The organism is Amycolatopsis sp. NPDC102522, from assembly GCF_055584485.1.
Genome location: NZ_JBVJLY010000005.1, coordinates 1 through 56,783, shown reverse-complemented (window position 1 = coordinate 56,783; position 56,783 = coordinate 1). Strand labels below are relative to the sequence as shown.

The window sequence follows — 56,783 nt, the reverse complement described above, 5'->3', positions numbered from 1 at the left end:
CTTCGAGCCCGGCGACCCCGGTGAGGGTGAACATCCCCAGGTGCATGCGCACGGACGGCTCGGCCGCGCACAGCGTGAAGCCGTACCAAGGCCGGCCGAGCTCCGGCCGCCGCAGGCCGAAGAGTTCGGTCGCGACGCCCATTTCGAAGGGGTTGGACCCCTCGTCGACCAGGACGGCGACCTCGTGCGAGGAATCATGCGACATATGCGATTCCTAGCACTCACCGCTCGGCCGGTCCAGTGGCCAGGATCGGCTCATGAGCAAGCAGCCGATCGATCTGAAGACCGTGTTGGCCGGATTCGACGAGATCTGGAGCCCGCGGATCGTCGCCCACGTCAACGACTACGACGTCCGGCTCGCCAAGGTCGCGGGTGAGCATGTCTGGCACGTCCACGAGAACACCGACGAGTTCTTCCTCGTCCTCGACGGCACCTTGGACATCGCGTTGCGCGAGGCGGCGGGCGAACGGGTCGTCACGCTTCCCCGCGGCTCGGTGTTCGTCGTCCCGCGCGGGACCTTTCACAAACCGTCCTCAGTGGACGGTGCGGAGCTGTTGCTGTTCGAGCCGACGGGGACGCTCTCCGTCGGCGACGAGCACGACGAGGTCCCCGATCATGTCCAGGTCACCGTCGGACAGGAGATCTCCTTCTAGCTTGCGGAAAACGTCTTGCGGTAGGCGCTCGGACTGGTTCCGCGCAGCTTGCCGAACTGATGCCGCAGCGCCGCGGCGGAAGCGTATCCGCAGGCGACCGCGATGTCCTCAATGGACAGTCGACCTTCTTCGAGCAACGACTGCGCGCGATCGAGACGGCGTTCGGTGAGCCATCGGTGCGGGGTCGTCCCGGTGGCCGCCGAGAACCGGCGCAGGAACGTGCGCTCCCCCAAACCGCTGCGACGGGCGAGCTCCGCGACCGTGAACGGCTGATCCAGCCGCCGCTCGATCCATTCGAGCGCTTCGGCGAGCACGGTGTCGTCCGGCGCGGCGGTCTCGGGCACCGGCGCCTGCACGAACTGCGCCTGCCCGCCGACCCGGTGCGGCGCCGCGACCATCCGCCTGGCCAGCGTGGTGGCCGCGGCGACCCCGCGCAGTTCGCGCACCAGATGCAGGCAGAGATCGACGGCGGCGACGGTCCCCGCGCTGGTGAGGACTCCGCCGTCGTCGACGTACAACGCCTTCGGGTCGACCTTCGCCGTCGGGAAGCGCGACCGGAACTCCTGCTCGTAGACCCAGTGCACGGTGCAGTTGCGCCCGTCGAGGAGTCCCGCGTAACCGAGCGAGAAGACACCCGCGCAGAAGCCCGCGACCCAGGCGCCCCGGCTGGCCGCGTCGCGCAGGACCTCGAGGACCGGTTCCGGCGGGCTCGCGCTGCGCGGCGCGCAGGTCGGGACGATCAGCAGATCGGCGGACGCCGCGAAGTCCAGGCTCTCCAGTCCGTCGAGCCCGAAACCGGACCAGCTCCGGACGTTGCCGCCACCGGGTGAGCAGACCGCGAAATCCCAGCCCTCTATGCCGTCTGCGCTGCGATCGGTGCCGAAGACCTCGCACGCGACGCCGAGTTCGAACGGCGAAACCTGGTCGGCGAGCACCACCGCGACCTTCTTCACGTCCATCCGGGCAGTGTGTCATAAGTTTTGCGGTCGATGTCATCTCTGACACTGGTCGAGCGCGGGCGCGAGGGCGAAAGTGGTGCCCATGAACAAGAACAACCCCCTGCTGCAGTGGACGGCCGCGATGGCGCTGTCCGGCACGATCGGCGCCGTCGTCCTGGAAAGCGGCGCCGACGCGCCCGCCGTGGCTTTCGCGAGGAGCCTCGTCGGCGGCCTGCTGCTCCTGGTGTGGATCGCCGCTCGCGGCTGGCTCCGTCCATGGACGCTCACCCGCCGCGACCTCCTGCTCGCCATCCTCGGCGGGCTGTTCCTGGTCGGGAACTGGGTGCTGCTCTTCGCTTCGTACGCGCTGTCGTCCATCTCTGTCAGCACCGTCGTCTATCACACGCAACCGTTGATGCTGGTCGGTCTCGCGGCGGCGTTCCTCGGCGAGAAGATGGCGAAGAGCCAGCTGATCCGGGCGCTGATCGCGTTCGGCGGGGTGACGCTCATCTCACTGTCCGCGCACGGCGCCGACGGCAAGCCCGTGCGGCTGGAGGGGATCGCGCTCGCCCTCGGCGCGGCCGCGCTCTACGCCGGCGCTTCGTTCGTCGCGAAGCAGCTCAAGCACCTGCGCCCGCACGTCCTGGCGGCCGTCCAGCTGGTGACCGGCACGATCGTGCTGGCACCCGCGCTGCTGGTCACGCCGCTGCCCACGGACCCCTCCGGGTTGCTGTGGCTGGTCCTGCTGGGGACGGTGCACACCGCGCTGATGTACGTCCTGATGTACGCGAGCATCGGCAAGCTGCCGACCACGACGGTGGCGCTGCTGTCCTACATCTATCCCGTGGTCGCGGTGGTGGTGGACATCCTCGCCTACGGGCACCGTCCGACCTGGCCGGAGGGCCTGGGGATGCTGGCCGTGCTGGCGGCCGCCCTGGCACCGAAACGCGCGCCCGCACCCCGCCCCGAACCCCAGTCCGCCCGCGTTTAGTCCTCTGAATGCGAAAAGCGGCGCCCCGGTCCGAAGACCGAGGCGCCGCTTCGGGCGTCAGAACGTCAGTCGTGGTTAGGACCGGTGTGGTACTCGAACACCAGCCCGCCGATGGCGACGATCACCAGGCCCAGCGCGATGATCAGCAGCCAGACGTGGAAGAACGCGAGCGCGACACCGGTCAGCGCGGCGGCCGCCGCGAGAGCGATCGGCCAGTAGCTGCCCGGGCTGAAGAAGCCCAGCTCACCGGCACCGTCGCTGATCTCGGCGTCTTCCCGGTCCTCCGGCCGCGGCTCGATGCGCCGCGCCACGAACTGCAGGTAGCTCCCGGCCAGGAAGGCCAGGCCACCGGTGAGGATCAGGGCCACCACACCGACCGGCTCGACGCCGTCGCGGGTCATCGTTCCGGTCATGTACGCGTAGATACCCGCGACGATGACGGAGAAGACCGCGACGAGGAAGAAAATCCGTCCTTCGACCTTCATGGACGTTGCCTCACTCCTGTTTCGGGCTCGAACAGCCGGGTCAGTTGGACGCGACCCGCGCGGTGCGGTCGGTGTTGAACGGGGTGGTGGTGACGGCGTAGGGCGAGCACAGGTCGCCACAGTTCATCGCCGTCAGCGCCTCGGAGGCCGTGTTCGGCTTGCCGCTCTTCGGGTTCACCGTGCCGCGAAGCTGGATGTACTGCGCGTACTTGTCCGGCGACAGGGCCCTGACCTCGAAGTTCATCCCCGAGTGGTAGGTGCCGCACAGTTCGGCGCAGCGGCCGACGAACGACCCTTCCTTGTCGATCGAGTTCTGGAAGGTGAAGTCCTGGTTGTTCTTCTCCGGGTCCGGCATGACGTCCCGCTTGAAGTGGAACTCCGGCACCCAGAAGGAGTGGATGACGTCGGCCGACCGCAGGTTGTACTGGATCGTCTTGTTCGTCGGCAGGACGAGCAGCGGGATCTCGGTCGAGCTGCCGACCGTGGTGATCTCGGGGTCGTCGTGGTTCTTGGAGTCGCTCTTGTACTTGAACTCCCAGTTCCACTGGAACGCGACGATGTCGACCGTGACGTCCGGGTTCTCCGTCTCGGCGAGCACGCGGTTCTCGGTGGTCGCGGTGAAGAAGAACAGCACGCAGACCATGATCGTCGGGACGACGACCGTGAAGATCTCCAGCGGGATGTTGTACTGGAACTGACGGGGCAGTTCCTCTTCCGCGCCGTCGGCGGTCTTCTTCTTACGGTGGAAGATCGCGGTCCAGAAGATCAGCGCCCAGACGATGACACCGACGGCCAGCGCCGCGACGACCGTCCACGTCCACAGGGTGCGCATGTCGTGCGCCTGCGGGGTCACCCCGACCGGCCAGCCGAAGCGGAGGATCTCGTCCCCGGAACAGCCCGTCGCGGTCAGCATCACCAGCGCCGCGAGCGCTGCGATGCGACCAGCCCGTTTAACGGGGGTGCGCTCTGGATTTCCCACTGCGCCTTGCCCTTTCACCCAGAGCCTCCTAGACCGATCTTTGTGACAGGGCGGAGCCTAGCCGAGTTGCGGCGCCGTGCTGACCAAGGGGTAACCCCAACACGCGTATCCCCCACCACATCCGGGTGTACATCCACCCGGGCATACTGAGCCCTTCTCCCCCGCTCGGCCAACAAGAGGTGTGTGAACTAGACGTGTGCGGCCTGCTTGGACTGATCTGTTCGACCGAAGCCGACGCTGCGAGCGCCCGTGACGCCGTCGACGCGGCCATGCGCTGCCAGCGGCACCGCGGCCCCGACGAGCACGACACCTGGGCCGACGCCGAGGTGGTCTACGGCTTCAACCGGCTGGCCTTCATCGACGTCGACCACGCCCACCAGCCGCTGATCTGGGGTCCGCCGGAAGCGCCCGAGCGCTACACGCTGAACTTCAACGGCGAGATCTACAACTACAAAGAGCTGCGCGACGAGCTGGCCGCCGAGCACGGTGCGAAGTTCGCCACAGAGGGTGACGGCGAAGCGATCGCCGCGGCGTACCACTACCTCGGCGACGACGCGGTGAAGAAGCTGCGCGGCATGTTCGCCTTCATGATCTGGGATTCCCAGGAGAAGGTCGTCTTCGGCGCGCGCGACCCGTTCGGCATCAAGCCGCTGTACTACGCCGCCGGCCCCGGCAAGGTCGCCTTCTCCAGCGAGAAGAAGAGCCTGCTGGAGCTTTCGAGCGTGCTCGGCGTCGAGGACGAGCTGGACAAGACGGCCCTGCAGCACTACCTGGTGCTGCAGTACGTGCCGGAGCCCGAGTCGATGCACACCGGGATCCGCCGCGTCGAGTCCGGGACGTCGTTCCGGGTGGTCCCCGGCGGCGAGGTCGAGTTCACCCGCTACTTCCACCCGCAGTTCAGCGCGAAGCCGGTCAACGGCCAGGCCGAGGCCGACGCGCTGTACGAGCGCATCGCCGATGTGATGCGCGACTCGGTCGGCAAGCACATGATCTCCGACCCGGACGTCACGGTCGGCGCGTTCCTCTCCGGTGGCATCGACTCCACCGCGACCGCGACGCTGGCCAAGGAGCACAACCCGAACCTGATCGCGTTCACCACGGGGTTCGAACGCGAGGGTTACTCCGAGGTCGACGTGGCCGCCGAGACGGCCGCCGCGATCGGGGTGAAGCACGTGGTCCGCACGGTGTCGCCGGACGAGATGATGGAGGCGCTGCCGCTCATCGTCTGGTACCTCGACGACCCGGTGGCCGACCCTGCGCTCGTACCGCTGTGGTTCATCGCCCGCGAAGCCCGTAAGCACGTCAAGGCCGTGCTGTCCGGCGAAGGCGCCGACGAACTCTTCGGCGGCTACACGATCTACAACGAGCCGATCTCCCTGGCGCCGTTCGAAAAGATCCCCGGCGGGATGCGGAAGATCATCGGGAAGGTCTCCACGAAGATCCCCGAGGGCACCCGCGGCAAGGACCTGCTGCGGCGCGGAGCGCTGCCGCTGGAGGACCGCTACTACGGCAACGCCCGCAACTTCCGCGACGACCAGCTCCGCAAGGTGCTGCGCACGTATGAGGAAGGTGTCGGCTTCAAGGACGTCACCGCGCCTTGGTACAAGATCTCCGAGGGCTGGGACCCGGTCGCGCGGATGCAGCACGTCGACTTCTACACCTGGCTGCGCGGCGACATCCTGGTCAAGGCCGACAAGGTCACCATGGCGAACTCGCTGGAACTGCGCGTGCCGTTCCTCGACTCCGAGGTGTTCAAGGTCGCCGCGAGCATCCCGCTCGACCAGAAGCTCGCGCAGGGCACCACGAAGTACGCGCTGCGCCAGGGGCTGGCGAAGATCATCCCGGCGCATGTGCTGAACCGGCGCAAGCTCGGCTTCCCGGTGCCGATCCGGCTCTGGCTGCGCAACGAGATGTACGACTGGGCCAAGGGCATCATCGCGGACTCGCAGACCGACGCGCTGCTCGACAAGAAGGCCGTCCTGGCGCTGCTCGACGAGCACAAGGCCGGGCAGCTCGACCGGAGCCGTCAGCTGTGGGCGCTGCTGGTGTTCATGCTGTGGCACGGGATCTTCATCGAGAACCGCATCAAGCCCGAGGTGCCGGAACCCGTCTACCCGGTGAAACTCTAGTCACGACTCGACATGCCGGCCTTCACCGTTCACCCGGTGAAGGCCAGCATGGACGGATGGACTTCGTCCTCGTGCACGGCACGACGCAGAGCCCGGCGGGCTGGGACCGGGTGGCCAAGCTGCTCAAGGCCGCCGGGCACCGCGCGATCGCGGTGGACCTGCTGACCCCGGCGGACCTGCCTGTCGAGGGCTACGCGCAGCACGCGCGGGACCAGTACGACGGCGAGCGGCCGGTCGTGGTGGCCCATTCCGGGGCAGGTGTCCTGCTTCCCTCGATCGCCGAAGCGCTCGACGCGCGGGCGATGGTGTGGGTCGCCGCCTACATCCCCGACTTCGCCGGTGGGCGGAGCCTGCGCGACGAGGTCCCGGCCCTGTTCGCCCCCGAGTGGATCGGGGTGGACCCGACGGCGGATCCCGCGAAGGCGTCGGAGTTCCTTTTCCACGACTGCGATCCAGAGACCGAACATCTGGCGCTGGACAGCCTGCGGCTGTTCAGTCCCGCGGTGCTCGCGGCACATCCCGCCGGGCCCGCGCCGGAGATCCCGTCGACGGTGCTCGTCCCCACGCGCGATCGCACGCTGAAACCGGAGTGGATGCGCCAGGCCGCCAGGGAGCGGCTCGGCGTCACCGCGATCGAGATCGACGCCGGGCACTGTCCCCACATGTCCCGCCCGGCCGAGGTCGCCGCCATCCTGACCGGACGAGGCTGAAGGGGCCCTTCACCGCGTCTCACGCGGTGAAGGGCCTTCGCTGCATTACATGCGGGGAAAGTCCCCTTCAGCTCCCTCAGGCAGGCAGGATCGCCGCGATCTCCTCGGCGGGCTCCGGACCGAAGGCCTCCTTGAGACGGCCCAGGACGTCGGCGCGATCGAACGCCCACTCCTGCGTACCCACGGTTTCCAGCACCAGCACGGCGATCAGCGAACCCAGCTGAGCCGAACGCTCCAGGCCGAGCCCGCCGTCGAGGCCGGCGATGAACCCGGCGCGGAAGCCGTCGCCGACGCCGGTCGGGTCGACCTTGCCCCGCTCCGGGACCGCGCCGACCTGCAGCGAGAGCCCGTCCTTGCCGATGATCTCGACGCCCTTCTCCCCGAGCGTGGTTATCCGCATGCCGACGCGGTCGAGCACGTCGGCCTCGGTCCAGCCGGTCTTCTGGAGCAGCAGTTCCCATTCGTAGTCGTTGCTGAACAGGTACTTCGCGCCTTCGATGAAGCCACGCACCTGCTCGCCGTCCATCCGCGCCAGCTGCTGCGAGGGGTCGACGGCGAAGGTGTAGCCACGCTGGCGGCACTCCTCGGCGTGGCGGACCATGCCTTCGGGGTCGTCCGGGCTGATCAGCACGAGCGACAGTTCACCGGCGTGCGCGGCGACCGGCTCCAGCTCGATGTTGCGGGATTCGGCCATCGCGCCGGCGTAGAAGGTGGCGATCTGGCAGAGGTCCTCGTCAGTGGTGCAGACGAAGCGGGCGGTATGCGCGACGTCGGAGACCAGCACACCGGCGGTGTCGACGCCGTGCCGCTCGAGCCACGAGCGATAGTCGGCGAAGTCGGAGCCCACGGCGCCGACCAGGATCGGGCGCTTGCCGAGTACGCCGAGGCCGAAGGCGATGTTCGCGCCGATGCCGCCCCGCCGGACAACGAGATCGTCGGCCAGGAAACTCAGGGACACGCGATGCAGCTGCTCGGCGATGAGCTGCTCGGCGAACCTGCCCGGGAAGTGCATGAGATGGTCGGTTGCGATACTGCCGGATACTGCGATCCTGGCGCTGTCTGCCACCGGTTCTCCTTGATCGGTCGGCCTCGCGAAGGCGAGGACGGCTAAGTTACCCGCAGGTCATGCCCCATACGGGTTGCTTCAGGCACGGCCATCAACACTACCGGTTGGTAGTGGTGTCCTACTCGAACATGAGTCATTAACTTGTCGTTCGTGACCACTTCCGCGTATCACCTCGAACCGGAATCGATCGGCGAACTCATCGCCGACTGTGCCGGCATCCCGTCGTCCCTCCAGGCCGAGAACCTGCCCCTGCCCCGGCAGATCGCTCCGCCCTGGACCGTGGACGAGCGGTGCCTCGCCCAGGTCGCGGATCTGGACGCCTACGTCTGATCCCACTGCGACACGAAAAGCTGCGGCACGAAGAGCTGCGGACATGAAGAAGGGCCGCGACCTGGGTGAGGTTCGCGGCCCTTCTTCATGCCTCGACGCGGGTCAGTGGAAGCTGTCGCCGCAGGCGCAGCTACCGGTCGCGTTGGGGTTGTCGATCGTGAAGCCCTGCTTCTCGATCGAGTCCACGAAGTCGATCACGGCGGTCGACACGTACGGCGCGCTCATCCGGTCGACGGCCACGCGGAGCCCGTCGAAGTCACGGAACAAGTCACCGTCGAGCGTGCGCTCGTCGAAGAACAGCTGGTAGCGCAGGCCCGCGCACCCACCGGGCTGGACGGCGATGCGCAGGTGCATGTCGTCGCGGCCCTCCTGCTCGAGCAGGGCCTTCGCCTTGACGGCGGCGGCGTCGGTCAACGTGACGCCGTGGGTCTCCTCGGCGGCTTCGGCCTGAGCTGCGGCTGCCTGCTCAGCGGTCGTCATGGTTCTCCCTCTGGTCGAACTCGCTGCGGGTACTCGTCTTGCACATGGTCCAACACGTCGGAGTCCCGATCTGTTCCCCTCCATGGTGACATATCGCTCGGCCTGGTGCGTGGCACCGTGACGCCTGCAACTACCCTGGTGAGGTGAGGTTCCTGCGCCGTAGCACCACAGACTCCGCCACGACGGACACCGAGACGCCCGACAACGAGGGTGTCGAGGTCCAGGCCAAGGCGTATACGCCCGGAAAGGGCAAGGCCACGCCCAAGCGGCGTGAGGCCGAAGCCAAGCGCCGTGGCCCGGTGGCGCCCCCGCCGACCACCATGCGGGAGGCGATGAAGCGCAACAAGGAACTCCGCAAGTCCGCGAAGTCCGACCCGGAGTACAAGTCGAAGCAGCGCAACGCCGCCAAGGAACGCCGCGAGCGGATGATGGCGGGCGAGGACAAGTACCTGCTCCCCCGTGACCGCGGTCCGGTCAAGGCGTACATCCGTGACCTGGTCGACTCGCGGCGCAACCTGCTCGGCCTGTTCATGCCGCTGGCGATCCTGGTGTTCGTCGCGCTGATCCTCCCGTACCCGGAAGTGCAGCGGTACGCGACGCTGCTGTGCACCGTGATGCTGCTCGGCATGATCGTCGAGGGCTTCCTCAGCGGGCGCCGGATCGCCAAGATGGTCCGGCTGAAGTTCCCGGACGAGACGGTCAAGGGCACCTCCGTCGGCTGGTACTCCTTCATCCGCGCGAGCCAGATCCGCAAGCTGCGGGTCCCCAAGCCCCGGGTCAGCCCCGGCGCCAAGGTCTGACCTCTCACCAGGCGAAACCCAGGTCGTTAGCCTGCCTAACGGTCTGGGGTAGAGTCGCGCCATGGAGTTTCGACGCCTAGGCCGCAGCGGCCTCAATGTCAGTGAGATCTCGTACGGCAACTGGCTCACCCACGGGTCCCAGGTGGAAGAGGACCAGGCCCAGTCCTGCATCAAGGCGGCGCTCGACGTCGGCATCACCACGTTCGACACCGCCGACGTCTACGCGAACACGGCCGCCGAATCGGTGCTCGGCCGCGGGCTGAAGGGCCTGCGCCGCGAAAGCCTGGAGATCTTCACCAAGGTCTACTGGCCGACCGGTCCGAAGGGCCCCAACGACAAGGGGCTCAGCCGCAAGCACATCATGGAGTCGGCGAACGCTTCGCTGAAGCGGCTCGGCACCGACTACGTCGACCTCTACCAGGCGCACCGGTTCGACCGGACCGTGCCGCTCGAAGAGACGTTCCTCGCCTTCTCCGACCTCGTCCGCCAGGGCAAGGTGCTCTACGTCGGCGTCTCGGAGTGGACCGCCGAGCAGATCACCCAGGGCGCGGCGATCGCGCGTGAGCTGAAGGTGCCCCTGGTCTCGAACCAGCCGCAGTACAACGCGCTGTGGCGGGTCATCGAGGCGCAGGTCGTCCCGGCCTCCGAACGCGAGGGGCTCAGCCAGATCGTCTGGTCGCCGATCGCGCAGGGCGTGCTCACCGGCAAGTACAAGCCCGGTCAGCCGCTGCCCGAGGGCTCCCGCGCGACGGACGAGAAGGGCGGCGCCAACATGGTCGCCCGCTTCCTCAACGACGACGTCCTCGAGCGCGTCCAGCGCCTTCAGCCGCTCGCGGACAAGGCGGGCCTGACGATGGCCCAGCTGTCCGTGGCGTGGGTGCTGCAGAACCCGAACGTCGCTTCGGCGATCATCGGCGCTTCGCGGCCGGAGCAGGTGCACGAGAACGTGAAGGCGGCCGGCGTGAAGCTGGACGCGGATCTGCTCGCCGCCATCGACGAGGCCCTCGACGGCGTCACCGAGACCGACCCCACCCTGACCCGCTCGCCCTGACGTGACTGAAGGACGCTTTCCCCGCATGCCAGGCGGGGAAAGCGTCCTTCAGCTTCAGTCCCCGTGGACGCGGGCCTGGTACGCGATCTGACCGTCGAGGTCGAGGGCGTCGCCGGGGGCACGGAAGGGGTCGATTCCCAGGCCCCGCAACAACCTGCTCGCGCCGGCGACCCGGTCACCCGTCCGGCCGTCGAGCCGCTCCGGCCGGTGGCCCCGCTGGATCAGCAGGCCCTCGACGTCGTCGATCAGCCGGTACGGGTCGTAGACCTGCTGTTCAGGCATGGTCACCGCCGGATACCCAGGTCTTCCCGGTGATCCTCTCGTAGACCTCGGTGTAGCGCTTGCGGGTCGCTTCGACGATCTCGTCCGGGATGGCGGGGCCGGGTGGCGTCTTGTCCCAACCGGTCGTCGTGGACCAGTCGCGGACGAACTGCTTGTCGAACGCGTGCTGCGTCCGGCCCGGCTCGTAGTCGTCGGCAGGCCAGAACCGCGACGAGTCCGACGTGAGGACCTCGTCCCCGAGCGTCAGCACGCCGTCGGCGTCGAACCCGAATTCGATCTTGGTGTCGGCGATGATGATGCCGTTCTTCGCCGCGTGCTCCGCACCCTTGGTGTAGACCTCCAGCGTCAGGTCCCGGATGCGGTCCGCGGTCTCCTGGCCGATCTCGTTCACGACGTCGGCGAAGGTCATGAACTCGTCGTGGCCGGTGTCGGAGATCTTCGTGGTGGGCGTGAAGATCGGCTCGGGCAGCTTGTCGGCCTCGACGAGACCGGCGGGCAGTTCGACGCCGGAGACCTTGCCGTCACGCCGGTACTCGCGCATCCCGAGACCGGTCAGGTAGCCGCGCGCGATGCATTCGACCTGGATCATCTTCAGCGGCTTGCAGCGCGTGGCGCGACCGGCGAATTCCGCAGGGACGTCGGTCGTGGAAATGACGTGGTTCGGCACCACGTCGGCCATCTTTTCGAACCACCAGGCGGAAAGCTGGTTCAGCAGCGCGCCCTTGTCCGGGATCGGGGTCGGCAGCGAGACGTCGTAGACCGAAACGCGATCCGACGCGACGAGCAGAATGTCGCCGTCGATTTCGTAAAGGTCCCGGACCTTACCCGCGTGAATGTGCTTCATGCCCCGTCCTCGATGTTGTATTCGTAGAAAATCCAGTGGTCCGGCAAAGCCGCCGATTCGCCGTACTCGAGTACGTCTCCTCCGGCGGACAAGAACCTGTTACGGCTCAACAAAATCGCCGAACCTTCGGCCACGCCGAGTTCCTTCGCCTCCTCGGCACCCGCCAGCCCCGCGGCGTGCTGAGAATGTGTGGACGTCAGAACCCTGCCTGTCCGGTCCGCAACATATTTGACCGTGCCTTCGACGATCCGCACCGGTTCGAACAGCAACGGCGCCTTCGCCGCGACAGCGCCGTCGAACCACGAGACGGACGTCGAAACCGGCGCGTCCTGTCCCGCGTACGTGGTCCGCCGCCGCCGGATCGCGGGAGCGCCCTCTTCGATACCGAGGGCGCCCGCCACCCGCTCCGGTGCCGGGACGAGCCCGGCCTCACGGATTTTCGCGTAGTGGCCCGGTGGATAGACCTTGCCGGTTCGCGCGATCGAGATCGTCCGATCGTGCGCGGAGCGGTGCAGCGCCCTGGTCTGCACCACTGTCCCGATCCCGCGGACCGCGCGGACCAGACCTTCGGCCCGGAGCGTCGAGAGCACCTTCATAGCCGTCGCCATCGCGACGTTCCAGTTCCTGGCGATCTCCCGCGCGGACGGGACCGTGTCACCTTCCTTGAGCCTGCCCGAAACGATGTCGTCACGAATGTTTCCCGCGATCTGGAGATACGGCGGTTCAGGTCGGTCGACGGCGGGCAAGGTGACTCCTCACAAGGTCGCGCGGTGCGCACAAGCGTTCTAGCACACCAATGGGCGAGCACCAAGGATCCTGCTCACACCCCATTATTACGTACTAGTACACATTCTGGACGGTGCTCTAGTACACCTGTTACTCTCCGCAGAGTTCCCGAAACCCGTTGGGGGGCTCGATGAACCATCTGAGCATCGACGAACTGCTCGAAGAGCTTCGAAGACGCCGGTGGGTCGTCTACATCTTCGGCCCCCGGGAGGAGCCGGAGGTCTGTGCCGCGGTGTTCCAGTGGGACACCTGCGCCGACGTCCTCATCCTGCGAGGTGAGGAACGGGCGACCGCGTACCGGGTCGCCACCCTTGCCGACACGGACGTCTTCCGGCCGGCCCTCGTCTCGTGGCAGTACCACTCGACGGCCGACTGGACCCTGCGCGCGGTGCTCACCATCCCGGCCCCCGGCGACGCCGCCGCGCCGATCCAGCTGCTGCAACCACATCCGGACTGCGAGATCCCCATGGCGGCGCGCCAGCCGGTCACCATCCTTCCCGCCAACGGAGCCAAGGCCGGCCAGGGAGATCCCTAACCTCGGCCGATCACCTGCTCGGCGACAACGAGGTCGTGCGGGTAGGTGATCTTGAGGTTCTCCGCGCTGCCTGGAACCCACCGCACCGGCAGCGCGGAGAACCTTTCCATGCACGAAGACGTGTCGGTGCCGACGAAACCGTCCCGTTCGGCCGTTTCGTACGCCTCCAGCAACGGGGCGGCGCGGAAACCCTGCGGCGTCTGCACCCGGATCGCGCCGGGCAGCGCACCGGAAACGGTGTCGCCGTCGACACGCACGATGTCGTCGGCCGCGACCCCGGGCACCGCTCCCCCGTACCGCCGCGTGTCGGCGAGGACGTCCGCGATCAGTCGCGGGGTGACGAGCGGACGGGCCGCGTCGTGCAGCAGGACCGCGTCGATCTCGCCGCTCTCGATGCGGGAAGTCAAGTGGCGCAAGGCGTTCAGCTCCGAACCCTGACGCGTCGCACCGCCGTGGACGAGTTCGACCTCGCCGGGATGCGCGGCGAGCACCTCGCGCGCGAGTTCGGTGTCCTGCGGCCGGATGACCAGCACGAGCACGTCGATACCGGGCACCCGGGCGAAGGCGTCGAGCGACCACGCGACGACCCGCTTGCCCGCCACCGGCAGGTACACCTTGTTGAGCTTGGCGCCGACCCGGGTGCCCGCTCCGCTCGCGAGCACCACCCCGGCGGCCTTCGTCTGAGCCACAGGCAACTCTGACACAGGCGGGTGGGTAGGTTGGGCGCGGCCACCGAAGCGATCCGAAGGGGCAGGGCGTTGGACGACGAAATCCTCGAGTTCGCCGAAGTCGAGCAGCCGGATGAACACGCGCGTTCGGCGGCGATCGCGCTGCACTCGAAACTGATCAAACCCGCGGGCTCACTGGGCAGGCTCGAAGAACTGGGCGTCTGGGTCGCGGCCTGCCAGGGGCAGTCGCCGCCGCGTCCGTTCACACGGCCCCGGGTCGTGGTGTTCGCCGGAGACCACGGCATCGCCGCGAAGGGCGTCTCGGCGTATCCGGGCGAGGTCACCGCGCAACTCGTCGGCAGCATGCTGACCGGCGGCGCGGCCATCAACGTGCTGGCGGCGTCGGCGGGCGCGAGCGTGCGGGTCGTCGACATGGCCGTCGACAGCGACGCCCCCGCCACGCGGTCGATCGGCGAGTTCAAGGTGCGGCGCGGGTCCGGCTCCATCGACGTCGAAGACGCACTGACCGACGACGAGGCGCGAGCCGCCCTCCGTGCGGGCAGGACGATCGCCGATGCCGAAGTCGACGGCGGCGCCGACCTGCTCATCGCGGGCGACCTCGGGATCGGGAACAGCACCCCGGCCTCGGTGCTGGTCGCGGCGCTGACCGGCAGCGAACCGGTGGCCGTCGTCGGCCGCGGCTCGGGGATCGACGACAACGCCTGGATGCGCAAGGCCGCGGCGGTCCGGGACGCGCTGCGCCGGGCGAGGACCGTGCTGGCCGACCCTGTCGCGCTGGTGCGCACCTCCGGCGGCGCCGACATCGCCGCGATGGCGGGCTTCCTCGCCCAGGCCGCGCTCCGGAAGACGCCGGTGATCCTGGACGGCCTGGTCGCTTCCGCGGCCGCGCTGATCGCCGAGGAACTCGTCCCGGGCGCGCGGCAGTGGTGGGCCGCGGGGCAGCGCGGCGGCGAACCCGCGCACGCGCTGGCGCTGGAGCACCTCGACCTGGAGCCGATCCTGGATCTGGACGTGCGCCTCGGTGAGGGGACGGGCGCTGTCGCGGCGCTGCCGCTGTTGTTCATGGCGACGCGGGTGCTCGCGGAGATGGCGACGCACGAGCAGGCCGGGGTGAGCGGGCCGCTGATCGAGGCTCCCGCTTCCTGACGCCCTCCGCGTTTAGTCCTCTAAACGCGGAAGTACGTGAAGGCCCCCTTCATTGCGCTAGGCGCAATGAAGGGGGCCTTCACGTACTTCAAGAGAGAGGCGGCGGTGGCGCCTCGGTACAGGGGGTCGTGAGTGGCAAGTGGGGTTAGAACGACACTTGCCACTCACGAGCTCCTGAAGCTCAGCCCAGCGGGTACATCCAGCCTTCGGGAGCGGGCCGGGTGCCCTCCTGGATCCCGGTCAGCGCGCCGCGCAGCTTCATCGTCAGCTCACCGGGCTGCCCACCGGCCACGGAGAACTCGCCGCCCGCGTGCTTCACGTGCCCGACAGGGGTGATGACCGCCGCGGTCCCGCAGGCGAACACCTCGGTCAGCTCGCCCGAAGCCGCCGCCTTCTCCCACTCGTCGGTGGAGATGCGCCGCTCCTCGACCTGGTGCCCGAACGACTTCGCCAGCTCCAGCAGCGACTTGCGGGTGACGCCCGGCAGCAGCGACCCGGTCAGTTCCGGGGTCACGACGCGGGCCTCGTCACCGGAGCCGAAGACGAAGAACAGGTTCATCCCGCCCATCTCCTCGATCCAGCGCCGCTCGACAGCGTCGAGCCACACGACCTGGTCACAGCCCTTTTCCACGGCCTGCGCCTGCGCCACGAACGACGCCGCGTAGTTGCCGGCGCATTTGGCCTCGCCGGTGCCGCCGGGGACCGCGCGCACGTACTCGGTCGAGAGCCACACGCTCACCGGCTTCACGCCGCCGGAGAAGTACGAGCCGGCGGGCGAGCCGATCAGCGCGTAGAGGTACTCGTTCGCGGGCCGGTTGACGCCGAGCCCGGCTTCGGTGGAGATCATGAACGGCCGCAGGTACAGCGACTCGCCCGGCTTCGTCGGGACCCAGCGGCTGTCGACCGCGACGAGCTCGCGGATCGAGTCGAGGAAGACCTCCACCGGCAGCTGCGGCATGGCGAGGCGCTCGGCCGAGTTGCGGAACCGGATCGCGTTCGCGTCGGGCCGGAACGCGGCGATCGTGCCGTCGGGCTGGCGGTAGGCTTTGAGGCCTTCGAAGATCGCCTGACCGTAGTGCAGCACGGAGGTCGCCGGGTCGAGCGTCAAGGGCGCGTACGGCCCGACGGTCGCGTCGTGCCAGCCCTGCTCGGCGCTCCACTTCACGGTCACCATGTGGTCGGTGAAGTGCAGCCCGAAGCCGGGTGCGGCCAATACGTCCGCGACGCGTTCCGGGCTCGCGGGGCTCGGGTGCGGGAGGTGGCTGAACTGCGTCGAGGTCGTCATGCCTAAGACGATAACGCTTGGTCGGACCCACGTTAGTCGGACGTCCGCATATCTTTACCGCCGTCGAACTGTCCGTCAGGACGAACACGCGAGGGCCCGCGCCCCTAGGATGGCGACGTGACGTACAACCAGATGCAGCCCGCCACCCCGGCCCAGCCCGCCACTCCCGGCGCGGGGGCCGACGTCAAGACCTTCGCGACGGCGGTGCTGCTGACCTTCGGCACCGGCCTGCTGATGATGGACGGCTGGGCCCTGCTGGACAGCGGCTTCGGCGCGTTCCTCGGCCTGGTCGGGGGCGGTTTCGGCATTTTCTGGTGGCGCCACATCCACGGCAAGGCGTTCCCACGCGAGCTGTCCACCAAATCGGTGGTCGTCCTCGCGGTGATCAACGTCGCGCTCGCGGCGCTGCTGCTGCTCCTCGTCGGCTAAAGCAGCCCATCGGGGAGGCCGGGCGCGGGCCAGCCCGGGTCCGGCCGGAAGTCGGTCCACGTCCCGTCGAAAGGGAACCGCCCGGCCGTCGCGAGCGCCCCGATCCGCTCGCCCTCGGCGCGCAGCCTCTTCAGCTGACCAGCGGTGATGCGACCGGCCAGGACGGCCTCCTCGGCCTCGTCCTCGTCCTTCCACTGCCAGCGTCCGCCGGGCTCGACGGCGACGTCCAGGATGCCGTCGATCCGATCCGGCCCGGACGGTGTGCGCCCCAGCGGGACCTCGAGGTTGACGTACCAGTTCAGGAAGTCGCCGCCGGCGTCGAAGAACCACCAGACCGACGACCATTCGTCGTCGGCGATGCGGCGCAGTGTCGAGGTGTCGCGCCAGAAGTCGGCCACGCGTACTCGCGGCACCCGGAACCGCTCCTCGAGCGGCGCCTCGCGGAAGATCCGCCCGTCGGCGAGCCTGCTGCCGATGATCGGGGTGTCCGCGGGGAGCCAGCCGAGCAGCACGGCGCCGTCGTCGGCGATGACTCGCAACGGGTGATGCTGGCCGATCGAGCCGTCCGGTCGCAGGAACCGCTCGACGACCGTGTCGCCTGGAGCCCAAAGAGGATCACGCACGCCTTGAACGGTCACTCCTCGAACGGTACCGACGGGCGCGGACCCGCAGAACCAGTTCGGCGAGCGTTCCCACTCCCGCGAGCCCGAGGGCCACTACCGGCCCAGCGAAAGCGGCGGCGACGGCCACGATCAGTCCACAAGCGAGTGTCGTCTTCGGACGTTCCGGGGAAAGCCGTTCCCGGCCGTCGGTGAAGGCGTCCACCGCGACGGGCACGGTCGCCACGGCGACGACCACGGTCAGTACCGGCAGCAGCGAGACCCCGTCGGCCGCGGCGAGGAGTTCACGGAACGACGTCGCCGAAAGCCCCAGCCGGAGCGGTCCCAGCTGGTAGAGGGCGACGGCGATGATCGCCACGGCCACGGCGCCCACCACGGCCGCGCGGCCCGCGCCGGGACGCCGGGGCAGCAGGAACGGCAGCAGGACCAGCACGGCGAGGCCGAGGCCGGGTACGGACGGCGGATCCGGCGCGATGAACTGCGCCAGTGGCGGGATGCCGACGCAGATCGCGATCAGGGACGCGGCCGCGACCAGCAGCAGCCCGGTGACCCAGCGGGCGGCGTAGTCACCGAGACGGACCCCTGCCAGGTCGGCGACGCCCGCCACCACGGCGAATACCGCGGCGGCGACTCCCGGAGCGGAGGGGAAGACGTATTGCCCGAATGTCGTCGCGAAGACCACGACCAGGCCCAACCGCGAAACGGAGCCCGCGATCCGCTCAGGCTTGGTCTCCCCCAGCGGCGGCAGCAGTGCCTCCGCCGCGACGGCGAGCACGGCCGCGACCACGGCGGCGAAAAGTACCCAATAGTCCGCTCCGGAGGTACCGACCGCCAGTGCGATGAGCAAACCGCCGGCCAGCCGCACGCCGTCTCCCTTCCTGTACACCGAGTGACCCCGTCGGCCCCGCTGTTCCCCCAGGTCCCGCTGTCATTAGCATGGCTCACGATCCAACCGGGCGGACGCCCGGTACCACCGCGAACGCGCGAGGAGCCAGAAGTGACCGTGCCGAAGCTTGCCCTGACCGAGAACGCCGAAGCGGCGCTGGCCAAGACGCGCGCCGACGTCGTCGTAATCGGCACCCTGCAGGGCGAGGACGGTCTGGCGCTCGCCGCCGGTTCCTCCGTTGCCGACACCGCCTTCGACGGCAAGCTCGCCGAGGTCCTCGGCACCCTCGGCGCGTCCGGCAAGGCCGACGAGGTCGTCAAGGTACCGACGCTGGGCAAGCTGTCCGCCGGCGTCGTGCTGGCCGTCGGCCTCGGCAAGGCGGGCGCCGACGGCGTCACCGCCGAGCAGGTCCGCCGGGGCGCCGGTGCCGCCGCGCGAGCGCTGAACGGCACCGAGCGCGCGTTCGTCACGCTGTCGGCGATCGACCTGCAGGCCGCCGTCGAGGGCACCGCGCTCGGCGCGTACTCCTTCACCGAGTACCGCTCCGAGAAGGGCGACGGCCCGGTCGCCAAGGTCGACTTCGTGAGCCCCGAAGAAGGCGCCGCCAAGGACCACAAGGCGACGCTGAAGGCCGCCACCCTGATCGCGGAGTCGGTCATCATCGCCCGCGACCTGATCAACACCCCGCCGAACGACCTGTTCCCGGCCTCCTTCGCCGACCGCGCGAAGACCCTGGCCGAGGCGAACAACCTCGAGTTCGAGGTCCTCGACGAGAAGGCCCTCAAGCGCAAGGGCTTCGGCGGTATCCTCGGCGTCGGCGGCGGTTCCTCGCGGCAGCCGCGCCTGCTGCGCGTCGCCTACAAGCCCTCGAAGGCGGTCAAGAAGGTCGCGTTGGTCGGCAAGGGCATCACCTTCGACTCGGGCGGCATCTCGATCAAGCCCGCCGCGAACATGGACCACATGACCTCGGACATGTCGGGCGCGGCCGCCGTGCTCGCCTCCGTGGTGCTGGCCGCGAAGCTGAAGTACCCGCTCGAGGTCGTCGCGCACATCCCGCTGGCGGAGAACCTGCCCTCGGCCACTTCGTACCGGCCGGGCGACGTGCTCAGCATGTACGGCGGCAAGACCGTCGAGGTGCTCAACACCGACGCCGAAGGCCGTCTCGTGCTGGCCGACGCGATCGTGCGCGCGGGCGAGGAGAACCCCGACTACCTGATCGAGACCTCGACGCTGACCGGCGCGCAGGTCGTCGCGCTGGGCAACCGCACCGCGGGTGTCATGGGCTCGGACGAGTTCCGCGACCGGATCGCCGGCATCGCGCAGGCGACCGGTGAGGGCGGCTGGGCCATGCCGCTGCCGGAGGAGCTGCGCGCCGACCTCGACTCGCGTCTCGCCGACCTGGCCAACGTCACCGGGCACCGCTGGGGCGGCATGCTCGCCGCGGGCATCTTCCTGCGCGAGTTCGTCACCGAGGGCCTGCCCTGGGCGCACATCGACATCGCGGGCCCGTCGTTCAACACCGCCGGACCGTGGGGCTACACCGGCAAGGGCGGCACCGGTGTCCCGGTCCGCACCATCGCCGCGGTCCTCGCGGACATCGCCGCGAACGGCTGACCTCTGGTCCGGATGGCAGGAGCCCGTCGGCGGAGGCGGGCCGTCACCGAAGTGTCATGAAGGGGGCGTTCAGGACGAATTTCGTCCTGAACGCCCCCTTCATGACATGTGGGGGTCAGGTCGACGCGCGTTGGCATCGGTACAGGGTTCGTGAGTGGTGAGTCGCGTTCTGGCGGACCCGTATTTGCCTGCCCACTGGGCCCGGATCGCGTCTCGGTGTCCTTGGTGGGGCTCGTGCTGGATGTCGGCGTGGGCGACGGGGGAAGGTTCCGGACGTTGAATGGCCGGAATCTTCCCTGCTCGGTTGTCGGCCGCAGGGGTTGAGGTCCATGGCCGGGTGACTTCGCGACGGTGAAGGATTTGGGACGTTGAACGTCCCAAATCCTTCACCGTCGATCTGGGCGTCCGCCGGGATCGTCACCTTCGCGCAGGTCGGCGGCAGGTAGGCAAATACCGGTCCGTTTTAACGGCACTTGCCACTCACGAGGCAGGTGGGCCGAGCCGGTACTTTCGCGTGACCGACTGGACAAGACTTGTGATCAGATGGACGACACGCGTGACTGGACGGACGACACCCGGCCACGCCGAGTCTCACCGCGTGTCGTCCCGCTGGTCACATGTGTCGTCTGTCTGATCACGTGTGTCGTCCGTCCGGTCACGCGAAACCGCCCGGCCGTAGGTACCTGAGACACCGTCGGCCCTGACGCGACTCACCACTCGCGACACGCTGGACCGAACGGCCACCGGCCCGCCGCGCGTCACGGCATCGGAGTGTCCACCAGCAGGTCGAAGGCCAGCCCGCTGGAGCCCTCTCCCCGGCCGACACCGCGCCGCGCGCTGAGCCAGACGACGGCGCGCCCGTCGTGCCAGCGCGTCCGGTTGTAGGCGAGGGTGACCCGCGTGCCCGCGCGGGTCACCTCCTCCTCGTGGAGGAAGTACTGCGGCTTCTCACCGGCCTGTCGTTCGTCGAGTCCCACCCGGAGCAGGCTCGTCCGCGGCCTCACCGGCGTCGCGTCGACCACGCTCGGCATCGCCGCCCGTTGCAACCGGATCTCGCGGTTGTCCCCCGGTTCGTGCACCGGGATGAACGGGATCCAGTGTCCGGGCACGGAGTTCATCGCGAAGTACGAGATCGGCGCGCGCGGCGGGTCCGCGTCGGTGGTGGCGGGGGCCGCGTCGTGCAGCCGTTGCCGGAACGTCGTGACCTCCGCGGCCGCCTCGCTTCCCCGGCGCGGTTCGCCCAGCGGCGTGCTCACGGTCTGCTCGATCCCCCAGACGAGGTTCGCGTTCTCGTCCCGGATCAGCAGGACTTCCTCCAGCGCCGGCCCCTCGGTCACCTTCGGCACGCTCGGCGGCAGGAAGAGGTCCGTGTCCGCCCGGACGTCTTCGGGGCCGAGGGTGTCCAGGGTGAACATCGACCACCGCTTCCACTCCTCGTCACGCCCGTCGCCCGCCGGGGTGATCCACTGCTTCTCACCGAACACGTCGGTGACGACCAGTCCCTGGATCCTGGACAGCGTGCCCGCGGGCAGGTCGCACGGCACCTGGTACCAGTCGTTGGAGAACACCAGCGCGAATTCGAGGAAGACCAGCCGGGCGAGGTCGGTGCTGTCCGGGCGGACGGCGGCGAAGTTGGTCTTCCCGTCCTCCTGTGCCCACCAGCGTGGCAACGGCATCCCGGAATAGCGGACCGGCGCCGGGAACACCGTCCGGGTGAACGTCGGTTCCGGCGGTTTGGTCCCGCCGAGCGGTTCCTTGGGGTCGACCGAGAACGCGTGCCATTCCAGGGTGCCGCCCGGGTACTCGGGGGCGGCCAGTTTCTTCTCCCCGCCCGGCGTCGAAGCGGCGACCGAGAACCGGTGTTCGAGCCTGCCCGGATCCCAGGTCGCGTCGGCGGGCGCGGGCTGGTCGACGAGTTTCCCGTACCAGGCCACCAACCGCTTCCCCAGTTTCCGCAGCGTTTGGCGGAGCGAGGGGATGAGGATGGTGAGTCCTTCGTCGGCGTCACGTCCGGCCTTGAGGTGCAGGTAGAACAGGTAACCGTCCATCCGGCGCCCGGAGATCGCCTGCATCGTCGACCAGACCTCGGGATGCGCCAGCTTCGCGACGTCGTCGGCCTTCGCGGGATCGGGCAGCGCGATGGGGTACCGCTCGATGTAGAACTTCTTGAACCCCAGCACCTGCCCGAGCAGACCGGCGGCGGAGTCCAGCAGCTTCAGCCACTGGCGGCCGATCGCGAGCCGCAGATCGAACCCGATCGTCTCACTGCCGGGGGTTCCGTAGGCCAGCGGCAGCCGTCTCCGCTCCGCGACCGTCTCAAGTGGACGGTCGGACGTCAGCTCCTGCGGTAGCCCTTGCGGCGACTTGAACCGGGTGGGCCGCGAGGGCGAGACGACGTAGGTCACGGTGACCGGGCTCCCCGCGTTCGCGCCGTGGAACTCGCCCAGCTGCCACTGCCGCGTGAGCATCCACAACGGATCCCGGACCTCCACGCGCAGCGCCCGGTCGAAACCGACGGTGCGGGGCCTGCCCTCCAGCCTGGTGAACGACGGTGTTTCGGTCATGATGTGGCCTTTCGACGCAGGGTCGCGGACAGCACCGTCGCCGGGAGCAGGTGCCCCAGCTCGGTACCCGCGAGGTGATCCGGTTCGACAGCGCGCGTCTTCGCCAGGTCGAAGGTTTCCGTGATCGCCTCGACGAGCAGTTCCGGAGTCCAGTTCCCGCCCGGTTCCAGCACCGGCGGGACGACGAGCAGCATGGTCTGCGGCGGTTCGGAATCCGGGCCGTCGTAGTGCAGCGCGATCCCGGTGGTCTCGCGGACGGCGGGGATCACCTCGGTCCATTCGTCGAGCAGGAGCCCGCAGTGGCTGTCGCCGCCCAGCGAAGTCTTGTAGTGCGCGGTGTACAGCAGCCTGTCCTGCCCGAGCTGGTCGCCCACCTTGGCCGGGTCGAAGAACTCCATGGCCAGCCAGTGGTCTTCCTCGACGTACGGCAGCTGGACGGGGGTCAGTTCCGGCTCGTTCCAGCCGAGGATGTCGGTGCCGAGCAGTCCGCCGGGGGCGAGCAGCGCGCCCGCCAGCTGCACCGTTTTCTCCCACAGGCGCGGCTTTTCGCGGACACGCGCCATTCCGTGCAGCCAGTCGTCCACCGGGAAGTCACGGCCTCGGAGGTCGTCGAGGTCCCTGGGCTTCAGATGGGCGACGAGGTCCCGGCTGTCGGCGCGCGCGTCCCGCCAGCGGTCGAGGACGTCTTCCGACGGCGTGAACTCGGGGACGACCAGGACGTCCTCGCCGAGCAGTGCCTTGAGGACGTCGATCCCGGTCCGCACCCGGTCCGGCCCCGTCACGGCCTTGTCGCGCAGCGCCAGCAGCTTCTCGGCGGCCGGTTTCCGACCGCCTTCGCCGACCAGCTCGGCCTTGAGCTTTCCGGCTCGTGCCAGCAGTTCCCGGCCGTAGGCGATGGCCTGGTCCTCGAACGGCTTCAGCGAGAGATCGGTCGGGTCGATGTCGGCCAGCGGCAGCTGACGCGCCACGTCGGCGAGCAGCCCGCCCAGCGTCGGTTCCGACGTCTCCTTGAACCCGGTCAGCCGGTCGAGACGGATCTTGAATCTGGTGCGGGCCTGCCGCACCCGCGCCCGCATCCCGAACGGCGTCTGCTCACGCGGCGCGGGTTTGGTGACGAGCAACCGTTCCGCCTGCTCCAGTATCCTGAACCGCTCACCATCCGTTGTGGACGGGGGCAACGTCTCGTACCGGTCCAGCAGGAGGTTCGCGGCCGTGAGCGCGCGTCCCATCCGGCCGGCGATCTCCGCGACGGCGGCGAGAACGGAGGCGAAAACACCGCCCCGCCACAGCGAAAGCTCACCCCAGCCGCTGATCACGACACCGAAGTCACCCGCGGCCTTGGCCAGTTTCGCGTACCGGGCGAGGAAGGCGTCGATCCCGTCGAGGATTTCGGCGCGGGCCGGTTCGCCTGTCGCCGGGTAGAGCGCGCCGAGATCGGTCAGGAACTCGCTGACCTCACCACCGAGATCCGTCAGGGATTCCAGGACGGCGGCCTGCCGTTCCCGGCTCAGCGACACGGCGTCGTCGGCCGCGCGCTCGATCCGCGCGGTCCCGGACGCGGGGATCAGGTCGGTCGGCCGCAGCGGCCTGGCCGTCGTCAGCAGCGACCGCAGAGCACCGATGAGCGGGGACAGTTCGAAGAAGCTGACCTTGCGATCCACCCTTCGCGTGTAGTGGATTTCGAGTTTGGCGTCCGGCCGCGGCCGCGACTTCTCGATGACCACGCCGAGGATCCGGTCGTCGAGGTCGGTCGCCTCGGCGTTCTCCGCCGGGGGCACCGCCCACAGCAGGTCGATCCGTTGCAGTCCCGCCTCGGCCTGGGTCACCACGCGACTGCGCGGCTCGGCCTCGGCCGGACGCGCCGGATCCTTCCAGGTGACCAGCGCGGTCACCTCCGACGGCGACGGCAGCACGTCGGCGAGCCACTGGTTCACCGCTGGTTCGGCTCTGGCCCTCGGGTTGTTCCGGCCCAACAGCGGAGCGCCGTGGTCGGGACCGAGGCCGGGGGTGAACTGCAGACCCAGCCGGTGGGTGAGTGTGGTCCCGCTGCGCGGGGTCTCGACCACCGCGGGCTCGGGCAGGACACCGCCCTTCGCGTAGGAGTCCAGCGTGGCCGCCGCGCGTTCGGTGTTGCCCTGCAGCACCTGGTGCGCGCCCTCGGCGACGACGAGGTCGGCCAGCGCGTCGTGCGCGTTCCGCAGGGCGTCGACCTCGATGCCGATGTCCTTCAGCTCGCCAGGATCGGTCACCTTGGGGACGCCGTCGAGTTTGTAGGGATAGACCCGGTCGTCCTTCTTCAGGCTCTCCACGTGGCGGATCAGGGCGAGCCCGTCGATGACGTTGCCCGCCTCGATCTGTTCGATGCTCGTCGGCGCTCCCTCCCCCTTCGACGGCGGAGCCGTGCCGGCGATCTTCTTCGCCATCAAGGGGAACTTCAGCCGCAGCCCGGCGATGACCTTGTCGAGCCCGATCCGCCGGTCGTGCAGCCCGCGTTCGAAGCGGTACCCCAGCAGCGCGCCGGGCGACTGCCCCTGCCGCATCCCGTCCAAAAGGGACACCGCGACGCGAACCCGGTCCGAGCTCAGGTTCACCGCGAACGTGCTGTCCTCACGCTGCTTGCCGTTGGCGAGGAACCCCGCCCGCAGCACCGCCGCCGTACGCGCGTGGGCGGGTGACGGCGCGTGGACGTAGCCGCCGTTGTTCACGTCGTGCGGCAACGGCCCGGTGCCGAAGATCGGCGGCAGACCGGAGGGAAGGTCCTTCGTGGCCGGGGCCGGGCCACGGGAGATGTTCTCCAGCCAGCCGTACGCGCCGAGATGCAGTCCCCGTTTCGGAGCGCCGCCTGCGGGGGCGCGCCGCAGCTCCGCCAGCCGTTCGTTGACCAGCCCGAGCCGCCAGGCGTCGAGCCGGTAGGTGGCGCAGTCGAGATGTTCGGCGAACACCCGCTCCAGCCGGGCCGTCGGCAAGCCCGCGAGCAACTCGACCGCGTCGAGCTGCTCGGACCGGCCGGCTCCGGCCGCGCCGAGCAGCACGGCCTGCCGCGCCAGCAGGTACAGCAGCGCCGTCGGCCGGACGTTGTCGGTGAAGCCGTCCTCCTTGCGGACCGTCTCGAGGGCGATCCTTCCGTAGTGCGCCAACCAGGCCAGGTAATTACCTTCGGCCGCGCAGGGCCGGATCTTGTCCACTTCGGACAGTGGCCGGTCGTCGACGACCGGACGGTGCAGCACCTGGGCATCCTCGGTGAACACCTGCCGCAGTAGGCCGGGATCCTCGGCGTGGTGACCGAACGCGGCCAGCGTCTCCCGCAGCGGCGTCCTCAGTTCGGTTTCGAGCCGTTCCGCGAACAGGTCTTCGACGCTCTGGGCGTCGCGGAGGTGGTACTCGGCCGATGTCGGGTGCAGCGCGAGGATGTCGAGCAGCTTCTGATGCGGGTCCCCGCCGGCCGAATCGAGGTACTGGACCCGCCCGAGCGCGGCCTGCCAGTGCGTCGCCGCCTGCTTCAGAAGCTCGTTCAACGCCGTCCGGTGCCCGGCGGTGGCGGGAAAGGCGAGTTTGGTGAACACCGTCGTCGGCAGGATCCCGTAGGGCTGCCTGCCGATCTTGACCACCGGCAGCGGGCCGCGTCCGGAGACGTGCTCCAGGAAGAACTGACGCGTCTGCGCGATCTGTTCCTCGGTCAGCACCCCGTTGAGCAACGCCGGGAGGTAGTAACCCCAGGTGGCGGGCCACAGCGCGGTGTGCGCCGCGCGGGCGTCGCGACGGTCGAAGCCGTCGGCGTTCGGGACCCCGGCGAGGACCGCCGGGTCGATGCCCAGCAGTTCGGCGAACCACTCGCCGTCGTTCTTGTCCACGGCGGCGGCGGTGAACCCGGCCGCGGTTGCGAGCGCGGATTCGGCCGCGGCCTTCGGATCCTGGCCCGCGGACGCCTGTTCGGAGTTGTTGGTCGGCGTGCCTTGAGGCAGGAAGGCGAACCCGGCGGGCGTGCGGATCTGGTCGGCGAGCAGCCCACCCCAGTCGGCCGCCGTCTTCTCCGGTGTCGCCTGCTCGCGAAGGCCGAGCACGACGAGCCTGTCGAGCTTCTCGGCGAAGGCCGGTTCCAGAGTGATCCGGATGCCCATCCCGACCGCTTCGGCGGCCTTGAACTCGGTCAGCCACTTCAGGGCGTCCGGGACCCGCAGCGCGCCGGTCTCCTCGGTGACCTTGAGCTGTTTGTCCTTCTCCGTCCCCGGATCGGGGCTGACCGCGAGTTCGGGTTTGACCGGCTCGCCGCTCCTCGCGAACACGCGCGTGCCACCGACGTAGCCGTACGCGGTGAATTTGTCCGGCAGCAGCTTCGCCGTCGCGGCCACGGTCCAGGAGTCTTCCGCGATCTCACCCGGCGGCAGCGGCGTGAGTTCCAGGAACGCCGCCACCACCTCGGTGCCCGGCGTCGACGGCGCACTGTCCACACCGGACGGTCGACGGTCGCGGATCGCCTTGGCCCGCCCGGCCCCGACGGCGGCGAGCAACGCGATGTCGGCCTCACGCAGCTTCCCCTGGTCACCGTGCGCACGCCAGACGGCGGTCCAGTACGTCACCGTCGGCTGACGGTCCTGCGCCACGACGGGCTGGGGCGTGACGACCACCAGAACCGCCGTACCGCGAGGAACCCCCGTCGGCCGGTCGGCCGGATTGGCGGGTTTGCGGGTCCGCAGCAGCCAGGCGGCCCGCCCGGCGGAAACCCGCGCGACAAGCTGCTGCCACGCCGCCTGTTCCCCGCCCGGAGCGCCCCCTGCGGCCCAAAGAGTGGTCCAGTACGCGTCCAGCGCGGCGAGTTCGGCCCGGGTCGGTTTGGCCTCGAACTTGTCCACCGACCATTCGTCGGGGAACACCCGCACGAGCAGTTCCTGCCCGACGTACCGGGTCTCGACGCGCACCGGCCCGAGCAGCACCGGGAAATCGAGCTTGAGATCAGGCATCCCGCAACATCTCCTGTGCGTGCACGGCCACCAGAACCGGTGCCTGGAAAAGGATGTAGGCGACGTCGGCGGCGCTGACGGCCGGCGCCCACTCGGTGATGAACTCGTCGTCTTCGCGCTGGCGGATCTTTTCCTGGTCGTCCTTTTCGAGGAACTCGTCGAGGTGGACCGTGACCCCTCCGTCGAACCGGACGAAGCCGCTGCCGGGGTTCCCGGGGTCGAGATGCCCCCAGGTGGCGTCGTTCCACACCTCGACTTCGGGCAGCGGGCCGGGCGGCGGTTCGTCCAGGCCGAACCGCGGGTCGCCGGGCCGTTCCTTGAGCACGAAGAACCAGCCGAGCTTGTCCGCCCCGCCAGAGCGGGCTTCGTCCTCGCTCAACGGGAAGCCGAGCAAGTAGAGGTCCGGGGAGACCTTGGCCTCGTAGACCGGGAGCCGGACCAGCTCGTCGCTCAGCGGCACGTTCGCCGGGACGGACGCGATGGTGCGCTCGCCACTGGTGTCCGGGGTGCCGTCCTTCTTCAGCGGCCAGACGGCCTTGTGCGCGTAGATCGACACGTTCGGATACTTCTTGAGCAGCTCGCCCCGGATCACCAGGACCAGGTCCTTCGCCTGTTTCTCACCCTGCTCCGGCGGAAGACGGCGGTGGTTGTTTTCGCCGAGCTTCGAAGTCTTGGCCCAGCGATGCAGCGGCGGGATGTCGTAAAGCCTTTCCCGCCAGGCTTCCCGTGACTCGCCCGGCTCCAGCGGCACCGGACGCGGATCCCAGAACTGCCGGAACGGCGTCCCGCGCTGATCGGTCGGGAACTCGCGCCAGAGCATCTCCCGCGCCATTTCGTGGTTGAGCCCGATCAGATAGGACTCGACGAACTGGCGGTTGTTCTCCAGCAGGGTGATCGAATTCTCCGGCAGGAGCCCGATGTTGGGTACGAAGGTCTCGACGGAGAACTTCAGCAGCTCCTCGTACATCGGCATGTCGAACACCGGGTACGCGAGGATCTCGACCAGGTCGCCCACCGCGATCCGCAGCCGCTCCGGCAGGTTCATCGACGCCACCAGGTTCTCCAGCACGGTCTTCTCCGCGCGCAGGCCGTCGAGCATGTCGTCGATGGTTTCGATCACGCCGAGCGTCTCGTCGACGGGATCCGCGGCGGCCGCACGCGGGGACAGGCCCAGCGAAGCGGTGGTGACGGGCGGCGCGACCTTGGGCCGGGCGGCGAAGACCTCCTTGCGGTCGATCCGGTCGACCAGCAGGTCGAACTGGTTCCCGTCGCTCAGCAAACGTTTGCGCAGCCGCGAACCCGGCCGGGTGATCCGGCGCATCGGCGCGGACATCGGCGCGGCGGCCACCCGGCTTCTGTCCACTTTGTACCCGACGGCGAACAGCTCCGGCGCGTCTCCTTCAGCGGCGCGCGCGAACGCGGTCGAGGCGCGTTCGACCACCCGCCCGTGCGCGGGCGCCGTCAGCGTCAGCGCCTTCGCCGGTACAGGCCTGTCGTCGACGGCCGCCGTCTTGGGGGCGTACGGCTCGACATGCTTGCCGTGCAAGGCGTTCCCGACCTGACGCCCCAGCTGCGCGGCCCGGATGAGCGCGTTCGCCCGCTGGATGTCGCCGAGCTGGTTCCACGCGGCCGCCATGAACTCCTCTTGCCGCGCCTGGACGACCTTGGTGCCGAACTGGGCGGCGACGCGGTGGCGCGGGTCGAGGTTCAGCCGGTGCACCCAGTTGCGCAGCTGCTCCGGCGGCACCGGCTGCCCGTTCTCGGTCAGCAGGGTCTGGGTCAGCGCGGGCCAGCAACCGTAGAGCGGCGGGGTGATCACCGGATCGGGCTGGTCCTCCACCGCGGAGACCCCGGCCCCGGCCGCCTCCGCGTTCGCGATCGTCGGCGGCTTCTGCCGGTACGCGTTCGCCAGGTTGACGAACCCCGCCATCGCCCGCTGCCACTGGTTCGGATACGGCGACACCGGTTTCGTGTGGTAGCCGTCCCAGTTCTCGAAGGAGTCGGGATGGTCGTCGGTGTCGGGGATCTGGAGCGCCCCGCCGAGTTTCAGCACCCCGTCCGGCGCGGTCGGTGTGGTGAGCGAGGGCAGGTCGTAGATCCTGCGATGCGCGTCCAGGTCACGCCTGCCGACCGGGTTGTCCGCCTCGTAGGGCTTCAGCAGCCGCACCAGGTATTCGAAGTCGCCGACCGTGCTCGTGGTGAAGGACCAGCGGTGGTAGTACGGGAGCACGACGTCACCGGTTCCGGTGCCCCAGCTCGGTTTCGTCGCGGAGAGGTCGTTGGGGACGGCCTCGCCGAGCCCCGCCAGCCTGCCCGCTTCGAACGCGGGCACCAGGAAGGCGTGATACGTCGTGCTGGGTTTCAAGTGCCGTGGGCAGAGCACCCGCGAGCAGGCGCTGTCCGGCGCCTCACGCAGCACCCGGCCCAGGTTTCCCAGCGTCCGCGCCATGTCGTCGCCGTCGACGGCGATCCTGCCGTCGAGCTCGCCGTTGACGTGGACGTGTGCCCACGCGCCGAGTTCGTTCGGCGGCTGGAGCGCCTGCGGGTTCTTCACCTTGACGAACGGCAGCGGCTTGTCCGGCAGGAGACCGTCCTCGAACTCCGCTGGAGTCTCGGACAGCACGACCAGCGCGAGCCACGGTGCCAGCCGCTTCTTCGTCTCGTCGGGCTTCGCCGGGCTGTACCGCCAGGGGAAGTCCTCGTCGTAGAACTCGATGTGCGCCAGGTAGTTCGGTTCGAAATTGGTGACACCCGGCTTCGGCTCGGTCCGGGAAACGGCCCGCGGGTCGACGCCGACGACGTCACCGGGACCGTAGAGCTGCACCGGCTGGGTGAATTCGCGGCGCAGCGCGGGCTTTCCGTCCTCGATCGCGTCGCCGGTCAGCCTCAGCCCGATCGGGACGGTCGCGCGCGATCCCGTGGCCTCTCCCTTGATCAGGGTGGTCAGCCCGGTGCGCAGCCACGGGAGGAAGGAGTAGGCGTTCGCGCTCACGAACCGCCTCCGAACTTCTCGGCGGTCTTCGTCAGCTCGGTCTTCTGGCCCGCCGCCGCCTGGCCAGTGCGCGCGACGCCACCGGCGACGAGCACGGTGTTCCCGGAGGCCACGGCGGCGAAGCCCCACCGCCCTTCGGCCAGCCCCGGCAACGGTTTCCACTCGCCCGCCGCGTAGCGCAGCGCGCTGCGGTACCCGGCCTCGTTCGCGAGGTCGTCCGCGCCCCCGATGACGGCGACGGCTCCCGCACCGACTGCGACGGCCCGATGGAACGCCCGCCCGCCCGGCAGGGGTTTGGCGTCCTTCCACGTCCCCGCCGCGCCGGTCAGGTCGAACACCTCGGCGGTGTCACGGGCGAACGGGTCGAACGCGCCGTCTTCGGTCACTCCCGGCGCCTTGCCGCCGGTGACCAGCACGGAAGTGGCGGACAGCGCCGTCGCCGTATGGCCGCTGCGGGGATGGCGCATGGTCGCGGCGGGTGTCCACGCCGAGGCCCCGGCCGCGGCTTCGGAATCGTAGAGCTCGCAGAACGCGAGCGCCGGGTCGTCCGCCGTGCCGACAGGCACGCTTCCCCCGCACACCAGCACTTTCTTGCCGAGGACCACGGCGGCGTGCCCGGTGCGAGCGTCGGTCATCTCCCCCGCCGTCGCCCAGGACCCCGCGCCCGCCGGGTCGAACAGCTCGGCCGAGCGCAGTGCCACGGCCTTCCCGTCCGGCCGGAGCGTGCTTCCCCCGGCCACCAGGACCTTGCCGCCGACGAGCACCGCGCTGTGTCCCCAGCGGGCCGTCTTCATCGGCGTCGCGACCGGCGTCCACTTGCCCGTGCCCGGATCGAACAGCTCGGCCGAGGCCAGCGCCGGACCGCCCGCCGCGCCGATCCCGCCGGTGATCAGTACTTTCCCGCCGGGCAACAGGGTCAGCGCGTGCAGCTGCCGCGCGGTGCCGAGGGGGCTGGGATCCGACCACTTCGCCGTGTCGAAGTCGAAGACAGCGCTCTGTTTCACGCTGACGGACGAGGCGTCCGCGCCTCCGGCGACGAGCGCTTTCTTGCCGTCTTCGAGCAGGACGGCGTCGTCGTGCTGGCCCGCCCAGGTCACGGCCGTCAGGTAGTCGGGCGCGGTCGGTTCGGCCGCGAGCGTCGGAGTGGTCATGGAAGCGGTCCCTTCGCTGGTTATGACAGGTAGATCTCGGCCGTCGGGGAGAGTTCGGCGGGGTCCGGTCCCGGCGCGGAGGCCCCCGTGCGCACCAGCCCGCCCGCGACGAACACGCGCCCGTCGGCCAGGTCGACGGCCGGGAAGTCCCAACGGCCGTCGACGGGTGCGCCGGTGGCCCGCCAGCCGCCGGAATCGGGGTCGAAGGTCGCCGTGGCCCGGTAGCCCGCGGTCGCGCCGGGGCGGCCGACTCCCCCGACGACGACCGCGCCGATCGGCGTCGCGACGCAACGGTGCCCGCTCCGGCCGCCGCCGGGCAGATCGGCGACCCGCTTCCACGTTCGGTCGACAGGGTCGTAGATCTCCGCCGTGGCGACGTTTTCCGGCCGGTACGGGAGCCCTCCGACGGCGTCGCCGCCGGTGACGAGCACGCGTCCGTCGGGCAGCACGGTCGCCTGGTGTCCCTTGCGGGGCACCGAGAGACCGCCTGTCGGGAGCCAGGTCTCCGTCGCGAGGTCGTAGATCTCGCAGGTGGCCAGCGCCCGCTCGCCCTGCCCTGTCGGCACCGCGCCGCCGACGACCAGCACACCCGTGACCTTCTTGGTCTCCTTGTCGGTGAGGAGGACAGCCTGGTGTCCGGTGCGGGCGTCGGTCATCGGCCGGAGCGGAGTCCACTGGAGCGTGCGGGGATCCAGCAGTTCGGCCGAGGCCAGCGCCGCGCCCCGTGCCGAAACCCCGCCCGCGACGAGCAGTTGGGCGCCGATCGGCGTCGAGGTGTGGCCGGAGCGGGCGGTGGCCAGGTTTCCCGCGTCGGCCCAGGCCTTGACGGCCGGGTCGAACACCTCGGCCGAGGCCAGCGGCGCGCCGTCCACGCCGAGTCCACCCGCCGCCACGACCCTGCCGTCGGCGAACCGCGCCGTGCTGTGCCGCCGCCTGGCGGTCTTCAGCGGCAGGACGCCGGCTTCCCAGGCCACCGCGACAGGGTCGAACAACGCCGTGGTGGTCACCGGTTTCCCGGAAGCATCGGCCCCGCCGGCGACGAGCACCTTGCCCGCGACGAGACGGACCGCGTCGGTGCCGGAAACCGGTGACGGCGGCCTCCCGGCGGGCGACCACGTGCCCGGCTCGGCCACTCCCGCGCCCCCGGTTTCGGTGCGGCGCAGGATGTGCAGCTGTCCGGCCAAGCTGCCGTCGGCGGTGATCCAGTCCGCCATCGCGTCGGCCGCGCTAGCCTCGCTGCGGAAGTTCGCCAACGTCGACCCGGCTTTCGACGGCGGGAACGCCTGCAGGTTGTTGCGGCGGTAGGCGACGACGAAACTGTCGCCGGTGACGCGCACCGTCTCGTCCGGGGCGAACGGCTGACGCAACCGGGTTTCGTGCTGGGACAACGGCGAACGCGCGGTACTGCTGCCGTTGAGCAGCGCCCCGAACACCGCGGGCGGCGGGCTGTACAGCTTCGGCGCGGCGGGCGCCTTGGCAGCCATCCGGACCCGGCGGCGGCGCATGCCGAGCGTGGTCACCGTTTCCGGCGGCTCATTGTCCACTATGTACAGTTCGTAGCGGGCGCTGCGGCGCACCGCCCTCGGCGAAGCGATGGCGCCCTTCTCCGCGACCAGCTCCAGTCCGGCGTTCTGATCCTCGTAGGCGGCGCGGGAAAGCTTCGCCGCGTCGTCGGAATCCTGGAACTGGCCCATGGCGAACTTGTCACCGGTGATCGACGCCCGTTCCATCCCGCTGCCGGGGATCGGGACGACACCGAACCGCTTGCCGTCACTGGGCCGCTGCGCGCCGACGCGGTCGACCCGGACGTCGAGCGGGATGGCACGCTGGTGGATGAACAGCGAGCCGAGCGGATGCAGCACCGGATCGCCGGTCCCCGGCAGCTGCCGCAAGGTGACCAGCGGGTTGAACCCTCCGGCGGGCAGCCGAGTCCGCCAGGCCTCGGTCTTGCGGACCTCGGTCTCCAGCAGCCCGAGCACCGCCACCGGCGGCAGCGCCGTGTCGCGCTCCTCGCCCCAGGTGATGTCGAAGTCCGCCGAAATCTCGAAGAACAGCAAGGAGATCGACCCGCGGCCGTGCGCTCGCCACGGCGTCGGCCCCTCCAGCTGGAAGTCGAGGTCGATGCCGAACACCCCGACCCCGAACGCCTTCAGCGAGGCACCGGCGGAGATCTGGATGATGAACGAGAACGGCGAGAACCGGAACAGCGCGTCGAAGGCGAGATGCCCTTCGATCCCGAACCCGCCGAAGCCGAGCCGGAGTTCCGCCTTCGCACCGAACTGGGCGGTGTTGCTGGTGACCGCGAAATAGCCGGACACGCGGATCAGCCGTCCCGGCGAGTTCAGGATGTCGATCGAAAGCCGGGGCGGCACGGGGAACGGCAGCGGCGGCGGGGTGAAGGACGGGTGGAAACCGCCGACGCTGAGCACGAAGTCCGGGTTGTCGCTCCAATCGACGAGCAGGCCCATCCCGCCTTCGATGGTCATCGTCAGGATCCGCGAGTCGAAGAGCTGGGCGTAGAACCAGAGCCTCGACCTGTCGACCTGGAGCGCGCCGACGAAGTTGACCTGCAGCTTCAGCAGGGCGACGTCTTCACTGGGCAGCACGCACTTCAGTACCCCGAGGATCGCGACGTTGCCCGGCGGGATCTCCACGATCACCCCGAGCGAAACGGTGACCAGCGCCGGGGTCCCCCAGCCGATCTTCGCCATCGGCCCGATCAGGAACCGGCCGTCCTCCGGCGGGAAGAAGCGCCGGAGGTCGCTGATGATCCGCGGCGCGTTCGCGATGACGTCCTTGGGGAACATCACCGATTCGATGCCCCCGTTGATCACGCCGTCGAGCAGCGCGGCGAAATCCATCCGGCGGTTGAGCCCGAGGACCCCGCCGACCCCCAGCAGCGTGAACCCGAACCCGAGCTGGACACCGCCGCCCCCGAACTCGGTGGCGATCACGATCAGCAGCGAGAACCCGTCGGAACCGTCCGGCATCCGCGTGGTGATCAGCCCGATGGCCTTGAGCTCGACCAGCCCGGCGAACTCCAGCTCCAGCGCGCCCGCGTACTCGCCGCGATCCGGGTCGAAGTACAGGTATCCGCCGCCGGACACGATGCCGGCGTCGACCGACAGCCCGACCCCCTTCGGCGGTTTGAACCCCAGCGAGAGGTCGACAGGCCCCAGGTTGCCGTCGTTGCCGGGTTTGAAGGCGAGGTCCGCGGTGAGCCCGATCTGCTCCACCACCGCCGTGATCGGGCCGAGTTCCGCCTTGAACGTCGTCCCCAGCCCGATCGGGATCCCGTCTCCCGACGGCGACGCGGAGATCGTCAGCCCCTGGATCTCCAGCGGCCCCACCTTGAGATGCGCCGCGATGTTCGCCTCGAGGTTGGCCGAGCCGCGGAAGTAGAACCCGTGCGCGTGCGAGATCCCGACGACGAGGTCACCGCCGACGGTGAACCCGCCACCCGGCAGCAGCTTCCCGATGAAGCCGTCGGCCCCGCCCGCCGTGAAGACGAACTCGAGCCCCTTGACCTCGAACTCGGCGAAGACGTCCACACCGTCGGCGATCCGCACGCCGCCGGTCGCGGCGATCTTGCGGAACTGCAGCCTGGTGCCGTCCTTCGAGCCGAGGATGAGCGTGGGCTCGGCCGCCTTCTTCCCGCGCTCGACGACCACCTCGATGGCGCCGTCGATCTTGGCGGGCGAGCCCTTCTCGAAGCCGACGACGGTCTCGATGCCTTGGCCGGGGCGGATCAGCAGCGCGACACCGCCTTCGAAATCGAGATCGCTGCGGATGAGGAGGGTGAGGTCCTCGGTCAAGGGCAGGGCGGCGCCCAGCGAGCCGGTGAAGTACGGCAGCAGCGCCAACCCCGCCGGCGCACCGTTCACCGGAGGCAGTTCGACGAGCCGGATTTCGGCCGCCAAACGCTTGCCCTGCGGGAGGAATCGCTCGAACACGGTTCCACGGACGGCCTTCACCAAAGGGGCCGTCAGGTCTTCGGGTGTCCCTTGGACGGCCGCCGTGGCCGCGGACGGCAAGGAGCGCAAGTCGACGTCGACGCCCACGCTCATCAGCAGGTTGTCGAGCTGGGAGGCCAGCGACGCGAAGTCGAAATCCGGCCCTCCCCAACCGAACGCCTTCTTGAGCACCTGTCCCGGATCACCGATCAACCGGGGGATGTCCGTGAGGTCGAGCGTGAGATGCAGGTACGACGGGCGGTTCCCGGACCTCGGCGCGTACTTCCCTTTGACGACGCCGAGGCCTCGCAACCCGAAGCCGACGGCCGGATGGTGCCGCTGGAGATGGGTGACGATCAGGAAGTCGAGCAGCTGGCGGGGGAACTTCTCCCGGAACCCGTCCACCCGCAAAGCCTCGGGGATGGCGGAATCCGGTGCGGCGGCGATGCCTTTGATGCCGTCGACAAGGGCTTGCACCGCGCTGAGCACACGGGCCACGTCGTCGGCCGAGAACTCGACGTCGACACCTCCGGCGGAACCTCCGCCCACGTTCAAGCCGCCGTCCCCGAGCAACCGGCGAAGAGATTCGGTCAGCGTTTCGAGCGCCCCGCCCAACGCCGACAGGGCGGGCGGGACGGCGTCCACCCGCCAGCCCATCTTCTGCAGGAGGGCGACACCGGCACCGGGCGAACGCACCGCCTCACGAAGCGGGAGCGCCGCCTGCCCGATCCCGGCGAGCACCTTTTCGAACACACCCGTCCCGGCCATCTCACAGCTCCCCTGGGTAGAAAGCGGCGCTGAGAATCGCGTGGTAACTCGGATCGACCCGGTTGACGATCAACCATTTGCAGACGTAGCAGAAAGCACCGGCGTCCTGACTGATCTCGGTCCACACGTTCGCCGTGCCGTAGTGATTCCGCATTTTGCACGAGCCGGCGGGACGATAATGGCCGCCGGAGAAAGTGCCGCCGCCCTCGAAGACCCCGACCGTCTTACTGGAGTCGCACGGCGGCGCGAATCCGGTGACGTCCACCGGTTCGTCGTCCTCTTTCCGCACCTTGTCGTTGACGGTGTCCCGGTTCAAAGGGGTCTTCGTGAGGAAAAGGAATTCCTTGACCGTCTTGTCCACCACCGAGACGAGACCGCCGTCCGGGCCCTTGAGCGGAATGTAGAGGAAGGAGCCCGCCCGGTACTCCGCCAAGGGCGACAAGACTCCGGACAAGGTGATCTTGCCGGCCGTCGCGTCGATCGTCCCGATCTTGAGCCCGGTGAGCAGTTCACCCTGCCCCTTGGACAACGGCAGCTGGACCCCGTCCTTGGTGATCGAGAAATTACGCAGCCAGACCTCGGTGCCGTCCTTTTGCGCCTGCACCCATTTCCCGGTGTAGCGAGGATCGATCGTCACCATGACGGAGCCACCGGCGGGGCGGGCGGGCGCCGTGATCTTCGCGGAAAGGAGCATCCGGTGCAGATCGAGCCATTTGACCTTCCCCGGGTCGATCAACCGCCCCGGCGCCGGTGAGCCTGGGTCGCGCAGGAAACCCAGTACCGAAAGGTTGTCGGACGTGAGGTCCGCGGTCACGGTGGCCGCGGTGTCGTCTCCCTCGAAATCCTCGTACTCGTCGCCGAGGTTGAAACTGTGCCCGAACTCGTGGGCCACCGTGTTGGCGATCTCCAGTACGGCCGCGGCGGTGGGCGGGACGCCGGTCAGCGGGTCACGCCGCCGCATTTCCCGTTTGTCGACCACATCGGCGTAGGTGAAGGCCACCGTCCGCTTGCTGTCCATGGTCTGCGCGGTGGCGGTCCCGTCGAAGTTGGTACCGCCATCGACGTCCTCGTAACAGATCATCGCGACCAGACCACGGCTCGGCTTGAACTTCGTCGTGTCGGGCATCCAGTTCTTCCCGATCGGCTGGAACGGCGCGAAGGCGTACTCGGCTCCGTTGAAGAACCGCAGCAATGCCGAACCCGGGTTCTCGTGTCCCGCCGCGTACCGTTCCGGCGCGTTGCGGCGAGGGTCGGGAGTGAGGAGCCTGGTCGCGTCCGGGTTGTAGAACTCGTACATCCGCGCGACGAAGGCGCTCAGATCGGCGTGCGTGGTGTCTCCCAGCGCCGGCGGCTTCACCGGTGGCGCCGAAGTCCCGAACGGACGGTCTCCGGGCCGCTGTCCCAGGTACATCCCGAACACCGTGTCGCGCGCGTGCAGGATCCCGACGGCGTCGTGCGCCCGCCACTCGGCGATCAGCTTCGGGTCCACTCGCGACGCGTCGAAGTCCTTCAGGCTCTGCCCCTGCCAGATCGTCACCAAATCGAACCGGCTCTCGTTGTGCATCGGCAGCCCGACCCTGGTGACGAGTTCCTGCATGGTGTAGCTGGTCTTCTCGCTTCCCAGCCGCCCGTTGAACGGAATGGGTTTCGCCCGGTTGAAGTCGTCGTCGGTGATCCTGAAGCCACAGGTGAGGTAGTGATCACGCGAGGGCAGATAGGCCTTGAAGATGTTGAACCCGGCTTCCAGCATCGCGTAGGGCTGATGCCTCGGTTTGTCGAAAAGCTCCCGGACGGTGTTGGCGACGATGAGGTCAAAGGCCTTTCGGTCCGTGTCGGTGTCCTGGAACCCCTCCGGAATGAACAGGATGTTGACCATCTCGTCGGCGCGCGCCACGTCGGGCGTCTGCACCGGTTCGAGGTTCTGGCGTGCCTTCCCGTAGTCGACCACCCTGACCGGAAGCGGATTGGTGACGCCGAGAAAGGTTCCCTTGATCCCGGTGGGCACGGCGGGATCGGTCGTCTCGGCCAGCCCCTGCACCCTGCCCTGCGGCGTGATCTTGAGCTTCGCCGGATCGTCCGGCGTCAAGGTCACGTACCCGTGCCCGGTGATGTCGCCGATCCGGTCGGCGCCCGTGGCGTCGTCGGTGAATTTCGCGTAGAGGGACGGCTGAGCGTGGCCGAATTCGCTGTCGAGCACCGTCGTCAGCGAATCATTCCCGAACCACCACGCGGTGATTCCTTCGTGGACTTGGAGACGGCCGACCAGATAGACGTTTCCCCAGCGGACCTGGAACAGGAAGACTCCGGGATCTCCCGGCGTGACGATGCCTGTGGCCGGGTTGATCGAGGGCAATCCGTCGAATCGGTGCCCGACCGGTTTGTGCGGCGCGAAGAAGTCGAACACGCAATCCCTGGTGACTTCCCTGACCTCATAGCGACCGGGCTTGGTTTCGTCGAACAGCTGAGCATGGAAGGAAACCTTGAGCGGCGGTGTCCCGGTCCGCGCGACATGCAGGTCCCCGTGCGGAAAAAGGACCATGCCGACGTTCTTGACTTCCATTCCCCACCCCTTTGTCCTTCACGCGCGGACAATGACCGGACACGCGGATGCGGGCCGGTGAATTCGTTGCGATGCGGATGTCCAGCAAGCGTGGCGGCCGAATGGATCAGTCGTCAACGCATGGCCCGATGAACTGCCCCATGAGGCAGCGCGCCGGAGGAGAACCCGGTGTGGCAAGGTCGGTTCCGTGGACAGGGACGCGTATCTCGAAGGCGCGATCAGGGACGTGCTCAGCGGCGACGACACGACGCTCGACGACCGGATCGGGCACGCGGCGCTGATGTTCGCCACGTCCGGCGCGATGGCGGACGCCGACAGGTTGATCACGCACTGGCACGCGCTGACCGAACGTCCCGTCACCGCGCTGCTCCCCGGCGCCGTGCAGGCCCGAGCGTGGGCGATGCTCTTCGAAGCGCGGGAGGCGTGGCCGGACTGGGCCGCGGCGATGACTCCGCTCGACCTCGACGCCGAGGAGCGCGCCCACGACACGTACCTCGCCCGGCGGGTGTCCGATCTCGACGGTCTGCTCGGCGGCTCCCCGATCGGCGAGACCGTCTCGCACCTCGGGCCATCACGGCCGGATCGGTTGCGCGAGGCCGTCGCGCGCGGCGACCTCGACGCCTGGGCGGAGATCGCGTCGCGGCAGGGCCGCCCGGACGTCGCCGTGCTCGCCGCGACACGGCGGCTCGCGCCGCGCCTGGCCGCGGGAGCCGACCCACTGGGTCTCGGCGGCTGGCCGGAACTGTGCGCCGGTTCGCTGGTCGCGGCGCTGTACGAGCGCTACCCACCGGACACCGGTTCGTGGCGCGAGATGATCTCAGGCATCCTCCGGCTTCGCGGCGTCGGCACCACACCCCCGGCGGCGTCACTCCGCACCATCGGCGCGGCCGAGGCGCGGCTCGGCCTCCGGCTACCCGACGACTACCGCGAGTTCCTCATGACCTGCGACGGCCTGCCCGCCGACGTCGTCTTCCCCCGGCTGCTCGGAACGGCGGAACTGCGCGCGGAAGGCGGTGTCGTCGTGATCGCGGACCCGGCCGTCGTGCTGCTGACGGCCGCCGGCGAGCAGTGGCGGACGGTCGAGATCGACCCCGCGCTCGGCACGACGGTCCATCCGACGTTCCGTGCGCTGCTGGAGCGGCACCTGCTTCTTTTGGCCCAATCCGCGTGACGGTCCGGTTAGGCCGTGTTTCCGAGTGGACGGCACGCGTGATGGCAGGCCCTCTCCGCGAGTCGTCCGTCTGGACACACGTGTCGTCCATCGGATCACGCGTGTCGTCCTAGCCGCACGAAACCGCACGGCAGTAGGTACCTAAGACACTCTCGGCCCTAACCCGAAATCGCCACTCACGACCACCCCGACCGACGCGTCACCGCCGCTTCGCTCGCCTGAAGGCACGTGAAGGCCTCCTTGAGGGACCCAGGGTCCCTCAAGGAGGCCTTCACGGACCGCACCTGCGACCGAGCCCCACAAGCACACCGAGACACAGCCCGACTCCAGCGGGTAGCCAAACACCGGTCCGCGACCCTCACGCAGAGTCAGGCTTCGCCGCGCTTCTTCCGCTCGGTGTACTCACGCATCCGCTTCGGGTAGCCGACCCGCGCCACCTCGTACACGGGGATCGACCGTTTGTGACCGAACTGCTGCGCCGCGTCAAGGCTGTCGACCCGCCGCCGCGTCCACTCGCCGTCATGGGCGATGAGGACCACTGTGGTCTCCGTGACGTTGGTCTTGGGCTCCACATAGGCCTCGACACCGGTCCGTGAAGAGGACCACTCTTCGAGATGCTTGAAGTCGTTTGACGAGGCTTTCCGCAGCGTACCGGGCTTTTGCCCACCTTTAGAGCGCCGGCGCAGCGAGTCGAACAGACCCACTCCGACCACCTCACTTCCCACTCGCGTCCGGTGTCCATTATCCCGACACGGGCGTGTGCTCGCCGTCGCATACCCGGCTAGGTCGCAGGCTCTCCACACGTAGTGACAAGATGGCAAGTGTCCGCGCGCGCGTATACCGCGCGAAGCGGCGCCAGAGCACCACCCCTACCGCTTGCCGAGGAGTTATTGAAGTGACCGACACCTCCGCCGACCTTGTGATCCTGGGTGGCGGATCGGGCGGCTACGCCGCCGCGTTCCGCGCGGCCGAGCTGGGCCTTTCCGTCACCCTGATCGAAAAGGACAAGCTTGGCGGGACGTGCCTCCACCGAGGCTGCATCCCGACCAAGGCCCTCCTGCACGCGGCGGAGGTCGCCGACGAGACCCGCGACGCCGAGACCTTCGGCGTCAAGGCCGTGCTGGAAGGCATCGACATCGCCGGGGTCAACAAGTACAAGGACGGGATCGTCTCCCGCCTGTACAAGGGCCTCCAGGGCCTGGCCAAGGCGCACAAGGTGAACCTCGTCGAGGGCACCGGGACGTTCGTCGGCGGCACGACCGTCGAGGTCGACGGCACCCGCTACACCGGCAAGAACGTCATCCTCGCCACCGGCTCGTACTCGAGGACGCTGCCCGGCCTGGAGCTGGGCGGGCGCATCATCGCGAGCGAGCAGGCGCTTTCGCTGGACTACATCCCGAAGAAGGTGGTCGTCCTCGGCGGTGGTGTCATCGGTGTCGAATTCGCGTCCGTCTGGGCGTCCTTCGGCGTCGACGTCACCATCGTGGAGGCGCTGCCCCGCCTGGTCCCGAACGAGGACGAGTACGCGTCCAAGCAGCTCGAGCGCGCTTTCCGCCGTCGCAAGATCGCCTTCAAGACCGGCGTCCGGTTCACCGGTGCCAAGCAGGACGACAACGGCGTCAGCGTGTCGCTGGAGTCCGGCGAGACGCTGGAAGCCGACCTGCTGCTGGTCGCCGTGGGCCGCGGCCCGAACTCGGCCGGGCACGGGTACGAGGAGGCCGGCGTCAAGATGGAGCGCGGTTTCGTCCTCACCGACGACCGCCTGCGCACCAACCTGCCGAACGTCTACGCCGTCGGCGACATCGTCCCTGGCCTGCAGCTCGCACACCGCGGGTTCCAGCAGGGCATCTTCGTCGCGGAAGAGATCGCCGGCCAGGAGCCGCGCGTGATCGACGAGAGCGGCATCCCGCGCGTCACCTACTCGCACCCCGAGGTCGCTTCGGTCGGTCTCACCGAGTCGCAGGCGAAGGAGAAGTACGGCTCCGACGTCACCACCTTCACCTACGACCTCGGCGGCAACGGCAAGAGCCAGATCCTCAAGACCTCCGGTGGGGTCAAGCTGATCAAGGCCCCGGAAGGGCCGGTCGTGGGCGTGCACATGGTGGGCGACCGCGTCGGCGAGCTGATCGGCGAAGCGCAGCTGATCTACAGCTGGGAGGCGTTCCCCGAGGACGTGGCTCCGCTCATCCACGCGCACCCCACGCAGACCGAGGCCCTCGGTGAAGCGTTCCTCGCCCTGGCGGGCAAGCCGCTGCACGTCCACAGCTGACGTCTCACCGTCGAAGAACCAGAAGACCAAGCAAGACATATCAAGGGAGTCAGCGAACGATGGCCTACTCCGTCACGTTGCCGGAGCTCGGTGAGAGCGTCACCGAGGGCACCGTCACCCGGTGGTTGAAGCAGGAGGGCGACACCGTCGAGGTCGACGAGCCGTTGCTCGAGATCTCCACGGACAAGGTCGACACCGAGGTCCCGTCCCCGGTCGCCGGCAAGGTCGTGAAGATCAGCGCCCAGGAAGACGAGACCGTCGAGGTCGGCGGCGAGCTCGCCGTCATCGACGACGGGACCGGCGGGGTGCCGGAGTCCTCCGGCTCCGCCGCGCCCGCCGCCGAAGAGGCGCAGCCCGAACCCGAGCCGGAGCCCGCGCAGGAGCAGGCCTCCGCGCCGTCCCAGCCGGACACCGCGCCGGCTTCGGGTGGTGAAGGCACCGAGGTGAAGCTGCCCGAGCTGGGCGAGAGCGTCACCGAGGGCACCGTCACCCGGTGGCTCAAGCAGGTCGGCGAGAGCGTCGAGGTCGACGAGCCGCTGCTCGAGATCTCCACGGACAAGGTCGACACCGAGGTCCCGTCCCCGGTCGCCGGCACCGTGCTGGAGATCCGCGCCGGCGAGGACGAGACCGTCGAGGTCGGCGGTGTCCTCGCGGTGATCGGTGCCGCCGGGTCCGCCCCGGCCCCGAAGGCCGAGCCCAAGCCCGAGCCGAAGCCGGAACCCAAGCCGGAACCGAAGCCCGAGCCCAAGGTCGAAGCGGCTCCCGCCCCGAAGCCCGCCGAGGCGCCGAAGCCGGTTGCCCAGCCCGCGCCGAAGCCCGCCGCGGCGAGCAGCGACAACGGTTCGGACAACGCGCCGTACGTGACGCCGCTGGTCCGCAAGCTCGCTTCGGAGCACGGCATCGACCTGTCGTCGCTGACCGGCAGCGGTGTCGGTGGCCGCATCCGCAAGCAGGACGTGCTCGCGGCCGCCGAAGCCAAGCAGAAGGCCGCCCCGGCTCCCGCCGCGCAGCCCGCTGCCGCCGCTCCGGCCGCCGCCGCCCCGTCGGCTCCGCGCAAGGCCGCGGTTTCGCCGGAGCTCGCGGCTCTGCGCGGCACCGTGCAGAAGGCCAGCCGGATCCGTCAGATCACCGCCGTGAAGACCCGCGAGTCGCTGCAGCTTTCCGCGCAGCTCACGCAGGTCCACGAGGTGGACGTCACGAAGATCGCCAAGCTCCGCCAGCGGGCGAAGGCGGCCTTCAAGGAGCGCGAGGGCGTCAACCTGACGTTCCTGCCGTTCTTCGCGAAGGCCACCGTCGAGGCGCTCAAGCAGCACCCGAACGTCAACGCGTCCTACAACGAGGACACGAAGGAGATCACCTACCACGGTGCGGTGCACCTGGGGATCGCGGTGGACACCGAAAAGGGTCTGCTGTCGGTGGTCATCCACGACGCGGGTGAGCTCAGCCTCGCCGGTCTCGCGCACCGCATCGCCGACCTGGCGGGCCGCGCGCGTTCGGGCCAGATCAAGCCGGACGAGCTGTCGGGCGGCACCTTCACGATCACGAACATCGGCTCCAACGGCGCCCTGTTCGACACGCCGATCATCGTGCAGCCGCAGTCCGGCATGCTCGGTACCGGCGCGGTCGTGAAGCGCCCGGTCGTGATCGCGGACGCCGACGGCAACGACACGATCGCCGTCCGGTCGATGGCTTTCCTGCCGCTGACCTACGACCACCGCCTGGTGGACGGGGCCGACGCGGGCCGCTTCGTCACGACGATCAAGCAGCGCCTGGAAGAGGGCAACTTCGAGGACGAGCTCGGTCTCTGATCCTCCGGTAGTACATGAAGGCCCCCTTCATTGCGCCTAGCGCAATGAAGGGGGCCTTCACGTACTGCAAGAGAGAGGCACAGCGGTGAGCGGTCGGCCCACTACCGCATCCAGAGGACTAAACGCGGGATTTGACAGCCACCCTGGACTCTAGTATTCCGGAATTACGGAAAACAAGAGGGAGGGTGCTACCCATGCTGACGAGACGCCATCTGCTGGCCGGAGCCGCCGCCGGATCGGCCGCGTTGCTGCTGCCGGGGACCGCGAGCGCGGCCCAGCCGGACACGTCGACACAACAGGGCTGGCTCGACTGGATCGCCGCCCACCGGGGCGATGTCTCCGTCCTGATCGACGACGGCGCGGGCCGCCGGGCTTCTCGCAACGCCGATGTCCGGCGGCTATTGGCTTCGTCCATCAAGGTCGTGCACCTAAGCGCGTACGCGGTCGCGGTCGCCGAGGGCAGGCTCGATCCGAAGGAACAGATCCGGGTGGGCGACTGGGACGCCCACCACCCGTTCGTCTCCGACGGCCGCGCGCATTTCCACGCACTCACCTGGCTGGGGATCCCCTGCGACGACTTCGGCATCGCCAAGGACCCCGAGCAGCGCGTCCCGCTGGCGAGGGTCCCCGAAGCGATGATCTTCTTCAGCGACAACGCCGCCACCGACTACCTCCGCACCCGCCTCGGCGATCCCGCCCTTCAGCTCGCGGCGCTACGAGGGGGCTGGGCGCGGCCGGACACCCGTTCGCTGGGCGGCGAAGTCCTGATGCTGATGATGCCGGAGTACGCGCCGCCGCCCGGCAGTCCCGTCGCGGTCCGGCGGGCGCTGGGCGACGCGGTGGCGCGGCGATTCGTGGCCGACCCCGCGTTCCGCGCCGAAGCGTTCGAACGCTGGCCGGACATGCCGGGGACGCCGGACGCGCAGTGGCCGTGGGTCGAGGGTCACGCCAGGGGGACGGCGTCGGAACTGTTCTCACTCCACCGCAGCTTGGCGTCCGGCCGCTACCGGCCGGGTGGCGCGCTCGCCCGCGAGATCCTCGCGCGGCCACTTGCCGACCGCGTACCGCCCGGCGCGAGCGAGGTGCTCATCAAGGACGGGGCCCTGCCGCGCACGCTCACCATCGGGCTTTCCGTGCGGTGGCAGGGCGGGCATTCCGGCACGGCGGCCGTCCTGCTCCACGGGGTGACCGACCAGGACACGCAGAACGAGTTGCCGCTCATCGACGCCCTGCTCGCGGCACTGTCCGATCCGGCGCGGTTCGCCGCCCTGGAGCGAGCGCTCTGCTGATCGAAGGTATAGATAACCGGTATGAACGCTGAGCTCGCCGACCGGATCGCCGCCCTCGAAGCACGGGTCGCCACGCTCGAAAGTCAGCACAGTCAGCACCAGGCCGAGTCCGCGGCGAGCCCCGGCGGACTGGTCGGCTACCACGGCGAACTGACCGACCCGCTCGAACTGAGCTGGGCGATCAACGTCACGCCCGGTCCGATGCTGGCCTTCGCGGACGGGCCGCGGGTCGAGGTCCTCGCGGCCCTGTCCAGCACGGCGCGGGTGGCGCTCGTGCGGACGCTGGCCCAAAAAGGTGCGCAGACCGCGCCCGCCCTGCAGGAGGCCGCCGAACTCGGCTCCCCCGGCCAGCTGTATCACCACCTCAAGGCCCTGACCGGCGCCGGGATCGTCGAGCAGGACAAGCGGGGCAGCTACCGGCTCCGCCCCGCCGCGACGATCCCGGTGCTGGTGCTGCTCACCGCCGCGTCGGACGTGGCCGGGCAACTGCGAACCTGAGCGTGCGACCGGATCGCGGATAGGACACGATCGGTTCATGCGAGTTCTGATCGCGGGCGCGAGCGGACTGATCGGCACCTCCCTGACGAAGCGGTTGCGCGGCTCCGGACACGAAGTGGTCCGCCTGGTACGCCGGGAGGAGCGAAGCAGCGACGAGCGCCGCTGGGATCCCCCCGCCGGGGAGATCGCGGACGGCGCGCTCGACGGCGTCGACGCCGTCGTGAACCTCGCGGGCGCCCCGCTGCTGCCCGGACGCTGGAGCGCGGCCCGCAAACAGGTTCTGCTCGACAGCCGGGTCGAACCGACGGAGGTGCTCGCGGAAGCCGTCGCCGAACACGGGATCCCCGTCATGGTCAACGCCTCCGCCGTCGGCTACTACGGCGACCCCGGTCCGTCCCTTGTGGACGAATCGAGTCCGGTGGGGCGAGGTTTCCTCGCCGAACTCTGCACCGCTTGGGAAGGCGCCACCGAGGCCGCTGCCACCGCGGGCGCTCGTGTCGTGCGTGTCCGGACCGGGCTGGTGCTCTCGCGCAAGGGCGGGCTCCTCGACGTCCTGCGGCCACTGTTCCGCCTGGGGCTCGGCGGGAAACTCGGTGACGGCAAGCAGTACATGCCGTGGATCTCGCTCGACGACGAGGTCGGCGCGATCGTCTTCGCGCTGGAGAACGAGTCCCTGTCCGGCGCGGTGAACCTCTCCGGACCACAGCCCGCCACGAACGTGGCCTTCACCAAGGCGTTGGGCCGCGCCGTGCACCGGCCGGCGATCTGGCAGGTCCCCGGGTTCGCCATGAAGATCGCCCTCGGGCAGGCGGCCGAGGAGATAGCGTTGTTCGGGCAACGCGCCATGCCCAAGGCGCTGGAGGAAGCCGGGTACGAATTCCGTCACCCGACCCTCGAGGACGCGCTGGCCGCCGCGACATGACCGCGCGGCGCGGTCTGTACACCCTCGCCGGAACCCTGCTGCTGATCGGCTTCGTCATCCTCGGGCTGTCCGTGGACAAACGGCCGCCGCCGGTGGACGTCGCCCTCGCCGACACCTTCCGCGGGCAGTACACCCGGCCCCTCGGGCAGGTGGCCGACCTCGTCACGAACGTCCTCGGCCCGGTCCTGCCGTTCGCGCTGGGCGCGGTGCTGGTGGTGATCGCGCTACGCCGCCGGGAGCTGACCGCGTTGTGCGTCAAACTCGCGGTCGTCCTGGTGCTGTGCCGCCTGACCAGCCTGATCGCCAAACCGCTGTTCTATCGGGATCGGCCCCGCGAATTCCCCGATCCGAGCTACCCGAGCGGACATGTCGTCGCCGTCGCCTGCACCGGGTTCGTCGCGGTCCTGCTGTGCGCTTGGACACGCCCGCGGCTGGTGCGTCTCGCGATCATGATCGCCGTCGCGGCGACGCTCGTGGGTGCGCTCTGCCGCATCGTGCTGGGTGTGCACTGGCTGACCGACACCGCGGGATCCGTACTCGCGGTGGGGGGCGCGGGCCTGATTTCGGCGGCCGGGCTGGGGCTGCTGCCCCGGCCGGAAGACCCGGCGTAGTGTCGCTCAGGTGAGCTCTTCGACCACGTCATGCCGTGCCGCCACCGAGCCCGTCGACGTCCGCGAGATCGGGACGATCGACTACACCGAAGCCTGGGAAATCCAGCGCCGCCACGTGACAGCCCGTGCCGACGGCGAAGGCCCAGACACCATGCTCCTGCTGGAACACCCGTCGGTGTACACCGCGGGCAAACGCACCGAAGCCGAGGACAGGCCGACAGACGGCACCCCGGTGCTCGACGTCGACCGCGGCGGCAAGATCACCTGGCACGGACCGGGTCAGCTGGTCGGCTACCCGATCGTCAAACTCGCCGACCCGATCGACGTGGTGCACTACGTGCGGCGTCTCGAAGAGGCCTTGATCACCGTCTGCGACCAGCTCGGCGTGCACACCGGCCGGGTCGAGGGCCGCAGCGGCGTCTGGATCCCCGCCGACGACCGCGGCGTGGAGCGGAAGATCGCCGCGATCGGCATCCGCGTGCAGCGCGGCGTGACCATGCACGGTTTCGAGCTGAACTGCAATCCCGACCTGGGCGCCTTCGACAAGATCGTCCCGTGCGGCATCCGGGACGCGGGCGTGACGTCGCTCTCGTACGAACTCGACCGTGAAGTCACCGTGGCGTCGGTGCTGCCGATGGCGCGCGAAGCCGTCCTCGCGGCGCTGGAAGGCGATCTGCTGGTCAACGGCGAACGCTGGCTGCCGCGGCCCGAGGCACCCGCCGCCGCAGGTGTCACTTTCGCTCTGCAGAACTAGTTCTTGTGCCACGCTTTCCAGTAGGGCCACGGAAACACCGTCGGCCCCACTGGGAGGAAACCATGCGCGAATTCGCGCGCGTCCTGGCGGTCGCGGCCGCCGTCGGAGGCATGCTGGCTTCGCCTGCCGTCGCGTCGGCGGTACCCCCGAGCTGCTGGACGGACACGAACGGCTCGACCTGGGCCGCCGGCTTCTGCCCGAGCGGGACCTACAAGGTCGTCGTCCAGTACTGCCGTCCGAACTGCCATCGGGAAGAGGGCTACCCCGCCGTCAACGGCAACCCGTCGGGAATCTCCTTCAGCCCCGGCGGCTCCATCGCCAGTGTGGACGTCGAATACGTCTAGAAGTACGTGAAGGCCCCCTTCATTGCGCTAGGCGCAATGAAGGGGGCCTTCACGTACTTTCAGTCCAGCTGAGGTGCGACCTCGGAAGCGATCAGCTCGACCTGGTCCAGATCCGAGAGGTCCAGCAGCTGCAGGTAGAGCCGGGTGATCCCGGTCTTCTCCCGCCACTGCCCGATCTTGTCGACGACCTCCGACGGCGTCCCCGCCAGGCCGTTCTCCCGCAGCTCGCCCACCTCGCGCCCGAGCACCGCGGCGCGCTTCGCGACCTCGGCCTCGTCACGGCCCACGGCGACGACGAGCGCGACCGACCGGAGGATCTCCTTGGGGTCGCGGCCGATCTCGCGCGCGGCGTCGTCGACCCGGCCGAACTGCTCGACGGCGAATTCCGGGCCCACGAACGGCAGGTTGAACTCGTCCGCGTAACGAGCGGCGAGCGCCGGGGTGCGCTTCTTGCCGCCGCCGCCGATGATCACCGGCGGCCGGGGCCGCTGAGCCGGCTTCGGCAGGCCGGGCGAGTCGACGAGCTTGTAGTGCTCGCCGTCGAAGGAGAATGTCTCCCCCTCCGGCGTCTCCCACAGCCCGGTGACCACCGCGAGCTGCTCGGCGTAGCGGTCGAAGCGCTCCTTGATCGGCGGCAGGTCGAGGCCGAGGGCGGTGTGCTCGTCGTCGTACCAGCCCGAACCGAGGCCGAGTTCGACTCGGCCGCCGGACATCTGGTCGACCTGCGCGACCGAGATCGCGAGCACCGACGGATGCCGGAAGGTGGCGGCGGTGACGAGGGTGCCCAGTCGCACCCGGCTGGTCTCACGGGCGAGACCCGCGAGGGTGATCCACGCGTCGGTCGGCCCCGGAAGCCCGGTCGCCGATCCCATCTTCAGGTAGTGATCGCTGCGGAAGAAGGCGTCGTAACCCGCGTCCTCGGTGGCCTTGGCCACCCGGAGCAGGTCTTCGTAGCTGGCCCCCTGCTGGGGCTCGGTAAAGATCCTGAGGTCCACGAGGCCACCATATAGACGGCTACGTCAGCTCGCTTTCCCATGCTCGGCAGGCGGAACACGGCGGAAGCCGACGAGCAGCCGCACCAGGACCTCTTCGACCTGGGCGCTGACCTTCTTCGGCTCCGGCGAGCTCGCGATCTCGATCGCGGCGCTCGACAGCGCGCCGAACAGGAGCCGCGCGGTGACGTCCACCGGGACGTCGTCGACCTCGCCGACCTCGATGAGCGACTGGATCCCGGTGCGGACCAGGCCGAAGCTGCACCGTTCCTCCGCCTCGCGCCAGCGCTCCCAGCCCATCACCACCGGCGCTTCGTGGATCGCGATCCGCTGGTACGCCGGGTCGAGGCAGCTCTGCAGGAAGCCCCTCAGCCCGGCGAGCGCCCGTTCCCACGGCGAATCCGGACCGTTCATGATCTTTTCGAGCCTGTCGAAGACCTGGCTCTCGACAGTGTCGAAGGCAGCTTCGAAGAGCGCCTGCTTCCCACTGAAATGGTGGTAGAGCGCGCCTTTCGTCACCCTGGCCCGCTTGGCGATCTCATCGAGAGACGTGCCGGCGTACCCGCGTTTGGTGAACAGCTCCACGGCACTCTCGACGAGTGCCGACCGGGTGGACTCGGAATAGTCCAGCCGCCTTGACCTCATTGTCGCCACCTTCACAACTTTACGCCGCCGGTCCCGCTCCATACCCATGGTATGTTGACTGCTGTCAGGTCCGTACCGGGAGTATGCCGCAAACCTGCGGTATGAACCGGGTCACGGAGGGGAGCCCACATCATGAGCTGGAACGACTTCTACCAGCGGCGCGACATCCTCGAAGCCGCACTGCGCCAGGCGGGTCACCACCCGTCCGACGCGCTTTCACTCGAAGAAATCCCTGGCGCCACCAAGTACTTCGCGAACGAAGAAGAGCTTCTCGTCGCGCTTCGGTACAAGTGGAATCAGGTGTTCGCCGGCCGTCTCCGCGCCGAGATGACCGACCCGGACTACGCCGACCAGGACCTCGCGCTCGACCGCGTCGAAGCCGTCACCCGTGCCTGGAACAGCGCCACCACCGAGCACGAGACCCTTCGCGCCGTTCTCGACGCGGGCCTCGAGCGGTGCCCCGCGCTGATCCCGTCGCACGAAGCCGAACTGCGCACCCTCGCGCTGACGGCGGGACTGGCCGACGGCAAGGAACCGGCCGCGGAGATCACCAAGGTCGGCGGCGCGTTCGCCACCCTGCTCCGGCACGGCAGGCACGCGAAGCCCGCCCGCCGCCGCAGCCCCATGGGCCACCTGCTCCGGCTGCTCGCGCCGAGCGCCTGACCTGCCGTGGCAGTGCCACCGACGATGTAGTTAGGTGACCGACATGGCTGCTCACGCGCGCTGGACCGAGGCCGACATCCCTGATCAGACCGGCCGGACCGTGTTCGTCACCGGCGCGAACTCGGGGCTCGGACTGCGCATGTCCGAGGTGCTCGCGGGCAAGGGGGCCCGCGTGCTGCTCGGCTGCCGGTCGCCGGAGCGCGGGGCCAAGGCGCTGGAACAGGTGCGCGCGGCCGCGACAGGGAAAGCGCCCGAACTCGTCCGGCTGGATCTCGCCGACCTCGACTCGGTCCGCGAAGCCGCGAAGAAGGTCCAGGAGCTGTCGGACGGAAAGCTCGACGTCCTGGTCAACAACGCGGGCGTGATGGCGACCCCGCGCGGCCACACCAAGGACGGCTTCGAGACCCAGTTCGGCACGAACCATCTCGGGCACGCGGTGCTGACCTGGCTGCTGCTGCCGTCACTGCGCGGCGGCTCGAAGGCGCGTGTCGTGACCTTGTCGAGCGTCGCGGCGACAGGCGCGCGCATCGACGTCGCCGACCCGAACTTCGAACGCCGGATGTACAACCCGGGCTCGGCCTACGGCCAGTCGAAGCTCGCCAACCAGGTGTTCGCGCTCGAACTCGACCGCAGGCTGCGCGCCGCGGGCGAGGACGTCGTCAGCGTGGCCGCGCACCCCGGCTACACCTGGACCGGACTAGGTTCGGGGATGGCCCGTTCCTACCGCAACCCGGTGGTGCGCGCGCTCGTCGGCGCGGGGAACCGGATCGGCGAGATCTTCATCGCGCAGAACGCCCGTCAGGGCACGCTGCCGCAGCTGTTCGCGGCGACCTCCCCCGAGGTCGAGGGCGGCGACTACATCGGCCCGCGCGGGCTCGGCGGGCTTCGCGGCGCTCCGGTCAAGGTGCGGCCGTTGGTCCCCGCGAAAAGCGAATCGCTCGGTGCCGCCTTGTGGGACGTGACCACCAAGTTGACGGGCGTCACCCCCGACCCCGCGTGAGCGGCGACCACTACTCCGGCGGGCGTAGGGTGACGGTGTGAGTGCTGCCCCAGATGGCCGCAAGCTGTTGCGGCTCGAGGTCCGGAATTCCCAGACTCCCATCGAAAAGAAGCCGTCGTGGATCAAGACGCGCGCCCGGATGGGACCGGAGTTCACCGAACTCAAAGGCCTGGTGCGCCGCGAAGGCCTCCACACCGTCTGCGAAGAAGCCGGTTGTCCCAACATCTACGAATGCTGGGAAGACCGTGAGGCCACCTTCCTGATCGGCGGCGACCAGTGCACCCGTCGGTGTGACTTCTGCCAGATCGATACCGGCAAACCCGCCGAGCTGGACCGCACCGAGCCGCGCAAGGTCGCCGAAAGCGTCCAGGCCATGGGCCTGCGCTACTCGACGGTCACCGGTGTCGCGCGTGACGATCTGGAGGACGGTGGCGCGTGGTTGTACGCGGAGACCGTGCGTCAGATCCACGCGTTGAACCCGGGTACCGGTGTCGAGCTGTTGATCCCGGACTTCAACGCCGACCCGGAGCAGTTGGCCGAGGTGTTCGGTTCGCGGCCGGAGGTTTTGGCGCACAACGTGGAGACGGTGCCGCGGATCTTCAAGCGGATCCGTCCTGGTTTCCGGTACGCGCGGTCGCTGGAGGTCATCACGAAGGCTCGTGAGGCCGGTCTGGTGACGAAGTCGAACCTGATCCTGGGTATGGGCGAGACCCCCGACGAGGTCGCGCCCGCGATGAAGGACCTGGTCGACGCGGGCTGCGAGATCCTCACGATCACCCAGTACCTGCGCCCCTCGCCCCGGCACCACCCGGTCGACCGCTGGGTCAAGCCCGAAGAGTTCGTCGAGCACTCGAACGCGGCCGAAGCGATGGGCTTCGCCGGCGTCATGGCCGGGCCGCTGGTGCGGTCGTCCTACCGCGCCGGGCGCCTCTTCGCGCAGACGAAGGCCCGCCGCGGCGAAGCACTGTCGGAGAACCTGGCGCACCTCGCCGCCGAAGGGACCGCTGCCCAGGAAGCCAGCTCGCTGCTGGCTCGGTGACTCCGGTCACCCTGTCCGCGACATCGCCACCCACCAGGTCACGAATCAGTAAAGTGACCTGGTGGCGTTGGTAACGGATCTCCTCAATTGGCTGCAGGGTCTCCCCGAACCGGGACTGGTCGCGGCGACCGGCGGACTGGTGTTCGCCGAATGCACCATCGGGCTCGGCTTCATCGCACCCGGCGAATCAGGGCTGCTGATCGCGGCCACGACGGCGACGTCGGTCTCCCGGTTCCTGACCCTGTGGGCGGTCGTGACGGTCTGCGCCGCACTGGGCGACTCCCTCGGCTACGCGATCGGCAAACGCTTCGGCCCACGCCTGCGCGAAACGAAGCTGATCCGCAAGTACGGCCTCGACGCCTGGGACAAGGCGACGGGCGTGCTCGAACGGCGGGGCGCGTGGGCGGTGTTCTTCGCGCGGTTCCTCCCGGTGATCCGCACGCTGACCCCGGCGGCGTCCGGGACCTCTGGCCTGCCGTTCCGCAAGTTCCTGCCCGCCGCCGCGGCGGGCGCGGCCTGCTGGTCGGCCATCCACATCGGCATCGGCGCCGCCCTCGGTGAGGCCGCGAAGAAGGTCGAAGGCGTGCTGAACACCGGCGGCCTGGTCGTTCTCGGCGTGCTCGTCGGCGTGGCCGTGTTCTTCCTGCTGCGCTACAAGAAGAAGAAAGCGCTCGGCGTCACAGCCGAAGAAGCCACCCCGGCGAAGATCGGCGCGGACGACTAGATTCCGGGCATGGCCGCCCTGAACCTGCCCCAGCCGATCGGTTTCGTCCTCGGCGGTGGCGGCAGTCTCGGCGCCATGCAGGTCGGGATGCTGCAGGCGCTCTCGGAAGCCGGCCTCGCTCCCGACCTCGTCGTCGGCACCTCGGTGGGTTCGCTGAACGCGGCCGTCCTCGCCCTCGGGGGTGAATCGGGAGACAGGCTGAACCGGATCTGGTCGCGGATGACGCGGCATGAGGCGTTCCCCGGCGGCGTCCTCAGTCAGGTGCGGACCCTGCGGCACAGCAAAACCAACCTGTTCCCCAACAAGGGACTCGCCGCGATCGTCGACGAGCACATCGGCGAGGGCGTCCGGTTCGAGGATCTCGCGCTGCCGCTGGGCGTCGTCGCGACGGACGTCGACACCGCCGAGCCGCTGCTGATCCGCTCAGGCCCCGTTCTGGCGCCCTTGCTGGCCAGCTGCGCGATCCCGGGGATCTATCCGCCGGTGCCGTTCGGGGATCGCATGCTCTACGACGGCGGCCTGGTCGCCAACGTGCCGATGCGCCAAGCACTCGCGATGGGCGCGAAGTCGCTCGTCGTCCTCGACTGCGCCTTCCCCGGCAAGATGCCCGGCACCCCGCAGACCTTCGCCGAGGTGATGATGTTCACCGCGATGATCAGCATGCGGAACCAGGCCGTGCTGGAGGCGCCGATCGCCGCGGCCGAAGTGCCCGTGGTCTACGTGCCGGGGCCGAAGCCGGTGCGGGTCAGCCCACTGGACTTCAGCCACACCACGACATTGACCGCCGAGGCCTACGAGGCCGCGAAGACCTATTTGGGTGAATTGAGCGTCAATGGCCCAGGTCTTTACGGCGCACCGGGTCTCGTCGTGGCGTGACAAGCAACCAACCGGCATCGATCACGTCTTCTTCGTCGCGTACTTTTGAAAGAGAACTTTCCGCTGATCGAGCGACGTAAAAAGAGACTCATATGTTTCCCAAGAAGACATTACTTTCGACGGCCGGAATACTCGCCACGGCGTTGTTGATCTCGGCCTGCTCTTCCTCAAGCGGGAACAGCACCACGAATTCGACCGGAGGCGACTCCGCATCGGACGAGGCCGCGGTTTCGGTGACCATTGATCCGGCGGGCGGGACGAACGTCAATCCGGCGATCCCGGTGGTGGTCAAGGCCGAGCACGGCAAGCTGACCGACGTCACGGTCAGCAACGCCGACAAGGGCAACCAGGTGAAGGGCGAACTGGCGGGCGACGGCCTCAGCTGGAAGACCACCGAGCCGCTCGGCTACGGCAGCACCTACAAGATCGTGGCGCACGCCCAGGGCACCAACGGAAAGCCTGTCGAGCAGCAGAGCAGGGTCTCCACGCTGAGCCCGAAGCAGCAGGCGAACCCGAACCTGATCCCCGCCCCGTCGGCCGCCGCGGCCGGTGGTGTCGGCGTCGGGCAGCCGATCGTGTTCTCCTTCGGCCAGCCGGTGAAGAACAAGGCCGACGTGGAGAAGAAGCTGTCGGTGGAGTCCACGCCGAAGCAGGAGGGTTCCTGGTACTGGATCGACGACAAGAACGTCCATTACCGCCCCAAGACGTACTGGCAGGCGGGGACGACGCTCAAGGTGTCGGCGATGATCTACGGCGTCGATTTCGGCAATGGCGTCTACGGCGCGACCGACCGCACCGAAACGTACAAGGTGCACGATTCCTGGGTCGCGAAGGCCGACGGCAACACCGAGCAGATGCAGATCTTCCACAACGGCCAGCTGGCGAAATCGATGCCCATTTCCATGGGCAAGGACGCCACGCCCACGCATTTGGGCGCGCACGTCATTTCGGACAAACACGAGAATTACACGATGGACTCGTGCACCTACGGCGTCTGCCAAGGCCAGCCGGGGTACTACAAGTCGAACGAGAAGTGGTCGCTGCGGATCTCCAACGACGGCGAGTTCGTCCACGAGAACCCGAACAGCGTCGGCTCGCAGGGCAGCGCGAACGTGTCGCACGGCTGCATCAACCTGAACGCCGCCAACGCCCAGTGGTTCTACCAGAACATGGGGCTCGGCGACGTCGTCGAGGTGACCAACTCCGGTGGCCCGCAGCTGCCGGTCTGGGACCTCTACGGCGACTGGTCGAAGTCGTGGGCGGACTGGCAGGCGGGCAGCGCGGTCAAGTAGCGGTCATCATGGGACGGTGACCACCGACCCCGATACCGGACTGGGCAAGGCCCGTTCGCTCGTCACCGGCGCCGGCCGGATCGTCGCACTGACCGGCGCCGGGATCTCCACCGATTCGGGGATCCCTGACTTCCGCGGTCCACAGGGCCTGTGGACCCGCGATCCGGCCGCGGAGAAGATGTCGAATCTCCAGGCGTATCGAGGCAGCCGTGAGGTCCGGGAACGGACCTGGCAGGCACGGCTGGTGCATCCCGGCTGGGACGCGGTGCCGAATGCCGCGCACTACGCGCTCGAACGCCTGTCGCCGACGCACATCGTCACCCAGAACATCGACCGGCTGCACCAAAAAGCGGGCACTCCGCCGGAGCGGGTGCTGGAACTGCACGGGACGATGTTCGAGTCCGTCTGTCTGTCCTGTGACGATCACCGGGACATGCGCTCGACGCTGGAGCGTGTCCGGGCCGGGGAGACCGATCCGCCGTGTCTGCTGTGTGGCGGCATCCTGAAGTCGGCCACCGTCTCCTTCGGTCAGCACCTGGACCAGAACCTGCTTCGGGCCGCGCGTGCCGCCGTCTCCGGCAGCGATCTCCTGCTGGTGGCCGGGTCTTCGCTGAGCGTGCAGCCGGCCGCCTCGTTGGTGAGCGTGGCCTCGCGGGCCGGCGCCGACGTGGTGATCTGCAATGGCGCCGAAACGCCCTACGACTCCATGGCTTCCGCGGTCGTCCGCGGCCCCCTCGGCGAGACCCTGCCCGCTCTCACCGCTCCCCGCGTTTAGTCCTCTCAATGCGAGGCCCGCCGCCCTCTGCGCCGCCCCGTCCCCTCCCGCCGGAACGCGTGACACGCGTGTCCGGCCCCGGATCTCGCGTGTCCAGAGCCGGATCTCGCGTGTCCAGAGCCGTAACTCACGTGATTAGAGCCGTGACTCGTGTGATTGGGGCCGGATCTCGTGTGTTCCGTCTCTAATCACGCGAGATCCGGCTCTGGTCACGCGTGTCACGGGTTCAGGCACGGGTGTTCCGTCTGGACACGGGTGTGACGGGTTTGGGTATGAGAAAAGGGCTCGGGCTCCGGGAGAACTCGTGGTTCTCGACCGGGGCCCGAGCCCTTTTCTTCTAATGTTAGTCCGGCGGTGTCCTACTCTCCCACAACCCTTCGGTTGCAGTACCATCGGCGCTGTCAGGCTTAGCTTCCGGGTTCGGAATGGGACCGGGC

General features: G+C 69.0%; 50 protein-coding genes and 1 rRNA gene (1 of these 51 running past the window's edge). 27 read left to right on the top strand and 24 right to left on the bottom strand.

Annotated elements, in window-relative coordinates; genetic code table 11:
* Positions 1–205, bottom strand: the 5' end (the start) of a protein-coding gene (locus ACZ6YV_RS15580) for a helix-turn-helix domain-containing protein (RefSeq protein ID WP_465510235.1). 761 nt of this gene lie to the left of the window's left edge; 205 of the gene's 966 nt are visible here — the first part of the coding sequence; the start codon lies at positions 203–205; the stop codon falls past the left edge of the window.
* 52 nt (positions 206–257) lie between these two features.
* Between ACZ6YV_RS15580 and ACZ6YV_RS15575 the strand changes: the two genes are divergently transcribed.
* Positions 258–653 (top strand): cupin domain-containing protein, encoded by a 396-nt coding sequence (locus tag ACZ6YV_RS15575; protein WP_465510234.1) that lies wholly within the window; start codon positions 258–260, stop codon positions 651–653.
* On the opposite strand, the gene ACZ6YV_RS15570 is transcribed toward ACZ6YV_RS15575, so the two are convergent.
* Positions 650–1,612: a GlxA family transcriptional regulator gene (locus ACZ6YV_RS15570; RefSeq protein WP_465510233.1), complete on the bottom strand. Its 963-nt coding sequence runs from the start codon at positions 1,610–1,612 to the stop codon at positions 650–652. The two genes, ACZ6YV_RS15575 and ACZ6YV_RS15570, sit on opposite strands and share 4 nt — an antisense overlap.
* An 82-nt stretch (positions 1,613–1,694) precedes the next feature.
* Between ACZ6YV_RS15570 and ACZ6YV_RS15565 the strand changes: the two genes are divergently transcribed.
* Positions 1,695–2,582, top strand: a complete 888-nt coding sequence (locus tag ACZ6YV_RS15565; RefSeq protein WP_465510232.1) for a DMT family transporter — start codon at positions 1,695–1,697, stop codon at positions 2,580–2,582.
* 65 nt (positions 2,583–2,647) lie between these two features.
* Here the strand turns inward: ACZ6YV_RS15565 and ACZ6YV_RS15560 are convergent, their stop codons facing one another.
* Both ACZ6YV_RS15560 and ctaC read right to left on the bottom strand, forming a co-directional pair.
* Positions 2,648–3,067: a cytochrome c oxidase subunit 4 gene (locus ACZ6YV_RS15560; RefSeq protein WP_020630406.1), complete on the bottom strand. Its 420-nt coding sequence runs from the start codon at positions 3,065–3,067 to the stop codon at positions 2,648–2,650.
* 40 nt (positions 3,068–3,107) lie between these two features.
* A complete protein-coding gene (gene ctaC / locus ACZ6YV_RS15555) occupies positions 3,108–4,046 on the bottom strand; it encodes an aa3-type cytochrome oxidase subunit II (RefSeq protein WP_465510231.1) in 939 nt (312 codons plus the stop codon).
* A 194-nt stretch (positions 4,047–4,240) separates the two neighbouring features.
* Here ctaC and asnB point away from each other — a divergent pair, with 194 nt between their 5' ends.
* Positions 4,241–6,175, top strand: coding sequence for an asparagine synthase (glutamine-hydrolyzing) (asnB, locus tag ACZ6YV_RS15550; RefSeq protein WP_465510230.1), 1,935 nt, complete (start codon positions 4,241–4,243; stop codon positions 6,173–6,175).
* Between the two features lie 56 nt (positions 6,176–6,231).
* Positions 6,232–6,885 carry an alpha/beta fold hydrolase gene (locus ACZ6YV_RS15545; RefSeq protein ID WP_465510229.1) on the top strand — a complete coding sequence of 218 codons (654 nt, stop codon included), beginning with the start codon at positions 6,232–6,234 and terminating at the stop codon, positions 6,883–6,885.
* A gap of 76 nt (positions 6,886–6,961) precedes the next feature.
* Here the strand turns inward: ACZ6YV_RS15545 and ACZ6YV_RS15540 are convergent, their stop codons facing one another.
* Positions 6,962–7,951: a carbohydrate kinase family protein gene (locus ACZ6YV_RS15540; protein ID WP_465510228.1), complete on the bottom strand. Its 990-nt coding sequence runs from the start codon at positions 7,949–7,951 to the stop codon at positions 6,962–6,964.
* A 141-nt stretch (positions 7,952–8,092) separates the two neighbouring features.
* On the opposite strand from ACZ6YV_RS15540, the gene ACZ6YV_RS15535 reads away from it, so the two are divergent.
* Positions 8,093–8,281: a hypothetical protein gene (locus tag ACZ6YV_RS15535; protein WP_101609500.1), complete on the top strand. Its 189-nt coding sequence runs from the start codon at positions 8,093–8,095 to the stop codon at positions 8,279–8,281.
* Between the two features lie 102 nt (positions 8,282–8,383).
* On the opposite strand, the gene ACZ6YV_RS15530 is transcribed toward ACZ6YV_RS15535, so the two are convergent.
* Entirely contained in the window at positions 8,384–8,761 is a 378-nt protein-coding gene (locus ACZ6YV_RS15530) for a HesB/IscA family protein (protein WP_378246820.1), read from the bottom strand.
* Between the two features lie 143 nt (positions 8,762–8,904).
* Here ACZ6YV_RS15530 and ACZ6YV_RS15525 point away from each other — a divergent pair, with 143 nt between their 5' ends.
* Positions 8,905–9,561: a DUF3043 domain-containing protein gene (locus tag ACZ6YV_RS15525; RefSeq protein ID WP_378246822.1), complete on the top strand. Its 657-nt coding sequence runs from the start codon at positions 8,905–8,907 to the stop codon at positions 9,559–9,561.
* 61 nt (positions 9,562–9,622) lie between these two features.
* Positions 9,623–10,612 (top strand): aldo/keto reductase family protein, encoded by a 990-nt coding sequence (locus ACZ6YV_RS15520; protein ID WP_465510227.1) that lies wholly within the window; start codon positions 9,623–9,625, stop codon positions 10,610–10,612.
* Between the two features lie 54 nt (positions 10,613–10,666).
* Here the strand turns inward: ACZ6YV_RS15520 and ACZ6YV_RS15515 are convergent, their stop codons facing one another.
* From ACZ6YV_RS15515 to ACZ6YV_RS15505, 3 genes are read right to left on the bottom strand one after another with little or no spacing between them, the layout of a single operon-like run.
* A complete protein-coding gene (locus ACZ6YV_RS15515; protein ID WP_378246826.1) occupies positions 10,667–10,894 on the bottom strand; it encodes a hypothetical protein in 228 nt (75 codons plus the stop codon).
* Positions 10,887–11,738, bottom strand: a complete 852-nt coding sequence (locus ACZ6YV_RS15510) for a phosphoribosylaminoimidazolesuccinocarboxamide synthase (protein ID WP_093938721.1) — start codon at positions 11,736–11,738, stop codon at positions 10,887–10,889. The genes ACZ6YV_RS15515 and ACZ6YV_RS15510 overlap by 8 nt, the downstream gene beginning before the upstream one ends.
* Positions 11,735–12,484, bottom strand: a complete 750-nt coding sequence (locus ACZ6YV_RS15505) for a GntR family transcriptional regulator (RefSeq protein ID WP_465510226.1) — start codon at positions 12,482–12,484, stop codon at positions 11,735–11,737. The genes ACZ6YV_RS15510 and ACZ6YV_RS15505 overlap by 4 nt, the downstream gene beginning before the upstream one ends.
* 170 nt (positions 12,485–12,654) lie before the next feature.
* On the opposite strand from ACZ6YV_RS15505, the gene ACZ6YV_RS15500 reads away from it, so the two are divergent.
* Positions 12,655–13,059, top strand: coding sequence for a hypothetical protein (locus ACZ6YV_RS15500; RefSeq protein WP_465510225.1), 405 nt, complete (start codon positions 12,655–12,657; stop codon positions 13,057–13,059).
* On the opposite strand, the gene ACZ6YV_RS15495 is transcribed toward ACZ6YV_RS15500, so the two are convergent.
* A complete protein-coding gene (locus ACZ6YV_RS15495) occupies positions 13,056–13,724 on the bottom strand; it encodes an IspD/TarI family cytidylyltransferase (protein WP_378246908.1) in 669 nt (222 codons plus the stop codon). The genes ACZ6YV_RS15500 and ACZ6YV_RS15495 overlap by 4 nt on opposite strands.
* Before the next feature lie 93 nt (positions 13,725–13,817).
* Here ACZ6YV_RS15495 and cobT point away from each other — a divergent pair, with 93 nt between their 5' ends.
* Positions 13,818–14,894 (top strand): nicotinate-nucleotide--dimethylbenzimidazole phosphoribosyltransferase, encoded by a 1,077-nt coding sequence (gene cobT / locus ACZ6YV_RS15490; protein ID WP_465510224.1) that lies wholly within the window; start codon positions 13,818–13,820, stop codon positions 14,892–14,894.
* 181 nt (positions 14,895–15,075) lie between these two features.
* On the opposite strand, the gene ACZ6YV_RS15485 is transcribed toward cobT, so the two are convergent.
* A complete protein-coding gene (locus ACZ6YV_RS15485; protein WP_465510223.1) occupies positions 15,076–16,179 on the bottom strand; it encodes a branched-chain amino acid aminotransferase in 1,104 nt (367 codons plus the stop codon).
* 117 nt (positions 16,180–16,296) lie between these two features.
* Between ACZ6YV_RS15485 and ACZ6YV_RS15480 the strand changes: the two genes are divergently transcribed.
* The gene (locus ACZ6YV_RS15480) at positions 16,297–16,608 is read left to right on the top strand and encodes a hypothetical protein (RefSeq protein WP_378246836.1); all 312 of its coding nucleotides are present in this window, start codon (positions 16,297–16,299) and stop codon (positions 16,606–16,608) included.
* On the opposite strand, the gene ACZ6YV_RS15475 is transcribed toward ACZ6YV_RS15480, so the two are convergent.
* Together ACZ6YV_RS15475 and ACZ6YV_RS15470 are read right to left on the bottom strand one after the other, a co-directional pair.
* Positions 16,605–17,231, bottom strand: a complete 627-nt coding sequence (locus tag ACZ6YV_RS15475; RefSeq protein WP_465510222.1) for a DUF402 domain-containing protein — start codon at positions 17,229–17,231, stop codon at positions 16,605–16,607. The two genes, ACZ6YV_RS15480 and ACZ6YV_RS15475, sit on opposite strands and share 4 nt — an antisense overlap.
* Entirely contained in the window at positions 17,224–18,114 is an 891-nt protein-coding gene (locus ACZ6YV_RS15470) for a hypothetical protein (protein WP_465510221.1), read from the bottom strand. The genes ACZ6YV_RS15475 and ACZ6YV_RS15470 overlap by 8 nt, the downstream gene beginning before the upstream one ends.
* Before the next feature lie 111 nt (positions 18,115–18,225).
* Here ACZ6YV_RS15470 and ACZ6YV_RS15465 point away from each other — a divergent pair, with 111 nt between their 5' ends.
* Complete coding sequence (locus ACZ6YV_RS15465) at positions 18,226–19,728, top strand: leucyl aminopeptidase (protein WP_465510220.1); 1,503 nt, start codon at positions 18,226–18,228, stop codon at positions 19,726–19,728.
* A 758-nt stretch (positions 19,729–20,486) separates the two neighbouring features.
* Here ACZ6YV_RS15465 and ACZ6YV_RS15460 read toward each other — a convergent pair.
* Genes ACZ6YV_RS15460 through ACZ6YV_RS15435 form a run of 6 tightly spaced genes read right to left on the bottom strand, consistent with a single transcriptional unit; the run spans position 20,487 to position 38,674 of the window.
* Complete coding sequence (locus ACZ6YV_RS15460) at positions 20,487–22,292, bottom strand: hypothetical protein (protein ID WP_465510219.1); 1,806 nt, start codon at positions 22,290–22,292, stop codon at positions 20,487–20,489.
* Positions 22,289–27,250, bottom strand: coding sequence for a hypothetical protein (locus tag ACZ6YV_RS15455; protein ID WP_465510218.1), 4,962 nt, complete (start codon positions 27,248–27,250; stop codon positions 22,289–22,291). The genes ACZ6YV_RS15460 and ACZ6YV_RS15455 overlap by 4 nt, the downstream gene beginning before the upstream one ends.
* Positions 27,243–30,242 carry a hypothetical protein gene (locus tag ACZ6YV_RS15450; protein ID WP_465510217.1) on the bottom strand — a complete coding sequence of 1,000 codons (3,000 nt, stop codon included), beginning with the start codon at positions 30,240–30,242 and terminating at the stop codon, positions 27,243–27,245. The genes ACZ6YV_RS15455 and ACZ6YV_RS15450 overlap by 8 nt, the downstream gene beginning before the upstream one ends.
* Complete coding sequence (locus tag ACZ6YV_RS15445) at positions 30,239–31,393, bottom strand: Kelch repeat-containing protein (RefSeq protein WP_465510216.1); 1,155 nt, start codon at positions 31,391–31,393, stop codon at positions 30,239–30,241. The genes ACZ6YV_RS15450 and ACZ6YV_RS15445 overlap by 4 nt, the downstream gene beginning before the upstream one ends.
* 20 nt (positions 31,394–31,413) lie before the next feature.
* On the bottom strand, positions 31,414–36,114 hold the full coding sequence (locus ACZ6YV_RS15440) for a DUF6603 domain-containing protein (RefSeq protein ID WP_465510215.1): 4,701 nt from the start codon (positions 36,112–36,114) through the stop codon (positions 31,414–31,416).
* A 1-nt stretch (position 36,115) separates the two neighbouring features.
* Positions 36,116–38,674, bottom strand: a complete 2,559-nt coding sequence (locus ACZ6YV_RS15435; protein WP_465510214.1) for a hypothetical protein — start codon at positions 38,672–38,674, stop codon at positions 36,116–36,118.
* Positions 38,675–38,861: 187 nt separating this feature from the next.
* On the opposite strand from ACZ6YV_RS15435, the gene ACZ6YV_RS15430 reads away from it, so the two are divergent.
* Complete coding sequence (locus ACZ6YV_RS15430; protein ID WP_465510213.1) at positions 38,862–39,845, top strand: SMI1/KNR4 family protein; 984 nt, start codon at positions 38,862–38,864, stop codon at positions 39,843–39,845.
* A gap of 368 nt (positions 39,846–40,213) precedes the next feature.
* Here ACZ6YV_RS15430 and ACZ6YV_RS15425 read toward each other — a convergent pair whose 3' ends face one another.
* Positions 40,214–40,558, bottom strand: a complete 345-nt coding sequence (locus ACZ6YV_RS15425) for an oxidoreductase (protein ID WP_465510212.1) — start codon at positions 40,556–40,558, stop codon at positions 40,214–40,216.
* A gap of 182 nt (positions 40,559–40,740) precedes the next feature.
* Between ACZ6YV_RS15425 and lpdA the strand changes: the two genes are divergently transcribed.
* From lpdA to ACZ6YV_RS15385, 8 genes are all read left to right on the top strand, one after another.
* Positions 40,741–42,114 (top strand): dihydrolipoyl dehydrogenase, encoded by a 1,374-nt coding sequence (lpdA, locus tag ACZ6YV_RS15420; RefSeq protein WP_465510211.1) that lies wholly within the window; start codon positions 40,741–40,743, stop codon positions 42,112–42,114.
* Positions 42,115–42,173: 59 nt separating this feature from the next.
* Positions 42,174–43,922 (top strand): 2-oxoglutarate dehydrogenase, E2 component, dihydrolipoamide succinyltransferase, encoded by a 1,749-nt coding sequence (gene sucB, locus ACZ6YV_RS15415; RefSeq protein WP_465510210.1) that lies wholly within the window; start codon positions 42,174–42,176, stop codon positions 43,920–43,922.
* A gap of 194 nt (positions 43,923–44,116) precedes the next feature.
* A complete protein-coding gene (locus ACZ6YV_RS15410; protein WP_465510209.1) occupies positions 44,117–45,211 on the top strand; it encodes a serine hydrolase in 1,095 nt (364 codons plus the stop codon).
* Positions 45,212–45,232: 21 nt separating this feature from the next.
* Positions 45,233–45,709 (top strand): ArsR/SmtB family transcription factor, encoded by a 477-nt coding sequence (locus ACZ6YV_RS15405; protein ID WP_465510208.1) that lies wholly within the window; start codon positions 45,233–45,235, stop codon positions 45,707–45,709.
* 37 nt (positions 45,710–45,746) lie between these two features.
* Complete coding sequence (locus ACZ6YV_RS15400) at positions 45,747–46,631, top strand: TIGR01777 family oxidoreductase (protein ID WP_465510207.1); 885 nt, start codon at positions 45,747–45,749, stop codon at positions 46,629–46,631.
* Positions 46,628–47,242, top strand: a complete 615-nt coding sequence (locus ACZ6YV_RS15395; protein ID WP_465510206.1) for a phosphatase PAP2 family protein — start codon at positions 46,628–46,630, stop codon at positions 47,240–47,242. The genes ACZ6YV_RS15400 and ACZ6YV_RS15395 overlap by 4 nt, the downstream gene beginning before the upstream one ends.
* Before the next feature lie 10 nt (positions 47,243–47,252).
* On the top strand, positions 47,253–47,996 hold the full coding sequence (gene lipB, locus ACZ6YV_RS15390) for a lipoyl(octanoyl) transferase LipB (RefSeq protein WP_465510205.1): 744 nt from the start codon (positions 47,253–47,255) through the stop codon (positions 47,994–47,996).
* A gap of 62 nt (positions 47,997–48,058) precedes the next feature.
* Positions 48,059–48,340: a hypothetical protein gene (locus tag ACZ6YV_RS15385; RefSeq protein WP_465510204.1), complete on the top strand. Its 282-nt coding sequence runs from the start codon at positions 48,059–48,061 to the stop codon at positions 48,338–48,340.
* Between the two features lie 59 nt (positions 48,341–48,399).
* Here ACZ6YV_RS15385 and ACZ6YV_RS15380 read toward each other — a convergent pair whose 3' ends face one another.
* Entirely contained in the window at positions 48,400–49,335 is a 936-nt protein-coding gene (locus tag ACZ6YV_RS15380; protein WP_465510203.1) for an LLM class F420-dependent oxidoreductase, read from the bottom strand.
* Between the two features lie 24 nt (positions 49,336–49,359).
* Positions 49,360–49,977, bottom strand: a complete 618-nt coding sequence (locus ACZ6YV_RS15375) for a TetR/AcrR family transcriptional regulator (protein ID WP_093938700.1) — start codon at positions 49,975–49,977, stop codon at positions 49,360–49,362.
* 132 nt (positions 49,978–50,109) lie between these two features.
* On the opposite strand from ACZ6YV_RS15375, the gene ACZ6YV_RS15370 reads away from it, so the two are divergent.
* The 5 genes from ACZ6YV_RS15370 to ACZ6YV_RS15350 all read left to right on the top strand — a co-directional run bounded on the left by ACZ6YV_RS15370 (position 50,110) and on the right by ACZ6YV_RS15350 (position 54,279).
* Entirely contained in the window at positions 50,110–50,640 is a 531-nt protein-coding gene (locus ACZ6YV_RS15370) for a hypothetical protein (RefSeq protein ID WP_465510202.1), read from the top strand.
* 43 nt (positions 50,641–50,683) lie between these two features.
* Positions 50,684–51,640 (top strand): oxidoreductase, encoded by a 957-nt coding sequence (locus ACZ6YV_RS15365; protein ID WP_465510201.1) that lies wholly within the window; start codon positions 50,684–50,686, stop codon positions 51,638–51,640.
* Positions 51,641–51,677: 37 nt separating this feature from the next.
* Positions 51,678–52,679, top strand: a complete 1,002-nt coding sequence (gene lipA / locus ACZ6YV_RS15360; RefSeq protein WP_378246882.1) for a lipoyl synthase — start codon at positions 51,678–51,680, stop codon at positions 52,677–52,679.
* 61 nt (positions 52,680–52,740) lie between these two features.
* Positions 52,741–53,403: a DedA family protein gene (locus tag ACZ6YV_RS15355; protein WP_378246884.1), complete on the top strand. Its 663-nt coding sequence runs from the start codon at positions 52,741–52,743 to the stop codon at positions 53,401–53,403.
* Between the two features lie 9 nt (positions 53,404–53,412).
* Positions 53,413–54,279: a patatin-like phospholipase family protein gene (locus ACZ6YV_RS15350; RefSeq protein WP_465510200.1), complete on the top strand. Its 867-nt coding sequence runs from the start codon at positions 53,413–53,415 to the stop codon at positions 54,277–54,279.
* A gap of 88 nt (positions 54,280–54,367) precedes the next feature.
* On the opposite strand, the gene ACZ6YV_RS15345 is transcribed toward ACZ6YV_RS15350, so the two are convergent.
* The gene (locus ACZ6YV_RS15345) at positions 54,368–54,520 is read right to left on the bottom strand and encodes a hypothetical protein (RefSeq protein WP_465510199.1); all 153 of its coding nucleotides are present in this window, start codon (positions 54,518–54,520) and stop codon (positions 54,368–54,370) included.
* Between ACZ6YV_RS15345 and ACZ6YV_RS15340 the strand changes: the two genes are divergently transcribed.
* A complete protein-coding gene (locus ACZ6YV_RS15340) occupies positions 54,513–55,571 on the top strand; it encodes a L,D-transpeptidase (protein ID WP_465510198.1) in 1,059 nt (352 codons plus the stop codon). The genes ACZ6YV_RS15345 and ACZ6YV_RS15340 overlap by 8 nt on opposite strands.
* 16 nt (positions 55,572–55,587) lie before the next feature.
* The gene (locus ACZ6YV_RS15335) at positions 55,588–56,346 is read left to right on the top strand and encodes an SIR2 family NAD-dependent protein deacylase (protein ID WP_465510197.1); all 759 of its coding nucleotides are present in this window, start codon (positions 55,588–55,590) and stop codon (positions 56,344–56,346) included.
* Positions 56,347–56,692: 346 nt separating this feature from the next.
* Here the strand turns inward: ACZ6YV_RS15335 and rrf are convergent.
* Positions 56,693–56,783, bottom strand: a 5S ribosomal RNA gene (rrf, locus tag ACZ6YV_RS15330); the annotation flags it as partial.

Excerpts from the sequence above, each read along its gene's own strand:
- ACZ6YV_RS15575 (WP_465510234.1), top strand. The coding sequence starts at position 258 with ATGAGCAAGCAGCCGATCGATCTGAAGACCGTGTTGGCCGGATTCGAC.
- ACZ6YV_RS15570 (WP_465510233.1), bottom strand. The coding sequence starts at position 1,612 with ATGGACGTGAAGAAGGTCGCGGTGGTGCTCGCCGACCAGGTTTCGCCG.
- ACZ6YV_RS15565 (WP_465510232.1), top strand. The coding sequence starts at position 1,695 with ATGAACAAGAACAACCCCCTGCTGCAGTGGACGGCCGCGATGGCGCTG.
- ACZ6YV_RS15560 (WP_020630406.1), bottom strand. The coding sequence starts at position 3,067 with ATGAAGGTCGAAGGACGGATTTTCTTCCTCGTCGCGGTCTTCTCCGTC.
- ACZ6YV_RS15545 (WP_465510229.1), top strand. The coding sequence starts at position 6,232 with ATGGACTTCGTCCTCGTGCACGGCACGACGCAGAGCCCGGCGGGCTGG.
- ACZ6YV_RS15530 (WP_378246820.1), bottom strand. The coding sequence starts at position 8,761 with ATGACGACCGCTGAGCAGGCAGCCGCAGCTCAGGCCGAAGCCGCCGAG.
- ACZ6YV_RS15520 (WP_465510227.1), top strand. The coding sequence starts at position 9,623 with ATGGAGTTTCGACGCCTAGGCCGCAGCGGCCTCAATGTCAGTGAGATC.
- ACZ6YV_RS15515 (WP_378246826.1), bottom strand. The coding sequence starts at position 10,894 with ATGCCTGAACAGCAGGTCTACGACCCGTACCGGCTGATCGACGACGTC.
- ACZ6YV_RS15510 (WP_093938721.1), bottom strand. The coding sequence starts at position 11,738 with ATGAAGCACATTCACGCGGGTAAGGTCCGGGACCTTTACGAAATCGAC.
- ACZ6YV_RS15500 (WP_465510225.1), top strand. The coding sequence starts at position 12,655 with ATGAACCATCTGAGCATCGACGAACTGCTCGAAGAGCTTCGAAGACGC.
- ACZ6YV_RS15485 (WP_465510223.1), bottom strand. The coding sequence starts at position 16,179 with ATGACGACCTCGACGCAGTTCAGCCACCTCCCGCACCCGAGCCCCGCG.
- ACZ6YV_RS15460 (WP_465510219.1), bottom strand. The coding sequence starts at position 22,292 with ATGACCGAAACACCGTCGTTCACCAGGCTGGAGGGCAGGCCCCGCACC.
- ACZ6YV_RS15455 (WP_465510218.1), bottom strand. The coding sequence starts at position 27,250 with ATGCCTGATCTCAAGCTCGATTTCCCGGTGCTGCTCGGGCCGGTGCGC.
- ACZ6YV_RS15445 (WP_465510216.1), bottom strand. The coding sequence starts at position 31,393 with ATGACCACTCCGACGCTCGCGGCCGAACCGACCGCGCCCGACTACCTG.
- ACZ6YV_RS15440 (WP_465510215.1), bottom strand. The coding sequence starts at position 36,114 with ATGGCCGGGACGGGTGTGTTCGAAAAGGTGCTCGCCGGGATCGGGCAG.
- ACZ6YV_RS15435 (WP_465510214.1), bottom strand. The coding sequence starts at position 38,674 with ATGGAAGTCAAGAACGTCGGCATGGTCCTTTTTCCGCACGGGGACCTG.
- sucB (WP_465510210.1), top strand. The coding sequence starts at position 42,174 with ATGGCCTACTCCGTCACGTTGCCGGAGCTCGGTGAGAGCGTCACCGAG.
- ACZ6YV_RS15410 (WP_465510209.1), top strand. The coding sequence starts at position 44,117 with ATGCTGACGAGACGCCATCTGCTGGCCGGAGCCGCCGCCGGATCGGCC.
- ACZ6YV_RS15405 (WP_465510208.1), top strand. The coding sequence starts at position 45,233 with ATGAACGCTGAGCTCGCCGACCGGATCGCCGCCCTCGAAGCACGGGTC.
- ACZ6YV_RS15400 (WP_465510207.1), top strand. The coding sequence starts at position 45,747 with ATGCGAGTTCTGATCGCGGGCGCGAGCGGACTGATCGGCACCTCCCTG.
- ACZ6YV_RS15395 (WP_465510206.1), top strand. The coding sequence starts at position 46,628 with ATGACCGCGCGGCGCGGTCTGTACACCCTCGCCGGAACCCTGCTGCTG.
- ACZ6YV_RS15385 (WP_465510204.1), top strand. The coding sequence starts at position 48,059 with ATGCGCGAATTCGCGCGCGTCCTGGCGGTCGCGGCCGCCGTCGGAGGC.
- ACZ6YV_RS15375 (WP_093938700.1), bottom strand. The coding sequence starts at position 49,977 with ATGAGGTCAAGGCGGCTGGACTATTCCGAGTCCACCCGGTCGGCACTC.
- ACZ6YV_RS15370 (WP_465510202.1), top strand. The coding sequence starts at position 50,110 with ATGAGCTGGAACGACTTCTACCAGCGGCGCGACATCCTCGAAGCCGCA.
- ACZ6YV_RS15365 (WP_465510201.1), top strand. The coding sequence starts at position 50,684 with ATGGCTGCTCACGCGCGCTGGACCGAGGCCGACATCCCTGATCAGACC.
- ACZ6YV_RS15350 (WP_465510200.1), top strand. The coding sequence starts at position 53,413 with ATGGCCGCCCTGAACCTGCCCCAGCCGATCGGTTTCGTCCTCGGCGGT.
- ACZ6YV_RS15345 (WP_465510199.1), bottom strand. The coding sequence starts at position 54,520 with ATGGTCACCGAAACCGCGGCCTCGTCCGATGCGGAGTCGCCTCCGGTC.